Here is a 57,671-nt window from a genome sequence, read left to right as displayed (position 1 = left end):
AAAGTAAGGCCGGAGGAAAGATTTATGAGAGTAAACTGTTGTGGGGACTGGGTAATTATAGCCGTTTCATAACGCCGGGAAGCATCAGGCTTGCAGTAAACATGGCAGATGAGAAAGACTTTTATTTATCGAGCTACTTAAAAAATAATGAGGTTATTACCGTTGCTGTTAACAACAGTGACAGCGTAGTAAAACTAACACTTGCCGGGATAAACCAGCAGCAAAAAGACGTAACAACATACGTTACCGCGGAAAACGAGAACCTTAAACGATTCGTTTCGGCTGCCAGCAACATCAATTTGCCGGCAAAATCTATTACCACGATTATTGCTAAAAGAGCAAAGTAGAAGAGTGTTGCGGATACTACATGAAACCTAGGGGATGAGCTTCGGAAAATCTTTGGAAACACTGACGGTTAATGAGATGAAGGCAACGATCAAAAAAATGAAACATATGAAAAAACGAGATATACTTTTTTTTAGCGCCGCGTTTGTGCTTGCACTACTTTTTGGCTGTGGAAATGGAAGTTCGCAACACAGCTTCGCACTTGGCGACAGCACATTTATGCTTGATAACAAACCTTATCAAATCATTTCAGGAGAAATTCATTACCCGAGGGTACCAAGAGAAGCGTGGAGGGCGAGGATGAAAATGGCGAAGGCCATGGGTTTAAATACCATTGGAACCTATGTTTTCTGGAATCTACATGAACCCGAAAAAGGAAAATTCGACTTCTCCGGCAACAACGATATTGCGGCATTTGTGAAAATTGCTAAAGAAGAAGGCCTTTGGGTGATACTTCGTCCGAGCCCATATGTATGTGCTGAATGGGAATTTGGCGGCTATCCTTACTGGTTGCAAAACGAAAAAGGGTTGGAGGTAAGAAGCCGCGAAGAGAAATACCTTTCCGAATATAAAAAATACATCAACGAAGTTGGAAAGCAGTTGGCGCCATTACAGGTAAATCATGGTGGAAACATCATTATGGTACAGGTAGAAAATGAGTATGGTTCTTATGGAGCGGATAAGGTTTACCTGGAAATGAACCGAAAAATGTTTGTTGATGCCGGTTTTGATGGCCTGTTGTACACATGCGACCCCGAAAAGGATATTGTAAAGGGACATCTGGCAGGGCTAATGCCTGCAATAAACGGCCAGGATAACCCGGCAAAAGTTAAACAAGCCGTTAGAAATTTAAATGAAGGTAAAGGACCGTTTTTCATTGCAGAGTGGTATCCTGCCTGGTTTGATTGGTGGGGAACGCCACATCATAAAGTGCCGGCCAGCCAATACACCGGCAAGTTGGATACTGTTTTGCAGGCAGGAATTTCGATAAATATGTACATGTTTCATGGTGGCAGCACCAGAGGGTTTATGAACGGCGCAAATTTTCGGGATACCATCCCTTTTGAACCGCAGATTAGCAGTTATGATTATGATGCGCCCTTAGATGAGGCTGGAAATGCAACCGATAAGTTTATGAAGTTTAGAGCAGTAATCGCCAGGCACCTGCCAAAAGGTGAAAAGCTGCCAGACGTGCCTGCGGCCAAACCATCAATGGCATTAAATGCAATTACGTTCGATAAAGAGATTGGCATTTTCGATTATGTTGGCCCGGGGAAAGTAAATGAAAACCCGCTAACGTTTGAAGACATGAACCAGGCCTACGGCTATATGATTTACCAAACGAAAGTTACCGGCGGTGCAAAAACCGAACTGAAAATAAATGGCTTGCGTGACTATGGAATTGTATTCATCGATGGCGTGAGAAAAGGCATTTTGGATAGGCGGCTGGGACAGGAAAGCATGATGCTGAAAGTTCCTGCCGGAACGCATTCGCTCGAAATCTTTGTGGAAAATATGGGGCGGATCAATTTCGGGCCTAATTTGCTCAAAAATAAAAAAGGAATTGTTGGCGAGGTTACTTTCGGTGGCAAGGTGCTAAAATCGTGGACAATGTTCAGTTTGCCTTTTGATAAAGTGGAAACGTCTAAAATTAAGGAGACTAAATCTGCAAAACAGACGCCTGTATTAAAGCTCGCATCATTTGAAGTAGCAAAACCCTTAGATACTTATCTCGATTTCAGGAAATGGGGCAAAGGAGTGGTTTGGGTAAATGGCCACAATTTGGGTAAGTATTGGAGCATTGGTCCACAACAAACCGTTTATCTTCCTGCCGAATGGTTAAAAAAAGGGAAGAATGAAATAGTTATTCTGGAACTTAACAAGCCAGAAATAAATCAGTTAAGCAGTTTGGAGCAGCCAATTCTCGATCAGATGAGCGACAATAAATAATCTTTCACACAAGCAAATTAAATATTCGTGATGAGCATTAAAAAATATGTATCCGCCGTAGGCATTTTACTCAGTTTAGCGGGTTGTAGTAAAAAAACCGAAGAGATCGTGGCGCCCGTAATACCAGAGCCTGCCTTGGTTCATCCACTTATTGCAGGGGTGAACTGGGCTGATGCACGAGATAATTTTGTAGACGGCTGGGTTATCCCATCGGGGCTTGAAGCTGGCGATACTTACGCCGTTGTTGCGCAAAAATCTGCAAAAATTTACGACGGAATTATTACCAACTTACCGGGCGTGAATGCGATAAGGCTCCCAATAAATCCACCTTCTGTTACAGAACGCTGGTGGGATGCCTACCAGGCAACGGTTGACCAGGCGCTGGCAAAAAAGATGAAGGTAATTTTGTGTTGCTGGGAAAGTTCAAAAGCCAAAGATGGGCTGATAGATGATATGGATGCATTTTGGAAAATGTGGGCCGTAGTTGTAGATAAATATGGCCTGCAGAGCGAAGTATATATCGAGGTTATAAATGAACCATACGGTTATTCTCTGCCACAACTCGGAACTGTTTACGAACAATTTCTGACGAAATTCCCCAATCTCCCCAGAAGCAGATTGCTGTTATCGGGTACCGGCTATTCGGAAGACGTAAATGGAATTGGCGCAGATGCAAGATTTAAAGACTGTTTACTAGCCCTGCACAATTATGCCTTTTGGAATGTAAGAAGCCAGACTGATTGGGAAAACAACTGGCGTTCAAGGTACGGAGCATATGCATCAAGAACAGTTGTTACTGAATTCGGCGCCGGGATGACGACCGGAAAAAATTACACGGGTGCTGTAGGAACTGATAATGAAGTTGCTTACATGGTTGGCTCTACAAACGTATTTAGAAATGCCGGACTTTCAAGCGTGTACTGGCCCGGCCTTCGGGATGGAGACAGCTACGGGCTTTTAAACAAAACCGGCAGTGGTACCGATTTAAAATTAACGGTTTCCAACACATCCGGAGCAACACGTTTACGCTTTGGCTGGGGCTATTAACTGATGTGGTGTTCAAAGCTTTTTGCCCGGGGTACTGTCAGCATTCAGTGAATCCGTTTTGCTACTGTCTTTTTTGTCATCGGTACCATTATTCCGGCCTGCTTTCACAGATCCGCTTCCCGGATGTGAATCGGCCGGACTGTTTTGCCCGGATGTACAATTTGCCAACATGAACGCCACTGCAATTATCATCAATTTAATATACCTTTTCATTGTCTTATTTTCTTTCTATTACAAATGTTTATTTTGCTTTGTTTAAAGAATATGAAAAGGCCGTATTTCGCTTTGGCTGTCGTATTTATACTTTATTTAATCTGCAAATCCCCATAAGCTCTAAATAAAAAAAGTTTCACACAATTGGAAACAGCAATTGCAAAATCAATGGGAGATTACATATTTCGCTTAAACATCTTCATCCGTGTTAAGCGGAGATAGCAAGTCAGCGTCATTGTTTGGTTTTTTTAAAGTAGACACCGCATTAACCCGTTTGCTCACCTGAACGCGTTTCATTAATTCTGCAGGGAAAGTATTTAACACCGCTAATTTACTGGCGAGTGGCCTTGTCTTGCTCAGCCAAATATCTTCCTCAGCTTTGGAAAGTATTACGGGCATACGCTTTTTGTCATGTATTTCAGCTACCAATGTATTAGCCTCGGTTGTTAAAATACCGTATGTTCTAAATTTTTCATTTGTTTCCGGGTCTACCCATTGCGACCATAAGCCGGCAAAGCAGAATAGCTTTCGATTGTTTACCGTAAAGCGATAAGGCTCCCGGTCTCCATTTTCGAGTTTTTTCCATTCATAAAAACTATCGGCAATTACTATACAGGTTTTATGGTTAACCAAAAGCGGGCGCCACAATTTGCTTTCCATTGCTGTTTCGCTTTTGATGTTCCAGGTATCTCTGGTAAGTTTTAAGTTATCAGCGAAATATGGAACGATGCCAAAAGCCATCTGCTGGATAATGTCAGGCTCATCAGCAGTAATTACCAGGCCTTTCTGAGTAATGGCGAGGTTATAGTTTGGTGTCCACTCACCCTGAATCTGATGCGGGTGCGTTTTTAGTATCTCTTTCTCCTCGGCAGTTAAGGTGTATCTTGCGCACATATTAATGTATTTGCAAGGATAACACGCTTGTTGTTCAGACTGTTTTATTTCTTCTGTTTTGTTTTCGGCTTGTCGTTAATCTGATTAAGTGTTGCGGCTTCTTTAAGTAAATATTGCTTTAGTAATTTAATTAGTTCCTTCATATTATCTAACTTTTATGATATCGTTCCAATTTGTGGTGTAACAAGGACTTAAAAACTGCCTTTTCATAGTCCATTGCTGTTTCAGGCCTTCTCCAGCCATCTTTAGTGTTCCGGCTCCATAGTGCATGTTTAGCCTGTCGAGTACTTTCGATACCTTATCATGTTTTACACCCTTAAAATCGCTGAAGATATTCAGTTGCACTTCTTGCTCGGGTATAAGGCCAGTTGCTGTTACCTCTACTTTCTGAAATAAATAGCCACGCAGGTAAATCTTTTTCAATCCCTGCAGCGCAACCCTTACCAAATCTACCGTATTGTTTACCGGGTGTTCAAGCGGAATGGTAATGGCCGGGTAGGCCTGCGAAGCCTCGGGGCCGAATTTATTTGTTAGCAGGCGAACAGAAATTACGCCGGCGCATAATCTTTCCCGCCTGAGCTTAACGCCTAATCGTGCGGCATAACTGGATGTCGCTTCTTTTAATTGATTGTAATCAGTAGTTAGTTTGCCGAAAGCCCTGCTGGTGCACATTCCTTTTTTCGGGTCGAGTATGGTTTTTAAGGGTATGCAGCTTTCGCCCCAAAGCTCACGCCACATCCTAAGGCCCACAACAGTCATGTTCGATTGTACCCAATCCATGGGTAAATTGCGAAACTGTGCCGCTGTTTCAATGCCTCCCTTAATTAGTTTATGGCTAAATTGCCTTCCAATGCCCCATAAATCTTCCACAGGATAATCAGCCAAAGCATCGGCAATCTGCGCTGCGGTTTCCAGCACCATTACGCCATTAAATTTTTTCGATGTTCTGTTTGCTACTTTCGCTAAAACCTTGGTAGGTGCAATCCCCACACTTATAGGTATACCCGTATTGTTCATTACTGTTTCCTTGATTGCGGTGCCGTAATCGGCTAGCTTTTCAAGGCCGCTTAAGCCGAGGAAACATTCATCTATGCTGTAAACCTCAACCTCGGGCGTAAACCTGGCCAGGTTGGTCATCACCCTTGCACTTATATCGCCATATAAAGTATAATGGCTGCTGAAAACTGCAATGTTATGTTCTTTTATGGCTTCCTGTATTTTGAAGAAAGGCGCACCCATTTTTATCCCGCAAGCCTTAGCTTCATTGCTCCGGGCAATTACACAGCCATCATTATTGCTTAATACCACTACTGGCAAACCATTATATTTTGGTTCGAACAACCTGTGGCAGCTTGCGTAAAAGTTATTACAATCTGCCAGTGCGAACATGCTGATGCTTGGTATGGGGTAAGCAGGTCCAGGTTACTGCACCGAACACGGTGATATTTTTCCCGGTGATGTTAAGGCAGGCATCCATACTGTCGTTCAGGCACAAAAAAGTATTTTCACCTTTGATAACCAGTTTTCTGGTAAGCCATTCTTCATCCACACAACACACAATTAGCATACCTGAGCAAACCTTTACTGATTTATCTACAACGATGATGCTACCTTTCATAATGCCGAAGTATCGCATTTGGTTGTCGTCTGCTTCAAAGTAAAAAGTGTTGGTGGGGTCGCTCACAATTTTCTGTGCAATGTGCAACCGCCTTTGTTTGTAATCCTCCGCAGGGGAAATAAAACCTGAAACCCGTCCTGGATTATCCAGCGTATCAATCAGTTCATTTTTCGGTATCTCTAACTCTCTAATCATAAGCTTAAACTTTCAAACAAAAATACTAATAATATTAGCAATATAAACCGAAGTTATCCACATTGTGACTACCAAATTAAAAGATTTAGCTAACGCTGTTTTCGAGATATAAATTTTCTCTTAATACAAAAAACCTACTTATAGCTTTTAAAACGAATTAAATAAAATATTTAACGCTAAAATCATCAGCTAAAATGTTTAAAAATAATATTGCATATCGCCTAGGCGACTTCTATTTTTGCTAATAAAATTAGTATTTGTATTGACGATAACTTTATTAAATTTTGTATGGCAAAGAAGTTTAAGTTTAGGAAGATGTACTTCCATTGCACCGATGGAAAGGTGATAGAAGAAAATGTTGAAATGACCTGGGCATACCGAAAACGTGAAACTGCACAATCGACATTAAAAACCAGCCCAACCCATATGATGTGGGAAGACAAAAAGAAGCCGATACCTAAAAAAAGCGTTGAGGGTTTTTACCTGGTTCATGAAAGTTTATTTGAAAAGGAAGTGAGCCAGGAAAAGTCAAAATGACCGTCTACCCATCTGTCTGTAGAAGCCATTTCTTGTGATAAAGCATATAACAGACGGGGCCATATTAGGCTTTGCAATATAAAACCGGTCTGGTCAGCCCAAAGTCTTTTGCAAAAAAGGGCAGCCACCACAACGCGACTACCCTAATATACACTAAAGCTATTTTCTAAACACCATTCAAATTAAGGAAGTTTTGTAAAAATAAAAAGCAGTTGCATTTAATTGCAACTGCTTTAATTACTCTAAACCAGTAAAGTAATCCCCAAATCAAATTTTAATCATCAATAGTAACCTAAGCTAGACATCAGTTAGTTCCAGATATCCGGCATAATATACGAGAGCTTGAAAAGAATGGTTTTGCAAAAATAAAAATTATTCCGCCTTCCGAACGTTGATTGCGGTGGTTTCAAGATTATCGTAGTTAATGTCGAAGTTCACTGTATCATAGGTAAACAAGTTTCCATGTGTGCTCCGGATATGAAATTTTATAAGAAGATTTCCATATTTTATATATCCGAAGCCTGCTATTTTATTAAAAACAGTTATTATCCCAACTTCCATATAGTCACTACATTGCTAAGCACCAATTGTTTTATCCTTCCATAAACAAGCTGGTTGTAAAAGAAAAAAGCAGACGTAAATCCATACGCCTGCTTTTTTCGAAATTAATTAATCTTTGTAAATATAACCCACAAAAAATGCTAAAGTTTTAGCAGGTTGAAATGAGAGCGTTTGAAGCATGGCGAACTAAAAACGAGTTTTAATCAGGCTTGGTTCAAATCGCTATCCGATGCTTAGCCTAAGTTCCACATCAGCAGAAAACAATGCTTGTTTGTGCCAGAAACGCATTAAATACGCCTTGCATGGTAAAGCGCAAAGCCATCTTGATATGAGGTAATTTATTAATTCTTATCCGAAGAATTAAGTAAATCCTACGGCTGTTAAAACCGCTGTTGATTCTTACACAGTCGCTTACAGCTTCAAAGTTGCCAGTCAATTTTTTTAGCTTGAAAAATGGCTTCTAAAATAAGCTACGGAAACCTATTCAAAGTGATATTTTTTCATATATTACGGCTTTAAAGGGGTGCGGGGCGCTTAATGGCATCGACACTTTAAATAGCCAAATATGCAGGGATAAAAATATGAAGAGGGGATTAACTCAAGAAGATGCTACCAACAGGGTGCTAGGAATGAACGAGATTACAGAAGTGGCTTCTATCTCAAGAATAATCTGTGGATGCGGGCATTTTATTGTCGGGCGAACCGGTCAGGATTTTAAAGGAACCGGGCTCGCAGAAATCTTAAATTACTACAGCCAAAAAGAACTGTGGGCTCTTTTGCCCGGGCTGATTGAGCCTGCTGCTGAAGTTCAGCAGGCAATAGCTACCTTTCAAACGAAAACACCATTTCAATTTTTAAGTGCCTTTCCCATCCTGGGTGAAAATGGGTTAGTGATTGGTGTTCTGGCGGTTTTCGATGAAAAAGAAATACAGCTAAGTGCTGCACAGGCAGAAGCTATGGAAGTGTTGTGCATACAACTTGGCCGCTTATATGAAGAAGAATCCTGTAGCGACCTCGAAAATTACGCTGAACTCTTTGAACTGTCAGAAGACCTGATATGCATCTGCTCAACGGCGGGCGTAATAGAGCGTGTTAATCCAAGTTTCCAGCGAATATTGGGCTGGGAAGATGCGGAGATTGTTGGTAAGTCGCTTTTCGATTTTGTTTACGAAACGGACCGGAGAAAAACCATTGCCAGACTTGGCAGGTTGGTTTCGAGAGCAGGAAGCGTTAAATTTAAACACCGGCTACTAACCGCACGCAATACTTACCGTACTGTAGAATGGGTGGCAACTGTTGTACCAACAACAGGAAAGGTTTCGGCTATTGGGCGAGACATAACATACGAAATTGAGAAACAACAAAAACTTGCGTTAAGCGAAAATAAGTTCAAAGTTTTCTTTGAAAACTCACAGGGCCTGATGTGCATCCATGACCTTCATGGTAAATTCATTTCTGTAAATGAATCCGGAGCACATATTCTCGGCTATACGAAAGCCGAGCTTGACGGCAAAGGGCTCTATGATATTGTACCCAAAAAAAGGCATGAATATTTAGACGAATATTTGAAAGCAATAGCAAAACTTGACCATGTTAAAGGCCAGATGATTACTTGCGCCAAAAATGGTACCGAGCGAATCTGGATGTTTTCGAACGTACTTCAAACAGATGAGCAAGGTGAAGCTTATGTCATCGGCAACGCCGTTGATATTACCGACAGGCATGCACTGGAGAACGACCTTCGGCACACCAAAGCCATTCTTGAACAAACAAACAACGTTGCCCGTGTTGGCGGATGGGAGCTTGACGTTGCTAAACAGGGAATCGAATGGACACCTGTTACACGGGAAATTCATGGGGTTGAAGAAACATTTATGCCCGACATAACTACCGCTATAAATTTTTATAAACCCGGAGAGAGCAGAAACAAAATTAATGAGGCTGTGGCAGACATTATGCAAACAGGAAATCCTTATGATTTGGAGCTGGAAATGGTTGATGGCCGGGGGAGGGAACTTTGGGTGCGGGCGATTGGAAACGCCGTTTTTAGCGATGGAGTGTGCACTCGTTTGTTTGGTACCTTTCAGGATATTGATAAATCCAAGCGATCAGAAATTGCGCTTGGTGCATCGAAAAAGCTTTTGGATGATGTACTTGATGCTGCGGCCGACCTATGTATTATCGCGACAGATAATGTTGGGCGGATTACTGTATTTAACAAAGGTGCCGAACAGCTTTTAGGTTACCGGGCATCTGAAATGCTTGGCGCACAAATGCCTGATTTTTTTGACCACCATGAGGAAGCCATTTTTACCGGTGCAAACGCAGCCGCAGATAAGTTTAAACCTAAAGATCTTAAGCATTATTTCGAAAGCTCGTCTGGTGCCGGTACCGCCACCCACGAGCTTATTTACAAATCCAGCAGTGGCGGGCGTTTCGATATTTCGCTAACCGTATCATCCATTACCGACCCGAAAGGCGAATCTGCGGGCTATCTTGGCGTAGCAACAGACATCACAAAACAAAAGCAAATGGAGGCCGAGCTTGCCACAGAGCGTGCCCGTTTGCTTGCCTTTATCGAACACACGCCTGCGGCGGTAGCCATGCTAGATAACGATATGCGTTACCTCGCCGTAAGCCGAAAATGGATGGAAGATTATAACTTTGCAGCGCAAAACATTATAGGTGCCTCGCACTATACCATGTTCCCTAACCTGGATGAGGAACGAAAACTACGCCATCGGGAAATTTTAAAGGGAAAGGTTGATAGACGAGAAGAGGATGTATTTGTCGATTCGCTTACCGAAAAGCAGCACTTTATTACGCTCGAAATGAGGCCCTGGTATAAATCAGAATTTGTAATCGGCGGGATGATGATATTTACGCAGGACATTTCGGGCATGATAGCCCAGCGAGAAGAACTAAGGGCGGCAAGGATACATGCTGATGAGGCAAACCTGGCCAAATCTGAATTTCTGGCAAATATGAGCCACGAAATCCGTACCCCACTTAATGGCGTTATCGGTTTTACCGATTTGGTACTTAAAACCAAGCTTGATGAAACCCAGCAGCAATACCTTAAAATCGTAAGCCAGTCTGCGGGTGCGTTACTAAATATCATCAATGATATTCTCGATTTTTCGAAGATTGAAGCCGGAAAATTTGAGCTCGACATCGAAAAATGCGACCTTTTTGAGATGACCTTTCAGGCTACTGATATTACAACCTATCAGATACAGTCGAAAAACCTGGAGATGCTGTTAAATCTGGCACCCGATTTACCACGTTTTATATGGGTTGATGATGTGAGGTTGAAACAGGTTTTGATAAATCTGTTGGGCAATGCATCTAAATTTACAGAACAGGGCGAAATTGAACTTAAAGTTCAGCCATTAGAGAAGCTCGATGAGAAATGTCTTTTCCGCTTTAGTGTCCGCGATACAGGAATCGGAATTCAGCAGGATAAGCAGGAAAAGATTTTTGATGCTTTTGCGCAGGAAGATTCTTCGACCACAAAAAAATATGGTGGAACCGGGCTGGGCTTAACCATATCTAACAAGCTTTTGCGCATGATGGGCAGCAGGTTGCAACTGCTAAGTACACCTGGAATTGGAAGTACCTTTTATTTCGACATATTGCTGGATTGTGAACAAGGAGAGGCAGTAAACTGGGAGGCTATAGATTCGCTCAAAAATATCCTTATTGTAGATGATAATGACAATAACCGTCACATCCTGTCGGATATGCTTAAATTGAAACACATTGAAAGCGATTTGGCTAAAAACGGTTTTGAGGCACTACAGCATCTTGCCAGCGGAAAACGTTATGATGCCGTACTGATGGACTATCATATGCCTTTTATGGATGGCCTGGAAACAACAGCCAAAATCAGGCAGACTTTTTTTTCCAGCCATGAAGAATTACCAATTCTGTTGCTGCATAGTTCGGCCGACGACAGCACGCTTATTAATGCAAGCCGCACCCTACATGTGAGTCACCGATTAGTGAAACCCATTAAAATGCCCGACTTATACAATGCACTTTCACGGCTCCACGTTTTGGAGAAAGAACCTGCACAGGCAGCGTTGCAGCCGCGGGTATTGAGCAGCGAGGTTGTAACACCAGAAAGTTGCACAATATTAATCGTTGAGGACAATGAAGTAAACCGCTTTTTAACCAGAACATTGATTAGCAAGCTCTATCCCGCCGCAAAAATTATGGAAGCTAAAAACGGTCAGGAGGGTTTTGAACAATTTGTTTTAACATCTCCAGACTTAATCTTGATGGATGTACAGATGCCGGTAATGAACGGTTATCAGGCTTCTGCGGCGATCAGGGAGGCTGAAACCAATAAGCGTACGCCAATTATTGCCGTTACTGCTGGAAATATTTCCGGAGAAAGAGAAAAATGCCTCGAAGCAGGTATGGACGATTTTATAACGAAACCTATTCTAACAGGCACACTCGAAACCGTTCTTGGCCGTTGGCTGGATGCACAGCAGGAGGAGCAAAGCAATCAGGTTGCGCTTGCTGAGGATGTTAATGCACATTTCGATGCAGCTAAACTAAAAGTGTATTATGGCGAAAATAAGGAGAAGTTAGCAAGGATAGCCTCACTAACAATAAGTCAGCTGCAGCAATCATTAATTGATCTGAATGGGTACGTTGCGGGTGGTGAACTTGAAAACATCAGGTTGCTTGGCCATAAGCTATATGGCACCTCGGTATCTGCAGGGCTCGTCTATCTGGCCGAACTTTCAGGCAAACTGGAGGTACTTGATGAGATGGATAGTGACTTGCCGGCAAGTCTCCAAAGAGAATTTATTACAGAAATTTCATTGCTCACTGAAATTTTAACTTCGAGGTACCTGAAATGATGCCGTAATCATGTTCGATGAAAAATCAATGGGTTTAAATGGTTGCCAGCAGTCCGGATGGCAACTATTTATTCTTTTTAGTTCCGATGCGTTTCATAACCGGGGCTGCTGTTAGGCCATGTAATATCACGGAAATAAGAATGGTAAAGGTTACAATAGCCCAAAGTGCATCCTGCTGCTTAAATTTTGCTTCACCGAAGGCAAAAGCCAGGTAATAGATTGAGCCCATACCTCGAATACCGAAGAAGCTGATTGCAAATTTTTCCTTAAGCGGAGTTGAATTTCCTAATAGCGAAATAAAAGAAACTACCGGGCGCAAAACAATCACAAATCCGATTGACACGAGTGCCATCTTCAAATTTAGTGGCGCAAGAATGCCGCCAACCAGAGAACCACCAAAAAATATTAGCAATACAGCAAGAAGCATCCGTTCCATCTGGTCGGTAAAGGAATGGAGTTGTTTATGGTATTCATGGCCTTTTTCGTAGTGCCGAAGCGTAATGCCGGCAACAAACACAGCAATAAATCCGTAAGCGTGAAATGATTCGGTAATTGCATAGGTTATAAAGGTGAGCGAGATGGCAAGAAAACCATCAGACGCTTTTAGTAAGCGATATTTCTCTGAAATTGAAAACACCAGATAGCCTACGAGTTTGCCGCACAGCCAGCCTATAATTAAGCCTGCGGCAATTTTGTACACCAAATAAAACCAAGTCCAGTGCCATAAAGAAGACGAACTAACGCCCTGCGAGGCGATCACGATTGCAAGCCAGGTAAATGGGAAAGCTAGGCCATCATTAAGGCCTGCCTCTGAGGTCAATGCAAATCGCGGCTCGGATTTTCCGTGCTCATTTGGAGGTCCAACCTGCACATCCGCGGCGAGCACAGGATCTGTAGGTGCGAGCACTGCGGCCAGTAAAAGCGCAGCGGATAAATTTAGACCCAGAACGAAAAAACCCAGCAATGAAGAAATTAAAATAGCCAATGTCATGGCGATGAGTATCAGCCTTAGCGGCGTAGACCATTTCCGAAAAGAAAAACTTCGGTCGATTTTGATGGCGGTACCCATTAAAGAGATGATAACAATAAGCTCTGTCAAATGCACCACAAGGCTATTATCATGCTGTGGGAGAGGGGATGGCAACACTTTGGGCCAGATTAGGTAGATTAAAACACCAATTGCCACATAAATAATTGCATATGATAAGCCTAGTTTTTTTGCCAGTGCGGGGATAAAGGCCATGCCAATACTGGCAATCCCCGCGATTAGCATTAATAGGATATACTGGCTCATTATCTAATATTTAAAGAAATTGAAAATGCAGCCATAGTATCGAGGTTGTTCGCCAAATTGAGGTCATCCGTTGTTTTAAAATAAAATAAAGTGGCGTCAGAATTTCTCATAATTGATCAAAAAAACAACGGCACACTGCCCAAAAATTAAAATGTCTGTTTCCGTATATAGCTGCAAACTGAATGCGATATTATGCTTTCGATTTCAGTTTGTAAACTTACGTGCTTACAGGAAAGCAACATTAATTTATCTTTTTGGTTTCGATTATTTCCTGGGATTTCAAAAGCTGCAAATTGATCGTCAGCCTCAACAACCGAATTAATGAGGTTGCAAGTCGTTCACGACAAAGAAAAAGCATTCCTACTTTCGATTGAAAGATTGAAGAATTACGATGCGCTGGTGCAGGTCGGTAGCATTGGTAACTGAAAAGTTTACCGCATGAGCTTTCAGCCGCAAGACGCATCGAGGTTGTATTTAATCATCCGGTATTTCTTAACATTACTCCTTTGCCATAATAGAAGTTTCTGTGTACAATGTTGTGCCTATTGCTTTGAGCTGCCGGTTTGAATTGGCTTGGAAGTTAATCTAAGCTAAGTTGCGAATGGGTTACCCATGAGCATCAAAACGTCTTTATTAGCTCCTATCTCCCTGGCCCGGGAAACGGAACCACTTGTGTTACCTGCATGGCAAAAATTTTCCAGATACCCTGCTTTTTTTCGAGCACCGCTGTGATGAATTTATGGTTAACAGTTCCCTTGTTAACAACACCTCCGGGAACCGTGTAATCTGCTTTAGCAGTGAGCGTTTCTTTTATATGGGTTACAGCAGATGCAGAACTGGTGAATTTAATATCTAACACTTCAAGTTTAACTTCAGTTGGCTTAATACAGCATTCATTAATCTTATTAAATTCACTCTCAATCTGTTTTCTTCCCTTCCAGTAAAGTCCTAAAAAGTTAATTAGTACGCAATCATCAGAGAAGAAACCGGTATAACCTGCAATGTTATTTTGATTCCAGTAAGTTTGCTGTTGACGGACAATGTTCCTGATTGCCGTTTCACTCGTTTGAGAAAAACCCCTCAGACTCAAAATGAGTAAACAAGATATCATATATTTTTTCATAAAAGTTAAATTAGATTAAATGAGCCTGGTAAAACCTGGTTATTTATTGGGCGCTCAGAACCGGCATTATCCTGAGCACCCGTATTTTAAAGAGAAATCTGAACTTTTCCTTCAGCAATGCGGCAAAGATCGGCGATGGTGAAGTGCTTGTTGTTTCTATATGGTTCCCAGCAGGGCAAACAGGGCTTCCAAAACGGATTTTGAGAGAGGAAGGATGTGTTATCACCCTCTAACAACCCAACAAAAACTTCTGTTACTATCCTCGACCCAACCTCACCAAGTTTTAAACCCATCTGCTGTGTTTCGGCCTCTTTTAAAATATAAAACCATAGGGGTGTACTATGTTCGAAATTTACTTTGTAGTGCTTTAAATCTTCAAATACTTCAGCATCCATCGGTTGCATACGCATAGCATGGGCTACTCTTTGTCCGGATGGCAGCCCAAAGGTCAGGCTCCTAAGCAGGTTTCTGGACGCCAGGGAAATTACATCTGCCGAGGCGAAACCTGGTAATTGAAATAGGGGTGAAGATAGTTTGGTATCGATCAGTTTATTCGGGCGCATGCTCCCATCCCCAAGGTTGAAAAAGGTATGCCAGTCCAAAAATCTCCGTTCTGCCCTTTTTCCGCCCCTCAAATCATTTGGGTCCGCATGCAGCGGATCTGCCGAGAAATCAAATATATCTGCAAAAAAAGGCGCAGGATTTGGCTTGTTTGCAATGCCAAAATTGGCCCTGTAAGATGGACGGATCTGACTGTGGCCAAACCGATAGGCAGCAACTGAAAACTCAACCGGAATGAATGGGCTGTTGTGCCAGCCGTAAAACTGCCTTCCCTTGTTTAAAATATCATCAACTACCTCCTGTCCGCAAAGCAAAGGCAGAAATTCATGCAATAATATCCATTGATAATGCCAGCGTACCAGCTCTTGAGCTTCCGTAAAAATTACGCCTGGAGATTTTGACGGATATTTTGCCCGCAAAGCATCTACAACCGCATTATGAAACCTCAGGAAGAGCACCTGCAGCTGTGAAACGATGAGATTCTCATCATTTCTTGGATCACCAATCAGCGCTGTATTTTGGGAATTTCGTGGTAAATCGCATTTATCAATATCATCTTTGCCTTTCACCCCCATCGGATGTAAAAGCATTTTAATTCCGAGCCCATCCGATTGATCATAAAGATGCGGAGAAGCACCCGGGCCACTTCCATAAACGTTATCCAGGGCGAGTGAAGGCGTTCTGAAATTTTCGATAAACTCAGGATCGCTTTGACGCTCAAGGCTGGAAGTTGGATCAAATGTTATGTCGTGGTCGATGAACTGCCCCAAAAAGGTCATTCCTGCACTCATCACAGGCGAATTCGGATTATTCACCTGCAGAAGGGGGTTAGTGATTAACTCTACCGGGTCTTTTGTCAAATCATCCTTTGCGTCCATTATTCCGCCTTTTTTGCCAATATCGATAAGTGCTTCGCGAACTTTTTTTGTATCCGCCGCGAAAGGCGGAAGAGAGGGAAAGATTCTCCCGAATTTACCTTTGTCGTAAAATCGGGACGTAAAAGGGACTATGTCCTGATAGAGGGCTCCATGTCTGCTCATAATTTTATATTTAGTTTCTGGTTAACTAAATATAGACAGTTATCATTTTATTATTGGAATATAGGAGCGGCTAATTGCTTTATTACGTGATAATTACCGTAAAACACGTAGGGTATGTGTTAGTTTATAAAAGCATTTTTTGATTTTTCCTTAACGGCCACACGAGTAAGCAACGTGGTTTCGACTACATACAAATTCCGGTTTGTGCATTTTTTCACCTCGGAAATATTTTTTTGTTTAACATAAAGCGAACGGGAGTCCCTCAGCAAATGAGACAGTAAAGTTTTTACCCTTTTTTCTTGCCAATACCTGCAAATTTCGATGTATTGCTGAGCCGGCTAATCGGTTCGTTTAGAGCAGTATTTTAGCCTAGTCTAACCTCATCCTGAAACTACTTGGTGTTTGCCCTAAAATTTTTTTAACATACCTGGTAAAAAAAGAAGTACTGCTAAACTGCATTTCTTCGGCAATTTCGGCAATGTTCAGGTGCCTGTTTTGCAACAAAAGGATGATCCTTTCTTTGGCGTGTCCGTGTATCCAGCTGGACGCGGTTCGGTCGGAGTGAATTTTACAAAGATAATTTAGGTATTTAGGGGTAATGTTTAATGCATTGGCGTAAAACTGTACTTCCCTTTGAGTTAGGCAGTGCTGTTGCAGTAAATTAATAAACTGCTCGTATAATGTTCCGGTTTGCAAGCTATGGCGCCGGCGTTCGTACTCATTAGCGAAACTATGCCACATTTCTAAAATAAACAGCTGCATTTGAAGTTTCAGCGCTTCCTCATAAAAACGGTGTTCCGTTTCCTCGAAACGTAAAAGCAACCATTTAAAGTTGTTTAAAATTTTCTCTCTTTCTGCTTTGGAGCGAATATCTTTAACCGGGTGCACCCTCGAATGAAGCTGTGCATTAATGCTCCAACCTTGGTCAGGCACATTATCCAGCAGGAAACGCTTTTCTACAAGTAACACCGTGGCTTTAAATCCCTTCGATACGGATTTAATGCTCCACCTCGATTCGGCAAACCAGAATAAAAACTGCCCGGCCTTACAGGCCAGAAGCTGATCGCCAAAAATAAAAGCTAATTTTCCTTTATGGCAATAAAGGTGCACGTGGTACCTTTTCAACAGTGTTTCAACTGATGGCTCGATGTGGTCGAGCGATAAGTATACCACCCTTGCGTCCTGCGTTTCACTCATTTATTCGAATTTAAATCCTAAATTAGGTAATATTTGACATTAATGGCGTCATTAGTGCCATAAATCAGAACTAAATTGGTCGGAGATTTGATGTTTTAATAAGATGAATAATTCAGATAATTCAATATTCGACGATTTAAATAACGGGCAAAACATCACTGCAGCGCATGGCGGATGGGGTGAACTCAGAAAGTCGTCCTATGCGACGATTGGCCTGTTGCAACAGCTTAACAGCAGTGCTGATCCGGCTTTCATGGTAGAAATCCTTGGTCAAATTACCGGCAAAAAAATAGACCAAACAGTAGCTGTTTTTCCACCGCTGTACATCAATTACGGAAAGCATCTAAGTATCGGAAAAAATGTCTTTATCAATTTCGACTGCACATTTTTAACATTAGGTGGAATTGTGATTGAAGACAATGTGCTGATCGGTCCGAAAGTAAGTTTGCTTTCCGAGGGCCATCCGTTGGCACCAGCCGAGCGGGCATGCTTGGTACCGGGTAAAATCCATATTAAAAAAAATGCCTGGATTGGAGCAAACGCGATCATATTGCCAGGTGTAACCATTGGCGAAAATGCTGTTGTTGCCGCTGGTGCAGTAGTTTCAAAAAATGTTGAAGACAATACTGTTGTGGGTGGGGTGCCGGCAAGGTTCTTAAAACAAATTTAGGGAAGCCGATGGTAAGCAAAATGATAATTATGGCGATGATAGCCTCCTTCACTACGTATAAGCTGAATGCGCAAAGCGTACTTCAAAAAACAGAAAATAAAATGAAAACAGAAATTCCAAAAATAAGCGATTTTCCGACCGGCGAAGAAAACGCCGGCTTTGCCAAATACTTTACCGGCACATCTTATCTGGCTACGCTAACCAGCAATAAAGATCTCAATGTTCCATTGGCAAATGTAACCTTCGAGCCTGGCTGCAGAAACAATTGGCACAGCCATACCGGCGGGCAGTTACTGATAGTAATTGGTGGCGAAGGTTTGTACCAGGAGCGGGGTAAACCGGCAAGGTATTTAAAGCCTGGCGACATCGTAGAAATTGCACCGAACGTAGAACACTGGCACGGCGCAACGGCCGAAAGCTGGTTCTCTCACCTTGCCACCAATGGCAATCCTGCTGCAAACGAAAATAAATGGCTAGAGCCGGTTAGTGATGAGGTCTATCAAAATGCCAATAACGAGATTCCGAAAATATGAAATTAATCAGCTGGAAACTTGGATTGCTACTGTTGCTGTTCAATGTAATCATCCCCAAATCCAAAGCACAAGAAATGGCAACATTAACTAAACAGGAAAGAAGCCTTGCAGGTATTGCAGCAACAACAGCTGCAGGTAAAATAGAGCTGCTTAAAGTTCAGCTGGACCGCGGACTTGATAATGGTTTAACCATCAATGAAATTAAAGAAGCACTTACACAACTCTATGCTTATTGTGGGTTTCCGCGGAGTTTAAATGCTATTAACACTTTTTCTGCAGTTTTGGATGAACGCAAAGCGAGGAAGATCGAAGATCCCGAAGGGCAAAAAATTATTCAAAACACGGTAAGCGATAAATATGAACAGGGTCGCCGAACGCTGGAGCAACTCACTAAAACACCACAAGCTAAGCCCGCACCTGGTTTTGGAGAATTTGCACCGCGTATTGATGCTTTTTTGAAAGAACATCTTTTTGCGGATGTCTTCGCAAGTGAGGTGCTCGATTTTCGCAAACGAGAGCTAATTACTATTACTGCATTAACAGCTATGGAGGGCGTGGAGAGCCAGTTGCAGGCGCACCTTAAAATGGGTAGAAATACGGGCATAACAGATTCGCAGCTGCAAGAATTGAGCGTTGTTGTTCAGGAATTGGTAAGTACAACGCAGGCAAATACCTTACTAAAAAATATAGACCGGCCTTTGCTGCCAGTTGTACGGCGAGATATGATTGTCCGCATTTCTGAAATAGAAATCCTTCCTGAACATTTGGAACATTACAAATCTATCCTAAAAGAAGAGGCGGCTGCATCGATTGCTAAAGAACCCGGCGTGGTTGCTATTTTTCCAATGTTTCAGAAAGCACAGCCAACACAGATAAGGATTGTTGAAATCTACGCCGATAAAGCCGCTTATGAAAATCACTTGCAGACGCCACACTTTAAAACCTATAAAACTTCTACGCTAGAAATGGTGAAAACATTAAAATTAATCGATATGGAAAGTCTGGATAAAGAAACCATGAAATCTATTTTCAGGAAAGTGGAGTAAAGTATTCTTGTCATTGTAAAGGCTAACAAAGCCCGCGAATTGAAACTGAGCGGATAATGTGGCAATGCGAACCACCCAGGTCTTCGGAAAATGCTGTTGTTGATAGCGATTTGTTTTTCGTATGAGGCATATTAGGAAAATACTAACTATATTGATATACAAATAATTTCAAATTATAATGGAGAAATTAACGCTAACTGTAAACGGTTTGGCTAGAGAGGTTAATGTTGATCCTAATATGCCATTGCTTTGGGTTCTTCGCGACCTACTTGGGCTTACAGGTACTAAATTTGGATGTGGCGTAGCCCAGTGTGGCGCCTGCACCGTTCATGTAAACGGAGAAGCACTGCGTTCATGCGTTACCAAGGTAAGCAGGGCAGTAGGACAGCAAATTATCACCATTGAGGCATTGAGCGAAAATAACGACCATCCGCTTCAGTTGGCGTGGGCAGAACTGGATGTACCGCAGTGCGGATATTGCCAGTCCGGGCAGCTTATGTCTGCAGCGGTATTGCTGCGGGAAAAGCCAAACCCAACGGATCAGGATATTGATGATGCAATGTCGGGTAACATTTGCCGTTGTGGCACTTACCCAAGAATAAGGGCTGCAATCCATAAAGCTGCGAAGATGCAGCAGGAGGGAGTAAAGCCATGAACCGAAGAAACTTCATACAATCAAGTGCGGTTCTTGGCGGCGGCTTGCTAATATCATTCACCATTCCACAGGCAAATAAGCTGGCTGCATTATCACAGCCAACAGCTACATCCGGATTTACGCCAAATGCCTTTTTGAATATTGGCGCCGACAACACCATAACCGTTACGCTTAGTCATGTAGAAATGGGCCAGGGCATTTGGACAACCCTACCGATGTTGATAGCTGAGGAACTGGACGTTGACCTCAAAAAAATAATCGTTAAACATGGAGGGCCGGATAAAGCACTAAACCATACTGTTTTCGGCGTTCAGATAACAGGAGGATCCTCAACAACCTGGTCGGAGTTTGACCGATACCGATACGCCGGCGCAACCGCCAGGATTATGCTTATGCAAGCTGCTTCTAAAAAGTCAGGAACGGATTTAAAAGACTGTAAAGCCGAGAATGGTATTGTTATCGCAGGTAAAAACAAATATACCTACGGCGAATTAGCAGCAGATGCAGCCTTGCTTCCTATACCAGAGCGGCCACAGCTTAAAAAACCAGCTGAATGGAAATACATCGGGAAAGGAAACAAACGCTTGGATGCATCGGTAAAAACAAATGGCTCCGCAGTTTTTGGTATGGACATCAAACTTCCCGGCTTGCTAACTGCTGTTGTTGCCCATGCTCCGGTTTTTGGAGGAAAGGTTAAATCATTTGATTCAACAAAAGCCATGCTTGTGCCCGGGGTGAAGCAGGTAGTCCAGATACCGACCGGCGTAGCCGTGATTGCTGAGCATTACTACGCAGCACAACAGGGCAAAAAGGTTTTATCTGTTGTTTGGGAGGATGGAATAGGAGCACAGCTATCTACCGTTAAACAAGCAGCCGAATATAAAAAACTTGCTGCCACGGATGGTTTAACCGCACAGAAAAAAGGCGATGCCGCTGCGGGAATTTCAAAATCTGCGAAGGTTTATAAAGCAGAATATGTATTTCCATATCTGGCGCATGCAGCAATGGAACCTTTAAACTGCACTGTTAGAATAGATGGTGATGGCTGTGAAATCTGGACGGGAACACAATTGCCTGCGGCGGAGCAGGCATCGGCAGCAAAAATTCTGGGCTTTGCACCCGAAAAGGTTAAGGTAAATATTCCCTTTCTGGGAGGCGGCTTCGGACGTAGAGCTACACCAGTTACAGATTTTGTTTCAGAAGCCGTACATATTGCCAAGAATTCAGGCAAATCGATAAAAATGGTTTGGAGTCGCGAAGATGATATGAAAGGCGGGCATTACCGGCCGTTTTTCGTTCATAATGTGCAGGTAGGGTTAAACAGTGAAGGCTTGCCTGTGGCATGGAAACATAATATTGTCGGACAATCAATCATGCAGGCTGCTACGCCTGCCTTTGGTGCCCCGAAAACGCCCATCGACAGCACTTCTGTAGAGGGCGTAATGGGATCGCCTTACCTAACCCAAGTGCCCGATCATTTTGTTGGATTGCATAATACTGAAGAAGTTGTTCCTGTACTGTGGTACCGCTCAGTTGGACATACCCATACCGCTTATGTGATGGAAACGATGATTGACGAACTAGCGAAAAGTAGCGGACAGGATCCGGTAGCCTACAGGCAAAGATTATTGGCAGATCATCCCCGTCACCTGGCTGCACTTAATCTTGTAGCAGAAAAAGGTGAATGGAAAAAAACACTTCCCAAAGGAAGGTTTAAAGGCATTGCAGTAAATGAGGCTTTCGGAAGCTTTGTAGCAGTGTTGGCAGAAGTGAGCATTGCTGATGGACAGGTGCGGGTTCATAAAATTGATTGTGCCATTGATTGCGGTTTGGCGGTTAACCCCGATGGAGTGAAGGCGCAAACTGAAAGCGGGATTGTTTTCGGCCTTACAATGGCTCTCTATGGCGAATTGACATTAGAAAAAGGAAAGCTCCAGCAAAATAATTTTTATGATTATCGCATCGCACGCATGCATGAATCTCCCGAAATTAATGTTTTTATTGTGGATAGTAACGAAAAGATGGGCGGTGCCGGAGAATGCTCTGTGCCACCAACGGCCCCTGCAATCGTAAATGCAATTTTTACTGCCACAGGAAAGAGAATATATAACCTGCCCATTGCAAATCATAAACTTATCCAACAGTAATGAAGAAACCGATTATTTTAGGCCTGATGCTGCTGAGTTCTGTAGTTATGGCATTATCGTTTAACGTTAGCAAGAAAGAAACTAAAACCGAACCATTAATGGTGGTAAAGGATAGTATAGCCTCCGTGGCCGCATTTAAGCAGGTATACGCTGTGCTGATGAGTCCGCGGTGCATGAACTGTCATCCAGCGGGCAATGTTCCCTTGCAGGGAGACGACAGCCATCTGCACACGATGTTACCAAAACGCGGTGTTGAAGGCAAAGGTGTTTTAGCAATGAAGTGTTCAAATTGCCATCAAGCTGAAAATACGCCCGGACTGCATACGCCTCCGGGTAATCCTAACTGGCATCTTCCGCCAGACAATATGAAAATGGTGTTCCAGGGACGTAGTGCGAACCAGCTTGCTAAGCAGCTTGTTAACCCGAAACAGAACGGGAATAAAGGAATGAAGGAACTGATTGCACATGCTGATGACGGACTTGTACTGGCAGGATGGAATCCCGGCGAGGGCAGAAGTTTGCCACCGATTTCTCATGCTGAATTCAAAAAAGCGTGGCTTAAATGGTTGCAAACGGGTGCTTTTGCACCCGCGAAATAATTGGGAACAGCGTTATTAATAGCAAAAGCTATCTGTCGAGCCATTTTTTAAATTCCGACACTTTGTTTTTGCTAATTAGTATGGCTTCATCAGGCTCGGGTGAAACCACAATCTTCAGCTGGTTTTTGCCGTATATGTAAATTGTTTTTATGCAGTTGAGGCTAATAATAAATTGCCGGTTGGCACGATAAAATTGTTCATCATCAAGCTGTTTCATCAGTTCATCCAAACTTAACGCCGTTGTGTACTTTTTGTTCGTATGGGTTACAATGTTAACGGCAGCTCCATCCAGAAAGAAAAAGGCAATTTCACTAATGTCCAGATGAATCAGTTCATCCTTTAAATAGGTAATGATTCGTTTACGGGAAATTTCTTTATCCTGGTATAATTTAATTGTGGCATTTTCCTGCTGCAACCTGGCCAACTGGTCATTTAAGCTGCCCAGTGTATTTACTTTTTCGTTCAGCTTACTTATTTCTGAGGAAACCGCTTTTTCATAACGCCCATAAATTTGCCTGATTAGCAACAAACAGCTACCGATAATAATGAGCGCCGTAATTAGAAAACACACCACAAATTGGCTGTAAAGACCAGAAAGTTCTGCTTTTAATACTTCAATATTTGCATGTGCAGCCACAATCCAGTCGCTGCCCTTAACCGGATAGATATTAACAATTTCCGAATGCCTGTTCTCCGCTGCGGGAAAAGTTCTCGTACCGCCCAAACTTTTTTGTTGAGCAATGGCGTCATTAAAAGGTATTGAGCCGCTTCCGGATGCTAAGATTGAGTTTCCACTGGTTATTTTCTGACCAATCAAACCTGGATTGGGGTGGCAAAGCTCTATTCCGTTTTTATCATACATGCAGATAAATTCGCCTTGTGTGTCGGTATTTTCTATGCTTTGCTGTAAGTTGTGTATTACTTTTTCCTGTGGAAGACCACTTTGCAGTTGTTGCTCCAGCAAACGGCCAATTTCCCTGCTTTCTCTGGCGCCTGATTCCATTTTGCTGGCCCATAATTTTTCGGCTGCGCTATCGTAGAGGTACTGGAAGGAAAGGTAACTGATCATCATTACCGTGATACTTACGGCAGCAAAAAGTAAAATGTGTAACCGGCCTTTTAACATATAAGGTGCTTAAAAATCTGCCAAGTAAACTAATTTGGGATTCGTGGTCAAGGTCTGAAAAAAGATCGGATTATTCAAAGCTATTTATTCGTCTTTAAGGCTAAATTTATCCCTTTCACATACTTATAAGAACCATATAGGCGCTTAGAGCGCTAATTTTGGGTAGGTCAAAAAATAGAAGATCATGAAATTCAAATTTAAAATTATACTCTGTATTGCATGCCTGGTATTGCTGGCGCAACTCATCAGGCCGGAGGAATTAAGCACCGCAAAAGCACAAACGGCTAAAACTTTGACTGGCGTTCCGAAAGAAGTGGCAAATGTATTCGAAACCTCCTGTTTCGACTGTCACTCTGCACAGACCAATTTGCGCTGGTTCGATAAGATCACACCCGCCAACTTCTTGGTAGCCTCGCACATCCGTGATGGCAGAAAGGCGCTTGATTTTTCGCAATGGGATTCGCTTGCCACGCCGCAACGCAATGCCATGCTCTATTTCGCCTTAAATGGAATTCTTTCCGGGGAGATGCCTCTGAGCAGCTATACGGCCTTGCATCCGTCGGCAAAGCTGAAGGAAAAGGATATAGCTCTGCTGAAAAATTATTTTCTGAACAATCTGGTGAGTAAACCTGGCGATGCCGTAAGCAGGGTAGGGCAGCCTAAAGTTAAGGAAGTGAAAAATTCGCCGAATGGAGTAGCATATCTTCCTGGTTATCGCAATTGGAAAGCCATAAGCAGTACCGATCGTTTCGATAATGGCACCATCCGCATCATTTTTGGCAACCCGATAGCCGTCAAAGCAATACACGATGGAAAAACAAAGCCATGGCCGGATGGAACTGTTTTCGCCAAAACTGCGTGGAAACAGGAGAAAGGTAAAGACGGAAATGTTTACGCCGGTCAGTTTGTTCAGGTTGAGTTTATGATAAAAGATGCTACACGCTACGCCGGCACGAAAGGTTGGGGATGGGCACGCTGGAAGGGGGAAAATCTTTTGCCTTATGGGAAAACAGTAAAATTCGACTCCGAATGCATTAGCTGCCACAGACCCGAGCGTAATAATGATTATGTTTTTACAACACCGCTTGATATCAAAGATTTTAAAAAATAATAAGATGAAATTAATCTATACAGGGGGGATACTTCCTTTCATTATTCTATTTATCTGCGGGTGCAATTCAAATCCTTCAGGCCGGATTAATAGACAAGCCTCAGTTGGCAACAATGCCAGCCTTCCGGAAAATCCCTTAGAAATGACACCCATGGCTGTTAGTTTGCAGGCAGAAGCGAAAACAATGTCGACACTTTATGGAAACAGCATTGCTTCGAAACGGTTGAACGAAGTAGCCAATTATGCTCCGGGCTCGGTAGTTTATTTGGTAACGTGGAAGGAAAAGGCTGATTCGGAATGGTTTGGCGCAAGGATTCCAGATCGAGTTGCCACAATAGAGCGTGTATCAATTGATGGTAAAGGACAAAAAAGCTACACTTTTTTTAAAGGACCGGCCTGGCAAGAAGGTTTGCTTTTAAAAGGTGATAGAGAAGCAATTATCCTCTCCATACCGATTGCTACTTCACCTTAGCGTAAAATCGGCATTGAGATTGAGCTTCTTTCCGGTTTTTTCAATATGATGAATCGCCATGGGAATTTAACGGCTTTAAGTGGCGAAACATTCGCTATTAAGCTAAGTAGATCCTATTTCACTTTTGCTATGCACTAACTCTAATCGATGCACAAAATTACCGCAACCACGGTTGCCTGAAAGATTTGAGCATGGCTGGACTGAGAATTTAAAACAAAGTAAACTTTTTGAAAAATAAAGGGTTTCAAATGCAGTCGAAATAGATTACTAGTCAATGGATGAAATAAACGAATATCAGCATTATGATTATCAGCTTAACCCGGATTTAAATGGTGTTGACTGGCAGCGTGTTCTCGAACTTTTTCAAAAAGTGAACTGGAAGCACCGGGTTGCAGACGAAATTCACAAGGCATTTTCTTTAAGTACCGTCACCTTGTTTGTGTATCATCAGGGAAAAATAATTGCATTTGGCCGTGTTGTTGGCGATGGCCGCTATTATGCAATGCTAGCAGACATCGTGGTAGATCCGGACTTTCAGGGAAATGGTTTAGGAAAATACCTCGTAAATACTTTAAACAGCCAGCTGCACGATTATCATTTTGTAAACCTAACTGCTGCACCCGGCGCCGACCGTTTTTACAAAAGCCTTGGATGGAAGAAACAGACCACTTCATTCATCTGGCCACAGGGGCCAAAACAGCTGAGACAACATTGTGAAAAAGAATTTGCAGAGTGATACAAGTGATTAACTGAAGGGTCTACCTAAAGGACAGTTTAATTAAATATGCTACCCTGCATTTAAAATTGCAACTTTATTTTCATTGCTTTTAGGCTTTGCGTACTTTGCGATTAACAAAAAGCAAACTACCAAAATCATGGCCAAAACACAAAACCACATAGAGCTGCAATTTTTAAGTGAGCCATCTGACGTAAATTACGGCGGCAAAGTGCATGGCGGAATGATGATGAAATGGATAGATCAGGCGGCTTTTGCTTGTGCATTGCAGTGGAGTCAGCGTTATTGTGTAACGGTTTACGTGGGCGGTATCAGGTTTTTTCACCCTGTACATATTGGCCATTTGGTAAAAATGGAAGCCCGGATTATTTATACCGGAAAAACCAGCATGCACATCGCAGTTGATGCTTTTTCAAAGCCTGTCGGACAAGCAAATTTTGTAAAAAACACCCACTGCATTATCGTTTTCGTAGCAGTTGATGATGACGGGCAACCGCAACCGATTCCTGCATTTAAGCCTAAAACTGAAAAAGAAATTGCCATGCACGGCTATGCAATTAAATTAATGGAACTTAGAAAAAGCATTGATAAGGAAATGGAGCCTTACATTGTTTAATCAATTGGCAAACTAAAATAAAATGATGAACCTTTGCCGGGTTCGCTATCTACCCAAATGTTTCCGCGGTGCCCCCGAATAATTTCTGCGCATAAATACAAACCAATGCCGAAGCCGGAAATGGTGTCGTTGCCCTCAACACGATAGTAACGATCGAAAAGTTTCTCCTGATCTTCTGCACGGATGCCGATACCGTAATCTTTTACGCGGCAAACCAGCTGATCGTTAACTGATGTGCAATTAATATCGATATTGCCTCCGCCAGGCGAATATTTAATGGCGTTGTTAATTAAGTTTGAGAGGACATTGCCAATCTTATCCCTGTCGGCGTGCAACTGAACCTGCTTATCGATGTGGAAATGAATTTTGTGAGAACTTTGTAGCATGCCTGCATCTTCCACAATTTCAGCAAAAAGTGTTTCCAAATCAAAATTCTTTTTTTCTATCTGAAGTTTGCCAGATTCCAGCCTTGAAACGTTTAAGAAACCGTTTATCATACCGGTCATTTTTTTGATTTGATTATAGGCTTTGCCCAGTGCAGAGGTAGAAAAACTATCCTCTGATTTATCAGCTTTGTGTTGAAGAACCTGCACAAAGCCATTCAGCGCTGTCAGAGGTGTTTTCAACTCGTGACTCACCATTCCGATAAAATCGTTTTTCCTCAACTCCTCAAGTTTTCGCTCGGTAATATCCATAAAAAGTCCGGAGTACTCACTCGGCTTATCTTCATGATCGGTAAATATTCTACCTGTAGCTTTAACCCACTTTACTGCGCCGGTTTTTAGATTTCTTATGGGATATTCAATATCGCTTGGTTCGTGGTTTTGAAGCCCCTTTTCTATAGCCTTTAGCACTGTTCCGTGGTAATCGGGATGGATGGCCTCCAAAATTTGTTTCACCTCGGCCTCCTTATCTAAAGGTAAACCCAAAAGCTCTTTTACAAAATCAGAGACAGATAAATGCAAAGTTTCGGCTTCAATGCGCCATGTGCCCATCTTTGCCGTATCTATTGCCTGCAACAATCTTTCTTCACTGTCTGATAATTCTTTAACACGCTCGGCCACCCTGCTCTCTAACTCATTATTCAAAAGACTCAGGTTTTCGCGGGCGTAAGCTAACTCTTCATTCATTATCATTAACTGCTCATTTGATGCCGCAAGCTCTTCATTTGTAGCCGCCAGTTCTTCATTAAGGCCCTGTTCCCTCCTCAGCGCAAGTTCTTTCTCCGCTGCATCTTTCAGTTTTTCCTTGTTTACAACACGGTCTGTAACATCAACTGCTGTATGAAGAATACAAATGGTTTTGCCCTCGGTATTTTTGATAGGCCTGTACTCAAAATCAAAATAAAAGGTTTTAAGTATGCCATCAATCTTCAAATCTGCGGGCGTATCACTACCTGAAAAAGTAATGCCCTCATTCCAAACTCTTTTAAACATATCGATAAAAGGCTGGCCTTTGAGTTCAGGCAGGGCATCCTCAAGCGATCGGTTAATTACAGCATCTCTGCTTTTACCCCAGATGCTTAGCATCGCATCATTAGCAATTTGAATAAACGCATCCTCACCAACATGAATTGCTGTTGCCGTTGGCGTAACGTTAAAAACGTCGATAATTTGCTCCGTAGTCAGATATGGGATGGATAACTGCATAAACTGAGATTCGTTGTTTCAGCATTAAAGATAAAAATCGAAATTTAATTATTTTCGATCTTAAAACACTTGTTTCCACGAATTGTTGGGCAGTTTATAAACTTATCGGCAATATAAAACTAAACCTGCTGCCTTCGCCAACGGCACTTTCTACCCAGATTTTTCCATCTTCGGCTTCAATAAAATCTTTTGAAATGGCTAATCCCAAACCGGAGCCGGATTTATTTTGCCCATCTGTTGGCACCTGAAAGTACCTATCGAATAACCGCTTCTGGTATTTTTCATCGATGCCTTTTCCAAAATCCTGAACGGAAAACTGCACAAATTCACCTTTTTGAAAAACATCAATTACAACGCTTGATTTTTCGGAACTGTAGCGTAAAGCATTTGATAAAAAGTTGACTAAAACCCAGGCGGTTTTTTGTATATCGGCATTCACTTTCGGGAGCCTGTCGTCGCAATTTAGTTCCAGTTTAATTAATTTCTGTTCCGCCTGAAATTTAACTGCATCGACAGCGTACTGAACAATTTCCTGAGGATTGGTGAGTGCAAAAGTGAGTTTTAAATTTCCGGTTTCAACCTGCGATAAATCCAGGAGTTCGCTCGTAATTTTCAATAAACGGTCGCTGTCTTCCTTAATATGTGTTAAAAGTTGTCGCTGCTCTTCGTTTATTTCGCCAACACGAGAATCATTTAAAAGCTTCAAACTCATTTTTATGGAGGAAAGCGGCGTTTTTAACTCGTGCGAAACTGTGGCAATAAAGTTGGTTTTCGCTTCATCAAGTTCTTTAAACTGGGTTATGTTTTTTAATACATAAACACTTCCGGCAGATTTCGACGATTCGATCAAGGTATTGTCATTCGGCTCATCATAGTTGGGGATTACAATTTCCCGGTTCTCGAGCAGAAAGTACGATTCCTTTTCATCAGCATATATTTTTAAGGTTTTATCGCTTGTATCTGGTTTTATAATTCGCTTTAACAATTCATTTTTTTTGATTAAGTCGGCAACATTTTCACCAATAATCTTTTTCTCGTCCAGGCTCATCAGCTTTGCTGCTAAATGGTTTAAAAACAGCACTTCACCTTTCTCGTTCAAGCCAATAATTGCATCCTGCATTTGTGCAATGATGGCTTCAATCCGCGATTTTTCAGATTTTATTTTCGAAAGATTGCTGTTTTCCCATTCATTCAGCTTCACAACCATTCCGTTAAAGGCTTCTGCAAGCTCGGTAAACTCATCATCATTATCAAAATTTAAGCGCTGCTTATAATTTTTCCGGCTAATGCCACGTATCGCAGCACTAAATTCGGCAAGTGGATTAGCCACAAAACCAGGGAAATTGATGATGAAAGTAAACAAGATGATAAAGCTAAAGGTAGCCGCAATCATGATGTAAAGGTTTGCCCTTCCTGAAGCCTCATTCGCCAGTTCATTCTTGGCATAAATTGCTTTTAAGTTGAGCTCATCGATTTTCTGGAGTGCTAATCTCAAATCCTTAAGCGCACTTTTACCATCCGCTGCCTGCAAAGATTTGTATGTGGATGCTAATTTTTGGAAGGCAATTCTTTCGCCGTTTTCAGTGATGTTGTTTCCTTCCAGGTTTAAATTTCCTTGGAATACTTTTGCTATTGGTGCCGGCAAAGGAAATGCATTCGCATCGACAACACTCCGCATTTCGGCGACATATCTTAGCGATTTGTAATTGTCTTTCAGAATTACCTTCGATTTATCAGAAAGCTCGTTAAGAAAAAACAATGCTATCAAGCCAAATGATAAAACGAGAATAAAGAGAAACCCGAATCCGAGGCGGAGCTTGGTTTTTATTTTCATGGTTGTGTTATTTTTGTTTAGCACTAATGCACTGGCACTTAACAGCACCAAAGTGATGTTTGATTAATTATTGCTATTGCGCTGAATTAACTACTATACAGGGTGTTTTAAACTTTAGGAAAGTATAACCAAATCTATTTCTTTAGCGGCTAAATTACGCAACAACTGGTTAAAAACTGCGGTTCGCATAATAACCTGAAAAATATTTAAATGCGGCTTGCCAATGCAGATTGTAGTAATTTCTTTTTCTATTGCCATGTTAATTATGGTTTGCGTAATTTGATTACTTTTTATTTTAATTACCTCCGCACCTAACTCTGTAGCGAGTTTAAAGTGGTTAATTAAATGGCGCTGTTTATCGAGCTTAATTTTATCCAGGCTTTCTTCGTCGCTTTGCACATAAAGAACAATCCATGGAGAATGATAATAGGAGGCAAGTCTTGCCGTTTTCCGGATAACTACGCCTGCGGTTGCGGAATTTGATGAAATGCAGGCCAGAAATTTTTCTGACCGGAGCTTAACGGATTTGGGGATTTCTGTTTGGATTTTCCTTTCCACCTGATGAACAACTTCTTTCAAAGCAAGCTCTCTGAGCTGGAGTATTTTATCCGACTGAAAAAAATTGCTAAGTGCGCTTTCGATTTTACTTTTATCGTAAATTTTGCCCTCTTTTAGTCTGGTAACCAGCTCATCGGCGGTCAAATCGATGTTCACAATTTCGTCGGCTATCTCCAGAATTTTATCCGGAATTCGCTCGGTAACCTTGATGCCCGTAATGTGTTCTATTTCTTCATTTATGCTTTCTAAATGTTGAATGTTGACCGCAGAAATTACGCTGATTCCAGCCTCCAGTAGGTCAAAAACATCCTGCCAACGCTTGCTGTTTTTGCTTCCTTCTGCGTTGGTATGTGCAAGCTCATCTACTACAACAATTTCGGGGTGCCGATTTAAAATTCCCTGCAAATCCATTTCTTCGATTTCCTTGCCCCGGTAAAAAATCGTCTTTCTTGCAATCAAGGGTAAACCATCAACCAAAGCTTGCGTTTCTGCCCTACGATGCGTTTCTACATAACCGATACAAATGTCGATGCCATTGCGTAAAAGTGCATGGCTTTCCTGCAACATTCGGTATGTTTTACCAACGCCTGCACTCATTCCAATATAAATTTTGAGCTTGCCGCGTCTCGATTTTTGAATAAGTTCAATAAAATGTTTAACCGACTCGTCTTTTTCTAGCATTGGTATCTTATTTTCTGGTCATTTTGAATGTGAAAAATCTGCAAGAAGTGCTGTATTTTGTTGCAGTTTGCAATCGCCTGCAGATTCTTCGCGTTAGGCAGAATAGAAATGATGTTTATAATGTTCCCTTAAAATGCGACAGCGATACCGGCAGTTAAGGTTGTACTCGCATTAACGGTACTATTTGCTCTTGTGAAAATTTTATCCCGGCTATCGTAAGTTTTGCCTTCCAGCCTAATTACTGCATTTGGTATCGGAGCATAATCAACATTTAAAGAATAACCCTTTGTTTTAAAACCGTTTGGTGTTCCTGTTGCTATAAAAACCCCATTTTTATCCTCATAATATTCAAATCTGCCCGCTACGGCCCATTTTTCTGCAAACTTATACTGGGCTATTGCGACTGGAGAAAACACTTTATTTTTAAGGTTGCCCTCTTTTGATTTTTGTTGTGTGCCGTAATCTACACCAAGTGTTAGCCCAAATTTATCGGTTACTTGAAATATACCATAAATGTTGTGGTAGAAACGATTAACACGCACAGAATCTGCACCTTCAGAGCCCAAATAATTGCTATAATTAACGGTAATTTTTGCGCTTGGTTTCCAGGTTAGCTGCAAACCACCTGCGGGTTTATCATTGCCATTTTGGCGGGTAATTCGTTGCCATCCATTTAGGTAGAGTAGGGTCGCGGTTAATTTTCCATCATTTGTTGAGTAAGTTACTTTGGCACCCGACTCATAGTAAGGCGTGTTTTCGGAAGCGATGTTTCTGGTTAAAACCCAGCAATCTTTAGAAATGGCGCTTTCAAAGCCAATGTGTGATGAAAAAATGCCGGCATCAATCCACAGATTTTGTGATTTTGACAGTTTTACACCGGCGTTGGCTTCAAAAATATTTTTAAGTACACCCGGTTCGGCCGCTAAATTGGCATTTGTGTAAGTTCCGGCCATTAGGGCCACATTTGCCCGGATGTTGCCGTTATCATATGCCGCTTTAATAAAACCTAAATTTAAATTTACTTCGTTTGCCCGGTTGTGCGAATAGATGAATCCCGGCCTGTTATGGTCGCTTGGTTTATTAAAATCGTAACCGTAGTAAGTTTCGAGGTAACCGGAAAATTTTACTTTTGGTTCATCTTGTGCAAAAGCAGTTATTGATGCTGTTAACGTTGTTATTAGGGTGATTAATTTTTTCATTTTGATGATGTGATTATTGTTGGTGCCCTTTGCCTTGCTTGCAGCGGCTTAGGGATTACGCTGTTTTCATTAATTTTTTGGAAGGATTTTCACCTTTGCCTCGGCGAGGAAATTTTGCGACAATATTTCTAAAAGGTCAGAAATTTGGCTGCGCTCCCGTTGATAAGCTGGTACTTAAGGTTATAGGTTATCTAAAGCCAGATTAAGTTTCAGAACATTTACCGACGAAGGACCAAATAATCCAAATAAAGGTTTCAGGGTGTTCATAGCCACTAAATCCTTTACTTTTTGCGCACTCAGGTTTCTGTTTTTTGCCACGCGTGCTATCTGGATTTCTGCGCCTTGGATAGATATGTTTGGGTCTAAGCCACTGCCCGATGCGGTAACCATGTCTGCAGGTATTTCAGCTTTCTTTAAACCCGGATTGTATTTTAAAAGAGTATCTATTCTCGATTGAACCTCTTTTAAATAATCGGGATTTGACGGACCTTTATTCGAACCGGCAGAGCCTGCAGCATTGTATCCCACTGCTGATGGTCGACCCCAGAAATATTCTGGTTTTGTAAACGATTGCCCCAAAAGCGCATAACCAACGGTTTTGCCGTTTTTGGTGATTTTTTCGCCGCTGCCGTTTCCTTTTGCAAGTTTTGCAGCTAAGGCGATGCTAATTGGGTAAATGATGCAAAGCAATACGATTAAAACTAAGGTTAAACGTATAGATTGAATGATGTATTTTTTCATGATGATATTTTTTTTTGGTCACGCTAAGGAATTATTGTCTGAATTAAACCCGCACTTTTTGTGCTAAAAATTGCCAATCAAGTTAAGAATCTTCGCTACCTTAGAATGAAGCATTTTATACAAATAAGCCTATTAATAAATCAATTAATTTGATACCGATAAAGGGCGCAACAACACCTCCGATTCCATAAATAAATAAGTTTCTGCGAAGCAGTGCGGTAGCGCCAATTGGTTTGTAAGCCACACCTTTAAGTGCCAGTGGAATCAAGATTGGGATGATAATCGCATTGAAAATAACGGCCGACATAATTGCACTTTCGGGTGTGTGCAGACCCATAATATTTAAGCTTTGCAAGGCTGGAATTGATGCGATAAACAAGGCCGGAACAATCGCGAAATACTTAGCCACATCATTGGCGATTGAAAAGGTAGTTAGCGTGCCTCTCGTAATGAGTAGCTGCTTACCGATTTCTACAATCTCGATTAACTTGGTTGGGTCATTATCCAAATCAACCATATTGCCTGCTTCTTTTGCAGCCTGAGTTCCGCTGTTCATTGCCACACCAACGTCGGCCTGCGCAAGGGCAGGAGCGTCATTTGTTCCGTCGCCCATCATCGCAACGAGTTTGCCTAAAGCCTGCTCGTCTTTAATGTAGTTCATTTTATCTTCTGGCTTTGCTTCGGCGATAAAATCATCCACACCTGCTTTTTCTGCAATGTATTTTGCCGTTAGCGGGTTGTCGCCCGTTACCATTACGGTTTTAACGCCCATTTTGCGTAAACGCTCAAAGCGTTCGCTAATGCCAGGTTTAATAATATCCTGTAATTCAATTACGCCTAAAGCCTTTTCATTTTCAGAAACTACAAGAGGCGTTCCGCCGTTGGTTGCAATGCTTTTTACATGTTCTTCAATATCCGAAGGAAAAATATTTCCTGCTTTTTCAACAATGTTTCTAATTGAGTCGAACGCACCTTTTCTAATCCGTCGTCCATCGGCAGTATCCAGTCCGCTGGAGCGGGTTTCGGCTGTAAATTTAATAAATGTTGACCCTGATGGTGTTCCGGAATTTTTAAATCCCTGCTCATTTGCCAGCTCGATAATTGATTTTCCTTCCGGCGTTTCATCGGCCAGCGAACTTAAAACACAAGCATCGGTAAAGGCTTTAATTACAACACCTGCTGTAGGGTAAAAATTGGTCGCTTTTCGGTTTCCAATAGTGATTGTTCCGGTTTTATCGAGCAGCAAAACATCGATATCGCCTGCAGTTTCTACCGCCTTGCCAGATTTGGTAATTACATTCGCCCTCAAAGCCCTATCCATCCCCGCGATGCCTATTGCTGATAGCAGACCGCCAATTGTTGTAGGGATTAAACAAACGAAAAGTGAAATCAAAGCTGCAATGGTTATTGGTGTATTTGCGTAATTGGCAAAGGGTTTTAACGTTACACAAACAATGATGAACACCAAAGTAAAACTGGCTAATAAGATTGTTAAAGCGATTTCATTAGGTGTTTTCTGGCGAGAGGCTCCCTCTACCAAAGCTATCATTTTATCTAAAAAGCTTTCGCCGGGAGCAGTGCTAACCTGAACTTTTATCTCGTCTGATAACACCTTTGTTCCGCCGGTTACAGACGATTTATCGCCACCGGATTCGCGAATAACCGGTGCCGATTCTCCTGTAATGGCCGACTCATCGATGGTAGCTATACCCTCAATAATTTCGCCATCGGTTGGAATGGTGTCGCCCGTTTCACAAACAAAAATATCTCCTTTTTTTAACTGATTTGATGAACGGATTTCAATCGTTCCGTTTGTTAAAAGAACTTTTGCAGGTGTTTCCTCACGGGTTTTACGCAAACTGTCTGCCTGTGCTTTTCCCCTTGCCTCGGCAATGGCCTCAGCAAAGTTGGCAAACAGAACAGTTAGTAAAAGCACTAAGAAAATAAAGAAATTATATAATGCAGAACCTTGCCCGCTGTGGCTGAAGGAATAAATCGTAACGTAAGCCATTACGATTGTACCAACCTCAACATTAAACATAACCGGGTTACGAACCATCACCCTTGGGTCTAGTTTGATGAAGGATTGTTTTAATGCTGTTTGCACCAAAGCAGGTTCGAATAATTTATTTGATTTCATTTTATTGAATTTTTTTGATTTGGCAGCCAACGCTAACAAAGGATTTTAATTTCTCTTGCTGCGCTGAAAGACAGTTTATTTAAGCATTGTAAAGTATTCTGCCAGCGGACCTAAAGCCAGGGCAGGGAAATATGAAAGTGCGTTCAGCACCAAAATCACGGCAAAAGTCATCAGTGCAAAGGTTTTGGTGTCGGTTTTTAAGGTACCTGCAGATTCTGGAATGAATTTTTTGGCGCCAAGCAGGCCGGCTATGGCAACCGGGCCAATAATCGGTAGGAAACGGCCAAGAAATATGATGATACCGGTAAGTACATTCCAGAAAATATTGTTATCGCCTAAGCCTTCAAAGCCAGAGCCGTTGTTGGCATTTGAAGAGGTGACCTCATAAAGCATTTCAGAGAAGCCATGGAAACCAGGGTTACTTAACCAGTTTTTGGGTTGTACAGCCCAGCCCGCATCGCCATAATTTGTAAACACGTAGCTAGAAATTGCTGTTCCGGCCAGTATCAAAAACGGGCTAAGCAAAGTAATAATCGCGGCGATTTTTATTTCCCTGGCTTCAACCTTATGTCCTAAAAATTCAGGTGTTCTCCCAACCATTAAACCTGAAATAAACACGGCAATAATCAGGTAAATAAAATAGTTCAAAATACCTACGCCACAACCTCCGTAAAACCCGTTTATCATCATGGCCAATAATTGCCATAAACCGGTGAGTGGCATGGTGCTGTCGTGCATTCCATTTACCGAACCTGTAGAAATTACAGTTGTTAAAGTACTCCAGTAAGCAGTAGCGGCCGGGCCGAAGCGAACTTCTTTGCCTTCCATAGCACCGGTAGCCTGAGAAATACCCAGTTTTGCAATTGCAGGGTTACCGCCAAGTTCGGCGCTTAAGGTTGGAATCATCAGCATAAATAGACCTATCGTCATCACGCCAAATATTGTCCAGCCCAATTTACGCCTGCGGATAAAATAGCCGAAGGCAATAACCATGGCTATTGGAATAATTACCTGGGCAATCATTTCAACCATATTGGTAAGGTAACCTGGGTTTTCGAATGGGTGCGCAGAGTTTGCACCAAAATAACCGCCACCATTCGTTCCCAGGTGTTTTATGGCAATCATCTGCGCTGCTGGTCCGCGGGAAACATTTACCGTGTCGCCCTGAACCGAAATAAACTGGTCTTTCGCATCGTAACTTGCAGGCGTGCCGTTAAAGCTTAAAATTAAAGCAATAACAATAGATAGGGGCAACAATAACCTGGTGATAGATTTTACAAAAAACTCCCAGAAGTTACCCAGTTGCGTGGTTGTTTTATCTCTGAAAGCTTTAAATAACACAACAGCAGCGGCAATACCAGTGGCTGCACTTACAAACTGAAGAAACATCAGTACAAATTGTTGGGTTAGGTAACTTACGCCACTTTCGCCAGAGTAATGTTGCAGGTTGCAATTGGCAACAAAGCTGATGATGGTATTAAAGGCCAGGTCTGCTGTCATTCCTGGGTTTCCATCAGGATTTAGCGGAAGTTTATTTTGGAATATCAACACGAAAAAGCCATAAACCAACCATAAAATATTAATGGTTAATAAAGCTTTTAACTGCTCCTTCCAGTTCATTTGCTCCTTAACATTTATGCCCGATAGTTTGTAAATTCCTTTTTCGAGCGGCTTTAAAAAGTCTGTCCAAACTTTTTCTCCTGCAAAAACCTTGGCCAGATATTTTCCCAAAGGGAAGGCGATTATTAAGGTTAAGAGGAATGTGGCAATGATGCCAATTAATTCAGTGTTCATTTTTTTTGTTTTTAAAATGCCCTTTTAGAAAGAGCTAAAATTTTTCGGGTTTAATCAACACGTAAATCATATAGATAAATACGGCGATTGCGATGATAAATAGTGCTAACATGGCTTTAGATTTTTTCGAACCAATCAATTGATTTGTAAGTCGCCCAGCAGAGCAGAAGGATAATTAGAATTAGAATAATTGTCATAACTTATTGATTTATGAAATCCCTGTTGCCAACCTTCATGCCGATGAAAACCAGCTTGTGTTATGCTGTTGATAATGAGTATTTTACAAAGTGGTATCGGGTAAAAATAAATTTTGGGCAAAAAAAAACCTTTCCATTTTGGAAAGGTTTTTATCGTTTTGGATAATCTGGAAGCTATTCGGGTGTATTTATGGCGTTGGGTTTATCGATAATAAACCCGACCAAAATCATTTAAAATTTACCTGGCTGGTTTAGCAACGCAAAATATTTATCGAGGTTTACGCCTAATGATTTTTCCATAGACGCTTTAAAATCAGCAGGCGTTGGGTGTTTGTTTTTCCACTGACTAAAATAGGCTTGAAATGCCTTATCAAATTTTTCCTGGCCAATTTCTGCCTGTAAAACGTAAAGCCAAAGCGCTGTTTTAGCATAAGATATCAAACCGTATTCTTCCGAGGTTTTAAAATCTGCAGCAGGCGTTTCGATAGGCGATTGCATTGGCACATTTGCCAAAGCCCCATAAATACTGGCTAAAAATTTATCAGCAGGCAGTTCTTTAAGTTTTGCCGGAATGGCATCGCCGAAAATGGAATTCGACTTATACTTTTCCGCTTCATATCGAAATTGGAAATAAGTATTAAAACCCTCATCCTGCCAGGTATGCATTCTTTCGTTGCTGCCGAGCATGCTCATAAACCAGTTATGGCCAACCTCATGCGTAATTACGCCATCCAAGGTTTCTCTCTTTGCATCCGGACTGGTAATCAGTGTGATGGTAGGGTACTCCATTCCGCCGCTGGCGTTATTTTTCGGCCCTTCTATGGCTTGCACCACAGGGTATTCGTATTCGCCAATCCAGTTGCTGTAGCGTTTGGTTGCATCTTTTATGTAATCAATACTGTTTACCCAAAGGGTATTTTTTTTGTTGTGATAATAACTAAAAGCGTCAACTACTTTTCCCGAAACCAGCTTAACCGTATCGTATTGGATTACCAAATCCTTATCTGCAAACCAGGCAAAATCAGGAACATTATTTATGGCATAGCTTAGCGTTTTCGTAGCTGCTTTGGTAACAGGCGAATAAATTACGGCCTTACTTCGATTAGCGGTATTTTTTGCACCGATACTTTTATAAGCCGCAAGTTCATCTGCGTTTTGCAGTACGCCGGTAGCGCCAACTACATAAGCCGATGGAAGTGTGATATTCACTTTGTAATTTGCGTATTCACTGTAGAATTCCCCCATGTCTAAATAAGGAAATTCATGCCATCCATCTTTATCAAAAACTGCGGGTTTCGGGTACCATTGGGTAACCATAAATTCGGTATCGGCATAGCCTGAACGCGAAAAATAACTAGGTAATTTTACATTAAAGTCGGTACTGATGGTTACAGAATCTCCAGGCTTCAATGTTGAGGGAAGCAAAACTTTAATGATGTCGATATACTCCGGATTTGGATGTGCTTCCGTCTTTGTGGTCTTGCCGTTTATTTTAAAATTTAAGCCGCTGATGCTCCCGTAAGTTACGTTTTTAAGTTTTTCCTTGCGGGAAGTATCACTGTTTATTTGCTTAAAAAGTGCCGTTGATTGGTTTTTATAAGCATTTGGCCAAATGTGAAACCAGATGAAATCCAGGTCGGAAGGCGAGTTATTTTTGTAAGTAATGGTTTCAAATCCTTTTAAAGATTTGTCTTTGTCGTTTAACGTTACATCAATATTGTATTTTAAATCTTGCTGAAAGTAAGCCTGTTGGGCAAATATCGAAAAATAAAAAAGGGATAAAATAATGGTTAGAAAGGTTTTTTGCATGTGTATTTTTTTTGAAAGATAATAAATAAGCAAATTACAGTATTAAAAAATAGTCAAAAAGTTAACGGCATAAGGCGGGCTAAATTTCGCTTATTCCATATTCCTCTATTTTTCTATAAAGCGTAGTGAGCCCAATGCCCAACAACCGCGATGTTTCTGCCTTGTTTCCCTTTGTGTGGAGGAGCACTTTTTGAATGTGCTGCTTTTCTATTTCCTGTAGGTTAAAACTATTTGCCAGTGGTTGCGACTCAAAAAATTCTGAAGGTAATGCATTGACATTTAGTGTGTCTCCGTCTGATAAAATGACAAGTCGTTCAATTACATTTCTAAGCTCGCGAACGTTCCCTTTCCAGTTATACTTTTCAAAAAGATTTAAAATTTTGTCGTCGAGTTTCATGTCTAAACGATTCACCTTTAGCGAAAACTCATCTAGGTAATAGCGGGCCAAAGCGGGTATATCGCCTTTTCTTTCCCTTAACGGTGGCAGCATTATGGTAAAAACAGATAAACGGTAATACAAATCTGAGCGGAACTTTCCGGTTAGTGCATCTCCTTTTAAATCTTTATTTGTTGCAGCTAAAATGCGTACGTTTACCTGAAGGGTGTGTGTATCGCCTACTTTTATAAAAGTTTGATTTTCTAATACACGCAATAGTTTAGCCTGTAAATCAAGGTTCATTTCCCCAATTTCATCCAGAAATAAAGTGCCGCCATTTGCTTCTTCAAGTAAGCCTTTTTTATCTTTATTTGCTCCGGTAAATGCACCCGCCTTGTAGCCAAAAAGCTCGCTTTCTAACAACTCCGGACTAAAACCGCTGCAATTTAAAGCAACAAAAGGTTTCATTGCCCTGGGGCTTTCGTAATGTATGGATTGTGCAAAAACCTCTTTGCCTGTACCGGTTTCGCCTAAAAGCAAAACAGTTGTATCCGTTTTACTAACTTTTTTTGCTAAATCTATCGCTTCTTTTAAAGCTTTAGACTGACCAATGATGCCGCTGAAGCTGTGTTTTTTAGAAACATTACTTTCCAGGTCGAACAACTTTTGCTGCAGATTTGCCTTGTCCATTGCCTTATAAAGTAACGGGATAATTTTATCGTTATCATCCCCTTTAACCAGGTAATCGTATGCGCCGTTTTTTATCGCCAGAACCCCATCAGCTATCGTTCCGTAAGCAGTTAAATTGATAATTTCGACAAAGGGTTTCAACCTTTTAATGTCTTTAACCAAGGCAACTCCATTTACATCGGGCAACTTTACATCGCTGATTACGATGCTTACCTCGTTTGTTTTAAGAAGTTTTATTCCCTCTTTTCCAGTGTTTGCCTGTAGTGTTTTAAATCCTTCTAATTCAATTATCCGGGAGAGTAAGCTGCAAATTTTCTTTTCATCATCGATGATGAGCACGATGCCATTCATAGGTTGAATTTATCATGCAATATTAAGCATAAATAAATGATTCTATTTTTGGTATGCAATAGAATGTCTCACAATAAAAAGGTAATTTTTGTTATGAGGACTGTAACAATCAATTTTGCTAATTCACAAAAAAAAGCGTTGATTAACTTTTTAGATTAAATGGTGGAATCCCTGAAGGAAAGAAAAATCTTGTACCTTTTTCGTTTCCTGCGCTTCTAAATAAAAGCATTTTAGCATCTTTGGTTAACACAAAGCAAATTGTATGTTCAAGCGACTAACCGTAATATTTTTTTTGGGGGTTTATTCATTTTTTTGTCCGGCTCAGCAAGTCCGGCCTTCCAAATCTTCTGAAATTTACCGGGAACTCAAAACATTAAAACATTTACCAAAGGTTTTGTACTTAGCTGCACACCCAGACGACGAAAATACCGGCTTGTTGTCCTGGCTTATTAATGATCAAAATGTTGAGACCAGTTATTTATCATTAACCAGAGGTGATGGCGGTCAGAATTTATTAGGCACTGAACAGGGCGCTGCATTAGGTTTAATTAGAACGCATGAACTTTTGGAAGCGAGAAAGCTCGATGGAGCCCGGCAGTTTTTTACCAGGGCAATAGATTTTGGTTTTTCGAAGAATACAAAAGATACATTTAAACAATGGGATGCGGATAGTATAACGGCTGATGTGGTGTGGGTGATTCGCAGGTTCCGCCCTGATGTTATTATTTGCCGCTTTCCGCCCACGGCTGCCGCAGGGCACGGGCAACATGCAGCCTCGGCTGTTGTCGCCGAAAAGGCTTTTAAGCTTGCCGGTGATAAACGGGCTTTTCCAAATCAATTGAAATATGTTGATGTATGGCAGCCCAAACGTGTATTATGGAACACATTTCGATTTGGAGGGGTAAACACCACTTCAGAAAATCAACTTAAAGTTATTGTTGGGCAGTATGATGCGCAACTTGGAATGGGGTATGGCGAGTTAGCAGGCTTAAGCAGGAGCCTGCACAAAAGTCAGGGCGCTGGTACGCAATCTGTCGCGGGCATTAGAACCGAATATTTTACACAGGTACTTGGCGAACCGGCAAAAACATCGCTCTTTGATGGTTTGGTTAAAACCTGGACGGCGAAAGGCAACAGCAATATCGACAAAATGCTGGACGAGGTTATTTCCGGTTTCAATTTCAACAAGCCGGCACTGAGTTTACCTGCATTGCTCGTTTTAAGAAAAAACCTGAGTGCGCTAAAAGATGAAAATTTAAGAAAAGATAAGATCCGTGCGCTCGACAATATTATTTTGAGTTGTTCGGGGTTTATGGGTGAAGCTGTGACCAACCAGGCCGAAGCGGTTGCAGGAGATACATACAATTTTAAATTAAACTTAATTTCCAGAGCTGAAAACTCGGTTACTGTGGAACGTGTTAGCTGGTTAAATCAATCCGAAACCCTAAACAAAAAACTTTCAGGCGATTCACTCATTACCATAGAACATAACATTCAAATTCCAGCCGATGCCTCCCTAACAGAACCCTATTGGCTGGCAAAACCGGCCAAAGATGCAGCAACTTTCTCTGTTGCAAATGATACTTTAATTGGTTTACCCGAAGCAGAATCTGCACTTAATGTTTTGCTAACACTAAAAATTGGCAACGAACGATTTCAGGTCAAACTGCCTCTGTCTTTCAAAAAACTAGATCCGGTACGTGGCGATGTAGTTGAAGCCTTAAGAATTGTTCCTGCCCTTGAAGTTAAATTCACGCAACCAATTTATCTGGTAAAGGAAAACGACGATTTACAGTTGAGTTTAAATTTTAAGCTGAATTCAAACCGGCAATTTAAAAATGGCAAGGTAAACCTGTTATTTAATGGGGAACGTATTGGGGGAGGAGACGTTGTCTCAATAAGCGCTAAAGACATGACCATAAATTACGTTATAACAAAAGAAACACTTAACAAGATTAATAGTGGCCGGGTGCAACTGGATGCAAACTATGTAGCAGATGATAAAACCTATAATAAAAAGCAGGTATTAATTCAATATCCTCATTTACCCTCGCTACAATATTTTGCACCGGCAACGGCAATTATAATGAAAGGTGATATACAGGCAAAGGTTAAAAAAGTTGGTTACGTTGAGGGTGCGGGCGATTTTATTCCTGAATTTTTGCGCATTGCCGGCATCCAGGTTGATGTTTTAAAAGATGAAGATTTTTACGGCAATGCAGATGATGCTGGCGGTGGTGCCGGTAAATTATTGCAATATGACGCTATTGTACTCGGGGTTCGTGCAAACAATACCGAAAAGAAACTTGGTCGGTGGATGCCTTTTTTATCGTCGTATGTTAAAGCAGGAGGTAACCTGGTGATGCAGTACAATACCAACCAGGACGTTACGGTTAATAAATTGGGTATGTATGATTTTAGCATCGCAAATAAACGCGTTACCGAAGAAAATGCGGTCGTTACCTTTTTAAACCCAAATCATAAGCTACTCAATTTCCCGAATAAAATCACTGCAGAGGATTTTAAAGGCTGGGTACAGGAGCGTGGCGCTTACTTTCCAGATAAATGGGATGCAGCATACGAGCCGCTGTTTGAGATGCACGACACCGACGAAGAACCCTTGCAAGGCTCAACACTATATGCCAGGTTTGGCAAAGGCAATTTTATTTATACACCGTTAGCGTTTTTCAGGCAGTTGCCGGCAGGAAACGTTGGCGCCGCACGGTTATTTTTTAACTTCTTATCGGCACAAAAAAACTGATGAATAAGCAACTAAAAAACTGGAATACCTGGTATGTATTATTGGCTTTAGCCTTAGTGTTTCAACTGCTGTTTTATTATTTATTTACTAAATTCTGGGCATGAGTAATATCGATTGGATAGTACTTATTTTCACTTTAGTTGCTGTAGTTGTATACGGGATATTTGTTGGCCGTGGCCAGAAAAGCAATGCATCATATTTAATGGCCGACAGCAAAATGCCCTGGTATATTGTATTATTGGGCATTATGGCCACTCAGGCCAGCGCAATCACTTTTCTTTCGGCACCTGGCCAGGCTTACACCGATGGCATGCGTTTCGTTCAGTATTATTTCGGGTTGCCGCTGGCGATGATCGTTATCTGCATTACATTTATTCCGATATTTCAACGCCTAAATGTTTATACCGCATACGAGTATTTAGAAAACCGTTTCGACAAAAAAACGCGTGTCCTTACCTCATTGCTGTTTCTTTTTTCCAGGGGATTATCAACAGGAATAAGCATTTATGCACCCAGTATCATTTTATCTAGCGTTTTAAACTGGAACATTTATCTAACAAATGTACTAACGGGCGGCATCCTGCTGATTTACACTTATGTTGGCGGCGCAAAAGCGATTGCGCACACCCAGAAATTACAGTTTTTAATTATCCTTGGCACAATGGCTTTTGCAGGTTATCTGCTTGTTCAAAACATGCCAAATGGTATTGGCTTTAAAGATGCACTTTACCTGGCGGGGAAATCCGGGAAATTAAATGTTATTACAACAAATTTCGATTGGAAAGATAAATACAACATCTGGAGCGGTTTGATTGGTGGTTTCTTTCTTGCACTTTCTTATTTTGGTACAGATCAAAGTCAGGTAGGGCGGTACATTACCGCAAAAGATAATACTAATGCAAAAATGGGCCTGTTGTTAAATGGTTTGGTAAAAATCCCCATGCAATTTGCAATCTTACTCATCGGGGCCTTACTTTTTGCTTTCTTCTCTTTAAAGCCTGCACCTATTTATTTTAACGAACGCTCCTATCAGCATTTAAAAGATACAAAGCCCGAACAAGCAGCAGTTTTTGAAAGAGAGCACCAGGCTTTACAACAGAAATTTAATTCGGAATCAAAAGAGATTCTGGCTCAAAAAGAAAGTAAATCGCTACATATAAATACAACGATAAAGCGTTTCAAAGAAACTCAGGAACAAGTTAAAGATTTGCACGTGCGGGTGGAAGAAGCCATCAACAAATCGAACTACAACGCCGAGAAAACGGATACAAATTACATTTTCCTTTACTTTGTGAAAACGAATCTCCCTGTTGGCATGATCGGTTTGCTTTTCGCTGTGATTTTCCTTGCAAGCTGGGGTTCAATTTCTGCAGCACTAAACTCCCTCGCCGCCTGTTCACTTAAAGATGTTCATCTGATATTCGCTAAAAACCTTCCTGATGATGAAACTGAATTGAAATACAGTAGGTTGCATACCCTAGGCTGGGGAATTTTCTCTATCGCTGTAGCCATGTTTGCAACCCAGATGGGTTCACTTATCGAAGCGGTAAATGTGCTCGGCTCTTTATTTTATGGTCCCATTCTGGGCATTTTTCTGGTCGCTTTTTATTATAAAAGCATAAACGGCCAGGTTGTATTTATTGCTGCAATTTTAGCCGAAATAGCTGTTATAGCGGTGTATAAGTTCGATATCGTTTCATTTCTTTGGCTCAATGTTATCGGGGCGGCTGCGGTAATTCTATTTTCGGCCATTGGCCTATTGTTTTATAAACCTAAAGCAGTAAATTCGTAAACGAAAAACAACAAAAAATAAATAATACTATGAAAACAATCATCAAATCTGCAACCATTCTTTTTACTGCAATAACAATATCGGTAAGTGCATTGGCACAGGAAGCAAAAAAGCCTGCTAGTCCGGCTGCTACAGCCACCGGTAAAATTAAAGACGCCACAATTACGATTGCCTACAGCAGCCCTTCTGTTAAAGGACGCAAGATTTGGGGCGGTTTAGAGGCTTACGATAAAGTTTGGCGTGCCGGTGCAAACGAAGCGACTACATTCGAAACAGACAAAGATATCATGGTGCAGGGAAAATCTTTGCCAGCAGGAAAATATAGCTTTTTCTTAATCCCTAAAGAAAGCGGAACCTGGACTGCAATTTTTAACAAAGAGCCAAAACAATGGGGTGCTTTCAAGTATGAAGAAGCTAAAGATGCTTTAAGGGTTGATGTTAAAACAAAAGCATTAAAAGCCAGACAGGAAACGCTGGTTTATAAGGTAACTAAAAATGGTTTCACTATGGATTGGGATAAAATCTCGGTTCCGGTTGCAATAAAATAATTTTAAATTAAGTACTGGATTTTGAAAAGCTGCGATTTTTATCGCGGCTTTTTTTATGTGGCAAAATTCCTGTAAAGAAGCTAAAACATAACGTTAATTTAATGATTAAATACATACTTTAGGCACTTCAAATTATCAAGACATCAAATCATTTCTCAGTGAAAAATTTTTTATTCTTTAGTGCGCTTTTCATTTGCTTAAACGTTTTAGCTCAAAAAAAGCCCGCCATTTTTTCTGTAAATAATGCAAAACCGGTTGATTTGGTTAACGTTTTTCTAGGGTCATCGGCAGATCATGGACAAATGTCTCCTGCGGCATCCTATCCGTTTAGTATGCTAAGTATAGGGCCGCAAACTTATCCAAAAACGCATACAGGATACGAATTTTTAGCCAAAAAGTTTTTAGGCTTTACACATAATCGTTTTGAAGGCGTTGGATGCCAGGGTTCGGGTGGAAACATTCTAATAAAACCATTTTTAGGTAATAGCCCGGCAAATTGCGAATTATTGAAAACATCTGAAAAGGCAAGTCCTGGCTTATATGAAGTTGGTTTTGCCAATAAAATTAAAGCCAGTTTAGCTGTTTTAGGAAAAGCCGGTAAACACGCGTATCAATTTCCAAAAGGAGAAAAAGGATTTTACCTGGATTTAAGTTACGCTTTTAACAACGCTTTTGTTGATGAAGAACATCAAATAAACGGCCATGCGGTGAGTGGCTGGGTTGTTTCAAAAACGACCTGTGGTGTTGGAAAATACAAGTTATTTTACCATTTGGAATTGAAGAAGAATTTAACCTGGAAAGATGAGGGCAACCATAAGCTGGTCGTTAAGTTAAACGATGCCGATACCGGGGAGGACATTGATGTCGCATTTTCTTCAGTAAGCGTTGAGGCGGCAAAGGCAAGCATTAATAAAGATTCTTTCCAACAGTTGAAGGCGCAAAGTAGTCTGGATTGGAATATGGAATTGAGCAAAATTGCTGTAGCAGGGGATATGGATAATGCAAAATTGTTTTATTCATTACTGTATCGAACCATGCAGTCTCCATATGTTATTTCTGAAAAAGATGGAAAATACCGAAATACCCGTGGAGAATTAAGGAAAGATGAAAAAGTTCGCTATAACGGCTGGGCAATCTGGGATAATTATAGAACACAGTTGCCGTTGCTTTCTTTAATTGTGCCCGAGCGTTATCAGGGTATAACAAATTCTATTGCTGATTTGTACAACTCTGGCAAGAAGGATTATGCTACGCAAACCGAACCATCCAATACGGTTAGAACCGAACATGGGATCGTCGTTTTGCTGGATGCCTACCGTAAAGGTTATAAAGTCGATTTTAACAAAATTATAGATTCTTTGACGAAAAAGGTGAACAATCTGGATTACAAATCGCCAGATAAGGCACTCGAATCAAGTTACGACAACTGGGCGCTGTCTGAAATTTTCAAAATTTTGAAGAATAAAGAGCAAGCAGTGTTCTATAAAAATAAGGCATTAGAATATAAAACTTACTGGAATAAGGATTTCAAAGACATGAGCAGGCCAGATGTAGACCGGATGCAGGCCCGTGGCTTATATCAAGGCACAATCTGGCAGTATAGGTGGTTTGTCCCCTATGATTTTAAAGGTTTAATTGCCCTGCATGGGGGCGAGGAAGCTTACCTTGGAAAACTCGACGAATTTTTTGAAAAAGATTTATACAACCATGCAAATGAACCGGATTTGCAGGTTCCATTAATGTATAATATCACCAGACAAGGCTATAAATCTCAATATTGGATGCATCAGTTAGTAGCCGATACTGTGATTCAAAATTATTTTAATGACAATAGTAGGGGGATAGGAAGCTATATCGGTAAGATTTACCGAAACCAGCCACATGCATATTTGCGCACAATGGATGACGACGCGGGCGCAATGAGTGCCTGGTACGTATTCGCAGCGAGTGGATTTTCGCCTGCATGCGTGGGTTGGCCGGTTTACTATTTAAATGTTCCTTTGTTTCCTTCGATAACACTTCAATTACCAAAAAGTAGAGTATTTAAAATCGAAACTGAAAATTTCGATCTCAAAAATAAATATATAAAGTCTGTTACCCTAAACGGAAAACCTTTTAATAAAAATTACATCACCCAAAAAGATATTTTATCAGGAGGTGTTCTAAAAATTACAGCTTCTGCAGTTCCGGTAAAACTTTCGGATACTGACAACTGGTTGTCATCAATCGAACCGTAAATTGTTGATTTTTGGTCATAACAAATTTCTTTTATATCGGGTAAAAACTTTTTTAATCAGACCATGTTGTGTTAATATAAAAATAATACATCATGGCTCCTTTAAAAACCGACGAAATCCAAAATGATACGCTCACACACAGAAATCTTTTTTTAAATAAAGAAGGTGAACAAATGGAATTACATCCCGAAGCTTATAAAGTAAAGGGTCCGTCTCCAGATAAAATGCAATCCGTTTCTTCTTCTTTGAGAAAATATGCGAACGGACTTTACGGCTTATTATAAACCGAACCGTTTCACGAAATTAACCCTTGCTTAACAGGCAGGGGTTTTTTTACGCCTTATTTTTCACAACTTATGAAGGATTAATCGTGCATTATAAAACAGATTAGTCAGTTTCTGTAGATTTGCTTGCTCCGTTAAATGCACTATGTGACTAAGCAATTACCAGAGGAGGAAAGTGACATCTGGAGCGTATATTTCCCATGCAGCCAATACAGAGCTAATTTCAAATGCTTCCAGCACAAAAAAATTGTAGCTGCTTTGTATCATAAATCATAAGTTTGAATAGATGAAATTAAGCGCCGGATTACTATTATTTAGAAAGCTGAATAATGACATTGAGTTCTTTTTGGTGCATCCCGGCGGGCCATTTTTTGCGAAGAAACATGAAGGTTGGTGGACAATACCCAAGGGTGAACTGATGGATGATGAAGCGCCCTTGGCGGCGGCAGTCCGTGAATTTGCGGAAGAGACTGGAACCGTTCCTAAAGGAAGCTTTATTGAACTCAAACCTGTGGTTCAGAAAGGAGGCAAAAAAGTATTATGCTGGGCCGTGGAATTTGATATCGATGCTGAAAGGATTCTAAGCAATTTATTCGAAATTCAATGGCCGCCAAAATCGGGTCAAATTAAATCTTTTCCTGAGGTAGATAAGGCAGGTTGGTTTAAGTATGATGAAGCAGTAAATTTAATTAACGAAAGGCAAATTTCTTTTCTAAACGAATTACGGGTTAAGATTTTTCATTAATCAAGGTTTTCAATTCATGGTCGATCGGAACATTTCCAAATGCCATTTGTCCGTGCACGATGCATTGGGTTCAGCAGCACTTTAAAATGTTCCAAAGACTTGTGTCAAGTTTTGATAGTTCAACTTCAAATAAATTCTTGTTTAGCAATAATCCCTCAGATTTCAGTCTTATTATTTGATATTTGTTGTATGGAGCAAAAAAAAATAGGATGGATTGGCCTTGGTAATATGGGTATTCCAATGGCAGAAAAACTGATTAATGCAAATTATCCGGTTTCAGTCTACAACAGAAACAGCGCCAAGGCTGAAGCGCTTATAAAAATGGGGGCATCGGATTGTTCCTCCACCAGTGCGCTGTTGGATAGTTCAGACGTTGTTTTTATCATGGTATCGGATGATGAGGCGATAAAACAGATCTTTGAGTCCGAAAACGGCCTGCTTGCATCGGGTTCGTCAGGTAGAACGATTGTAAATATGAGTACGGTATCGCCGGAAATCAGCATTGAAATGGCTGGACGATGCACGGCGAAGGGAAATTTCTATCTGGATGCGCCAGTATCAGGAAGCGTGAAGCAAGCAGAAACAGGCACACTTGTGATAATGGTTGGCGGTGATAAGCAGATTTTTGAAACTACTAAGCCAGTGCTGGATTGTTTAGGGAAATTGACTTTGCATGTGGGCGAAACAGGCGCTGGGAATAATGCAAAGCTTGCTATAAACGCGCTGCTTGCCGTATATGCGCAAGGTTTAGCGGAAACTCTCCTTTTCGCTAACGAGAAAGGTGTAAGAACTCAAGATTTATTAGAATTAATTAATAATGCGGCTATTGGAAATCTGTTTACAAAGATTAAAGGTGAAGCGATTTTGCAGAATAATTTCAAAGCAGCCTTTGCGTTGAAACATATTGTCAAAGATTTAAACCTGGCTCAGAACCAGGGCCTTAATTCGCCACTTGCAAAGGCTGCCATCGCCACATTTAAGGCAGCTGAAAAAACGAGTGCAGAAGACGATATCATCGCCATCATTAATTCGTTGAAATAAATTGAAACCGTAAACTTTATATTCATTAACTTGTTGTCATACAATCAATAATTTAAAGTTATGAACATTACACTCGAACAGGCAGAAGCTGTAATTGCTGCGGCAAAAACTAAAGCAACAGAAATCAATACAAAAATGAACATCGCTGTAGTCGATGCTGGCAGCAACCTGATCGCTTTTGCGCATATGGATGGAGGCTGGATAGGCTCAGTAGATATTTCCATGAAAAAGGCAAAGACGGCTGCATGGTTTCAAATGGATACCAAAGCACTTACGCCTTTGGTGCAACCCGGCCAGCCTTTATTTAACATCGAACACTCAAATGGCGGGTTAATTACTTTTCCAGGTGGTGTTATTTTGAAAAATGCATCAGGCGATATTATAGGTGCGATTGGCGTATCTGGAAGTACCGTAGATGATGACCATGCTGTTGCGCAGGCTGGTGCTGAAGCGGTTAAATAATTAAATACTTTATTCCTTATCACTAAGAGTCCGAACGATGTTCGGGCTTTTTTTTTGAAAAAAAATTTTTTTGAAAAAAAACTAGATAATACTTGCTTCGTACGAAAACTATCGTACCTTTGGTTTATGAAAGTTAGTAAAACTGAAAAGAATCTACCAGAGCCAACCAAAGCAGAGCTTGAGATACTACAGGTTTTGTGGGAGTTTGGGCCTTCGACAGTTCGGTTCGTAAATGATAAGCTTAATGCGCAGAGAGATGTCAACTACACCTCAACCTTAAAACAGATGCAAATTTTAACCGAAAAGGGCATCTTGAAAAGAGACGAGTCGCAAATGAAACACATCTACATTCCGGTTGAAGACGAATCTAAAACGAAAGATCAGCTGCTGGATAGATTTGTAAACACACTTTATAAGGGTTCAGCATCATCACTTGTGATGCAGTTATTGGGTAACAATAAAACCTCGAAAGATGATATCGAGAAAATCAAAAAACTGCTGAACAACTTTGATAAATAATTACTAATTCTAAAAAGAACCACAATATGGAATTAAATTTAACAGAATTTTTGCCTTCAAACTGGCTTCATGCTTTAGCCACAACTCTTTTCCACTCGTTATGGATAGGTGTAATTTTAGCTTTAGTGGTTGCTATTGTTTTGTTTTCGACAAGAAAAACATCAGCAGTGATAAGATATAATTTATTAACGGCAAGTCTTTGCGTGTTTGTAGTCGCAGTAGGTATGGTGTTTTTCAGTGCATTAAAAATTGAGGTTTTAGAAACAAAAGCAATCTCAACAGCGAAAAACATGTTGCCGATTACTGAAAAATCAAGCCCTAATATTCAGACAGATATAATAACAGGAATAAATACCGTTGCAGGATTATGGAATAGCTATACGGCACAAATCGTGTTAAGCTGGTTTTTGGTAATATGTATAAAAATTGTTCAGTTTTTCGCAGGCCTAACCGCCATACATCAGTTGAAAAGAACCAAAACTTATTCTGCCGGGAAAAAATGGGATAGTATATTAGCGACGCTGTCAATGAACCTGGGAATTGGCAAAAGCGTGCGCATCTTACAATCGGGGATTGCAACCGTTCCTATGGTTGTAGGTCATTTCAAGCCGTTAATTTTAATTCCTTTAGGTCTGCTGAACAGTCTTTCGGCCGATGAAGTCGAAGCCATTCTCTGTCATGAGCTTGCACACATTAAACGAAGAGATTACCTGGTGAATCTACTCCAAAGCTTTATCGAAATTGTATTTTTCTTTAATCCGGCTGTGTTGTGGGTATCAAAATTAATTAAAGAAGAACGCGAGAATTGCTGCGACGACCTTGCAATTTCAAAAATGGATAATAAGCGGAATTATGTAAAGGCTTTAATTACCTGCCAGGAATTCCAATTAAAAGCACCTGCATTTGCGTTAGCAGTTACGGGTGAAAAGAATCACCTTTTTAACCGGATCAGCCGAATGCTGTTCGACACTAAAACCACCCTAAATAAAATGGAAAAGACGATATTAACTCTAGCACTCGTATCTGTAGTAATCTGTTCTGCAGCATTTAAAAATGTTGCTTCCTCTGGCGAGGTAAATCCTGCCAATGAACTTCGTGATACGATAAAAAGAAAAAACACAAGAACTGAAATTGCGAGGAAACAGACGATAGAAAACAAAAAGCAAGCAATTGAGGATTCGAAACAGGCGATTAGAGATGCAAAAGTTGCCATTGAGGACGGAAAGATAGCTGCTGAAGATGCTAAGCATGTCGCTGAGGATGCGAAAGTGGCCGAAGCAGATGCAAAGGTGGCAAAACTTGACGCTTTGCAGGCGCAGATAGACGCTAAAATAGCCGCTGAAGATGCGAAAATGCAGCGGAATGAGAATCTCAATAGAAATAATTCATCACGAAGAGGACACATAAACCCGCCTTCTGCACCAGTAAGTCCGGTGGTGCCGCCATCTCCTCCGGTACATCAAAGCACACCGCCCCTGCCACCCTTAAACAGAAATAATGGGCAAAATGCGCCAGGAACATCAACAAAAACTGGTACCCAAACAACAATTGAATCGGCTACCAGTACAAATTCTGACGTGCATGAATATAAAGCGATAATAAGTGAGATGCTTCAAGATGGAATTATAAAAAATTCAGAAAGACTTTCTTACAAACTGGATAAAAATAATTTGATTATAAATGGGGTTAAGCAACCTAATAACTATCATCAAAAGTGTAAAAAGAAATACCTTCAAAGTGATAACGCTGCGTTGCTTTACAGGTTTGAAACAAATTCTACTACAGCAACTGCGCCTTAACTTAAAGCACCACTTTAAATTATGAAACTTAAATTGATGGCTTTTTTAGCCGTTTGGCTTTGTTTTGCCCAAATTTTTGTGCGAGCCCAAACCACAACCATAAAAATTTCGGGGACTGTGGTGGATGAAAATGCAAACGCCATACCTGCAGCAACGGTAGCATTATACAGTGCTAAAGATTCTGTATTACTAAAAAAGTTGCTCAGTGAAACGGACGGAAGCTTTGATTTTGCAGGTCTAAGTTATGGGGATTACCAGATCAAAATTTCAGTAATGGGTTACAGGCGATATGAAAGCGCAACTCTACGCTTAAATAGTGAAAACGATGCCCTTAATCTCGGTGCGATTACCTTATCTGCTGGGGCCAACAACCTGAACACGGTTAACATTAGCGGCAAAAAGGCCTTTGTTGAGCAAAAATTAGATAAAATGGTGGTTAATGTAGATGCTTTAATTTCAAATGCCGGAACCACAGCTTTGGACGTGCTCGCGAAATCGCCGGGGGTAAATGTTGATCAGAATGGTTTGATTAGCTTGAAAGGGAAAAGTGGCGTTAGCATATTTATAGATGATAAGCCAACTTATCTTTCCGGACCGGACTTGGAGAATTACCTACGCAGTTTGCCATCATCTTCGCTGGAGCAAATTGAGTTGATGACCAACCCGCCTGCCAAATATGATGCCGCCGGGAATGCGGGTGTGATTAACATCAAAACGAAGAAGACTAAAGCTGCCGGCTTTAACGGAAGCATAAATTTGAGTATAAATCAGGGAGAGCTAACCCGCTCCAACAACAGTTTGAACTTTAACTACCGAAAAAATAAGGTTAATGTTTTCGGTAATTTCAGTGATAACCTAAATAATAGTTTTACAGATTTGGATTTAAACCGGACTTATAAAAATCCCGACAATACCCCAAAATACTTCTTTAACCAGAATTCATTTTTTAGAAGGCATGGTAATACGTTTAATGCAAAAGCTGGTGTCGACTTTTACCAATCTGAACAGAGTACCTGGGGAATCGTTTTCACAGGTATGAGCCGCGTTTCTACTCAGGTTAATAACAATACAAGCAATTTGCTTAATGTCGTAAAACAGCCCGATTCTATCATTAAAGCGGAAAATATTGACGTTATAAATTACAGAAACGCCGCAATTAACCTCAATTACAGGCATAAGTTTGGAAAAGATGATGGCGACATCACTTTTGATCTGGATTATCTGAGTTATCGGAATCAAACCGATCAGCAGTATTATAATTACAGTTACTTTCCAAATATGCAGTTGAAGTTTCAGGATTTATTGACTGGTGATTTGCCTTCTGACATCGACATTTTTACTGCGAAAACAGATTACGCAAAACCTATCAATAAATTATGGAAAATGGAAGCTGGTTTAAAAACGAGTTATACGAAAACCGATAACGCAGCCAAATACCTGTATACTGCCAATGGCAATACGGTTGTTGATTACGGCAAAACCAATCAATTCGTTTATAAAGAACATATAAATGCTGCTTATTTAAACCTGAGCATGGAGGGAAAGCGCTTTTCCCTTCAGGCTGGTGTGAGGTTTGAAAATACAATTTCCGACGGGCACCAACTTGGAAATCTGGTTAAGGCCGATTCGTCTTTTAAAAGGACCTACAACAGCCTTTTTCCTACGGCATATCTAAGCTACAAAATTGATATTGCAGGCAATAATCAGGTTGGCTTAAATTACGGCAGGAGAATAGACAGGCCGTACTACCAGGACTTAAATCCGTTTTATTCTCCATTGGATAAGTTTACCTATTATGTAGGCAATCCTTTTTTGAGGCCGGCATTTACGCAAAGTATCGAGCTTAGTCATACCTTTAAAAACAAAATTACAACAACACTTGGTTACAGTTGGGTTCGGGATGATGTTAGTGAAACCATTGAAATTGTAAATGGCACTTACTACAGCAGGCCGGCGAATATTGGTAGGGGAACAGTAAAAAATATTTCTGTAAATGCTGATTTAGACCTTTCAAAATGGTTGAGCGCCCATATTTACATGGAGGTTGCAAACATCATTTCTAAAACAGATTTTTACACCGGCTACTTGTTTACTAATGGAACATATTTCAGAACCAATTCCAATTTACAGTTTAAATTGTCGCCTTCGTGGAGCGCAGAAGCAAACTTGCGGTACCAAACGAAGTTTTCAAATGTTCAGTTTCTAATCGGTCGGGTGCATGAGTTTGGTGCAGCAGTTCAAAAAAAGTTGTCGGCAAAGAGCACGCTTAAGTTATCAGCTTCTGATATTTTTAAGAACCGGGTTTTTGTTGGAATAATTAACAATCTTGCGGCAACCGATGCAAACTGGACAAACAGGGCTGATACCCGAACGGTTATTTTGAGTTACGCTTATCGATTTGGAAAAGTATTCTCGTCGCCCGCGAAGCATGAAACCTCAGGAGCCGACGACGAAAAGAGCCGTGTGAAAAATTAAGTTTTGCATGGTGAGAAGTTTTAACTGATTACTAAATCTATTTCGCATCCCATTTTTAAACGCTTAGTTAAACGGAATGCCAACAATTCTTAAAGTAATAAACAACCACGTTCTTATCGGATTTGATACTGGCGGATTCGACCAATGGTGTGCCTATTTAACCAAAATTGGTTGAAGAGGTTACCTCGGGCATGGTTGCGGCGGAAAATAAGCCAAATGCGATTTTGAAGAAAAGAATTAAGATGTTAGATATGCATCACGTATTAATGGAAGATGAAACACCTGAATATGCGGCAAATCGCTAAAGGAAAAAAATGGCAGGATTTGGAACTCGTTATGAGGAAATTTGACATCTGAACCCTCAATAGTTCATGATCAAAATCTCATTAATTTCTCCTCTTTTAGCCGCAGTTGCATTAATCATGCGCCGGGCCTTAATCCTGCAAATTGTATTTGAAGGTTTATCATAAAGTTCATCAAAAAATACAGCTGCCGGGTCGATATTCTTAGGGTCGGAATTACTAAGTAGCCACCGGTGATTTTTCTCTGTTAGCAGTTCAGTAAATTTTGCGAGGCGCTCCTGTTCCTTATCACCGAAATCGTGTTTTGCATATGCATTAAAAGATGCTGTTTTGCTAATCGGCTTGTAAGGCGGGTCGAAATAAAAAAAGCTGTTTTCTGATGCATGCTTCAATGTTTCTGTGTAATCACCGTTCAAAATGGTAACATTTTGCAGCAACTCGCTAATCGCCAGAATGTTCTTCGGGTCGGAAATTCTTGGCTTAACGTATTTCCCAAATGGAACGTTGAAGAAATTTTTGCTATTTACCCGATATAATCCGTTGAAACAAGTTCGGTTTAAGAAAATAAAATAGCCTGCATTTTCTACTTTGTTATCGGTTTTTAAGTTGAATTTGCTGCGTATATCCATGAAAAAACTGCGCTTTTGCGTTTCCGCCCTTAAGTCGTTGTAATTGCGCTCTAGTTCCTTTAAGAATAGGATTAGTTCTTGTGGTACCGATTTTATGATTTGGTATACAGAAATCAGTTCCGCATTTATATCATTTATTACGGCTTTTTTTATGTTAAATTTTTGTATAAACCAAAAGAACACGGCCCCGCTACCGATAAATGGTTCAACATAAGTTAAATCTGACCTATTAGTAAGATCAACAGGCAAATAGGCCTCAATTGCGGGAATTAACTGTGTTTTACCACCGGCCCATTTCAAAAATGGCTTCGCTAAATTATTTTTTATTTTCTGGTTTTGCAAGATAAACAGACTACGTTTTGTATCGCAAGTTATAAAATTAAGCTCGTTCTGAGCGACTAAAAAACTGCCGGCATAAAGTCATTTTAAAGCCTGAGAAATGCTCCGCAGCATTGAAACCCTCATCTAAAAGCAAAAAATTTGCTGCTAGCTCGCTTCATTTCTTAAAATCTGCAGTGGTGGCTTGTTTAAAATGCTTCTGCTGCTCAGCACACCAGTAATTACAACCAACAACACCACACTACCGAAAAGCATTAATGTTGGTAAAACCGGAGGCATAAAGGAAGCGTCAAAACTGAATTTTGCGAGCCCCCAACTGGCAGACATCGATAGGATTAAACCTGCAGAGGCGGCAAACAAGCCTAAAAAGAAGTATTCAATAGCATTAATTACCAAAATTTGCTTCTTGCTCGCACCCATTGTTCTAAGCAAGATGCTTTCCTTTAGCCGCTGATTTTTGCTTGTTAAAATAGCCGATATCAGTACTATCCAGCCGGTTATCATACTAAAGCCCGCCATAAACTGAATAACAAAACTTATTTTACTCAGCAATTCA

Annotated in this window: 48 protein-coding genes (2 of these 48 only partly in view); 27 read left to right on the top strand and 21 right to left on the bottom strand. The window is 40.9% G+C overall.

What is annotated here, in order from left to right:
• The 3 genes from ASG14_RS14370 to ASG14_RS14360 form a co-directional block, all read left to right on the top strand.
• Window positions 1-347 carry the 3' portion of a glycoside hydrolase gene (locus ASG14_RS14370; RefSeq protein ID WP_056871722.1) on the top strand. The gene continues 1,174 nt to the left of window position 1, outside the view, so 347 of the gene's 1,521 nt are visible here — the last part of the coding sequence; its start codon lies off the left edge, out of view; it ends in the stop codon at window positions 345-347.
• Window positions 348-453: 106 nt separating this feature from the next.
• Window positions 454-2,295: a beta-galactosidase family protein gene (locus ASG14_RS14365; protein ID WP_056871800.1), complete on the top strand. Its 1,842-nt coding sequence runs from the start codon at window positions 454-456 to the stop codon at window positions 2,293-2,295.
• Window positions 2,296-2,325: 30 nt separating this feature from the next.
• Window positions 2,326-3,342 carry a cellulase family glycosylhydrolase gene (locus ASG14_RS14360; RefSeq protein ID WP_056871721.1) on the top strand — a complete coding sequence of 339 codons (1,017 nt, stop codon included), beginning with the start codon at window positions 2,326-2,328 and terminating at the stop codon, window positions 3,340-3,342.
• A 12-nt stretch (window positions 3,343-3,354) separates the two neighbouring features.
• Here ASG14_RS14360 and ASG14_RS14355 read toward each other — a convergent pair whose 3' ends face one another.
• The 4 genes from ASG14_RS14355 to ASG14_RS14340 form a co-directional block, all read right to left on the bottom strand.
• Window positions 3,355-3,555 carry a hypothetical protein gene (locus tag ASG14_RS14355; protein ID WP_056871720.1) on the bottom strand — a complete coding sequence of 67 codons (201 nt, stop codon included), beginning with the start codon at window positions 3,553-3,555 and terminating at the stop codon, window positions 3,355-3,357.
• Between the two features lie 189 nt (window positions 3,556-3,744).
• Window positions 3,745-4,449 (bottom strand): SOS response-associated peptidase, encoded by a 705-nt coding sequence (locus tag ASG14_RS14350; RefSeq protein WP_056871719.1) that lies wholly within the window; start codon window positions 4,447-4,449, stop codon window positions 3,745-3,747.
• Window positions 4,450-4,593: 144 nt separating this feature from the next.
• Window positions 4,594-5,766: a Y-family DNA polymerase gene (locus ASG14_RS14345; protein ID WP_235528586.1), complete on the bottom strand. Its 1,173-nt coding sequence runs from the start codon at window positions 5,764-5,766 to the stop codon at window positions 4,594-4,596.
• A gap of 49 nt (window positions 5,767-5,815) precedes the next feature.
• The gene (locus tag ASG14_RS14340; protein WP_056871717.1) at window positions 5,816-6,262 is read right to left on the bottom strand and encodes a LexA family transcriptional regulator; all 447 of its coding nucleotides are present in this window, start codon (window positions 6,260-6,262) and stop codon (window positions 5,816-5,818) included.
• 288 nt (window positions 6,263-6,550) lie between these two features.
• On the opposite strand from ASG14_RS14340, the gene ASG14_RS14335 reads away from it, so the two are divergent.
• Window positions 6,551-6,799 (top strand): hypothetical protein, encoded by a 249-nt coding sequence (locus ASG14_RS14335; protein WP_082491595.1) that lies wholly within the window; start codon window positions 6,551-6,553, stop codon window positions 6,797-6,799.
• Window positions 6,800-7,941: 1,142 nt separating this feature from the next.
• Complete coding sequence (locus tag ASG14_RS14320; protein ID WP_056871713.1) at window positions 7,942-12,237, top strand: PAS domain S-box protein; 4,296 nt, start codon at window positions 7,942-7,944, stop codon at window positions 12,235-12,237.
• 64 nt (window positions 12,238-12,301) lie between these two features.
• Here the strand turns inward: ASG14_RS14320 and ASG14_RS14315 are convergent, their stop codons facing one another.
• The 4 genes from ASG14_RS14315 to ASG14_RS14295 form a co-directional block, all read right to left on the bottom strand.
• Complete coding sequence (locus tag ASG14_RS14315) at window positions 12,302-13,531, bottom strand: sodium:proton antiporter (RefSeq protein ID WP_056871712.1); 1,230 nt, start codon at window positions 13,529-13,531, stop codon at window positions 12,302-12,304.
• A gap of 640 nt (window positions 13,532-14,171) precedes the next feature.
• Window positions 14,172-14,654 (bottom strand): SgcJ/EcaC family oxidoreductase, encoded by a 483-nt coding sequence (locus ASG14_RS14305; RefSeq protein WP_056871710.1) that lies wholly within the window; start codon window positions 14,652-14,654, stop codon window positions 14,172-14,174.
• An 86-nt stretch (window positions 14,655-14,740) separates the two neighbouring features.
• Entirely contained in the window at window positions 14,741-16,255 is a 1,515-nt protein-coding gene (locus ASG14_RS14300; RefSeq protein ID WP_056871709.1) for a heme peroxidase family protein, read from the bottom strand.
• 369 nt (window positions 16,256-16,624) lie between these two features.
• Complete coding sequence (locus ASG14_RS14295) at window positions 16,625-17,452, bottom strand: helix-turn-helix domain-containing protein (protein ID WP_056871708.1); 828 nt, start codon at window positions 17,450-17,452, stop codon at window positions 16,625-16,627.
• 103 nt (window positions 17,453-17,555) lie between these two features.
• Between ASG14_RS14295 and ASG14_RS14290 the strand changes: the two genes are divergently transcribed.
• From ASG14_RS14290 to ASG14_RS14265, 6 genes are all read left to right on the top strand, one after another.
• Entirely contained in the window at window positions 17,556-18,122 is a 567-nt protein-coding gene (locus ASG14_RS14290) for a DapH/DapD/GlmU-related protein (protein ID WP_056871707.1), read from the top strand.
• 29 nt (window positions 18,123-18,151) lie between these two features.
• Window positions 18,152-18,655: a cupin domain-containing protein gene (locus ASG14_RS14285; protein WP_235528585.1), complete on the top strand. Its 504-nt coding sequence runs from the start codon at window positions 18,152-18,154 to the stop codon at window positions 18,653-18,655.
• Complete coding sequence (locus ASG14_RS14280) at window positions 18,652-19,701, top strand: carboxymuconolactone decarboxylase family protein (protein ID WP_056871705.1); 1,050 nt, start codon at window positions 18,652-18,654, stop codon at window positions 19,699-19,701. Before ASG14_RS14285 ends, ASG14_RS14280 begins: the two co-directional genes overlap by 4 nt.
• A 178-nt stretch (window positions 19,702-19,879) precedes the next feature.
• Entirely contained in the window at window positions 19,880-20,356 is a 477-nt protein-coding gene (locus ASG14_RS14275; protein ID WP_056871704.1) for a (2Fe-2S)-binding protein, read from the top strand.
• A complete protein-coding gene (locus ASG14_RS14270) occupies window positions 20,353-22,503 on the top strand; it encodes a xanthine dehydrogenase family protein molybdopterin-binding subunit (RefSeq protein ID WP_056871703.1) in 2,151 nt (716 codons plus the stop codon). The genes ASG14_RS14275 and ASG14_RS14270 overlap by 4 nt, the downstream gene beginning before the upstream one ends.
• Window positions 22,503-23,102, top strand: coding sequence for a hypothetical protein (locus ASG14_RS14265; protein ID WP_056871702.1), 600 nt, complete (start codon window positions 22,503-22,505; stop codon window positions 23,100-23,102). Before ASG14_RS14270 ends, ASG14_RS14265 begins: the two co-directional genes overlap by 1 nt.
• 28 nt (window positions 23,103-23,130) lie before the next feature.
• Here ASG14_RS14265 and ASG14_RS14260 read toward each other — a convergent pair whose 3' ends face one another.
• Complete coding sequence (locus ASG14_RS14260; RefSeq protein ID WP_056871701.1) at window positions 23,131-24,228, bottom strand: LytTR family DNA-binding domain-containing protein; 1,098 nt, start codon at window positions 24,226-24,228, stop codon at window positions 23,131-23,133.
• Between the two features lie 184 nt (window positions 24,229-24,412).
• Between ASG14_RS14260 and ASG14_RS14255 the strand changes: the two genes are divergently transcribed.
• The 4 genes from ASG14_RS14255 to ASG14_RS14240 all read left to right on the top strand — a co-directional run bounded on the left by ASG14_RS14255 (window position 24,413) and on the right by ASG14_RS14240 (window position 27,163).
• Window positions 24,413-25,339 (top strand): cytochrome P460 family protein, encoded by a 927-nt coding sequence (locus ASG14_RS14255; RefSeq protein WP_056871700.1) that lies wholly within the window; start codon window positions 24,413-24,415, stop codon window positions 25,337-25,339.
• A 4-nt stretch (window positions 25,340-25,343) separates the two neighbouring features.
• The gene (locus tag ASG14_RS14250; RefSeq protein ID WP_157274935.1) at window positions 25,344-25,811 is read left to right on the top strand and encodes a hypothetical protein; all 468 of its coding nucleotides are present in this window, start codon (window positions 25,344-25,346) and stop codon (window positions 25,809-25,811) included.
• Window positions 25,812-26,085: 274 nt separating this feature from the next.
• Window positions 26,086-26,547, top strand: a complete 462-nt coding sequence (locus ASG14_RS14245) for a GNAT family N-acetyltransferase (RefSeq protein ID WP_056871698.1) — start codon at window positions 26,086-26,088, stop codon at window positions 26,545-26,547.
• A 139-nt stretch (window positions 26,548-26,686) separates the two neighbouring features.
• The gene (locus ASG14_RS14240; RefSeq protein WP_056871697.1) at window positions 26,687-27,163 is read left to right on the top strand and encodes an acyl-CoA thioesterase; all 477 of its coding nucleotides are present in this window, start codon (window positions 26,687-26,689) and stop codon (window positions 27,161-27,163) included.
• Here the strand turns inward: ASG14_RS14240 and ASG14_RS14235 are convergent.
• From ASG14_RS14235 to ASG14_RS14195, 10 genes are all read right to left on the bottom strand, one after another.
• Window positions 27,160-28,812, bottom strand: coding sequence for an ATP-binding protein (locus ASG14_RS14235; RefSeq protein ID WP_056871696.1), 1,653 nt, complete (start codon window positions 28,810-28,812; stop codon window positions 27,160-27,162). The genes ASG14_RS14240 and ASG14_RS14235 overlap by 4 nt on opposite strands.
• Window positions 28,813-28,906: 94 nt before the next feature.
• The gene (locus ASG14_RS14230; protein WP_056871799.1) at window positions 28,907-30,646 is read right to left on the bottom strand and encodes an ATP-binding protein; all 1,740 of its coding nucleotides are present in this window, start codon (window positions 30,644-30,646) and stop codon (window positions 28,907-28,909) included.
• A gap of 114 nt (window positions 30,647-30,760) precedes the next feature.
• Window positions 30,761-31,885, bottom strand: coding sequence for a sensor protein KdpD (locus ASG14_RS14225; protein WP_056871695.1), 1,125 nt, complete (start codon window positions 31,883-31,885; stop codon window positions 30,761-30,763).
• 128 nt (window positions 31,886-32,013) lie between these two features.
• Entirely contained in the window at window positions 32,014-33,084 is a 1,071-nt protein-coding gene (locus ASG14_RS14220) for a porin (RefSeq protein ID WP_056871694.1), read from the bottom strand.
• 180 nt (window positions 33,085-33,264) lie between these two features.
• The gene (locus tag ASG14_RS14215; RefSeq protein WP_056871693.1) at window positions 33,265-33,825 is read right to left on the bottom strand and encodes a K(+)-transporting ATPase subunit C; all 561 of its coding nucleotides are present in this window, start codon (window positions 33,823-33,825) and stop codon (window positions 33,265-33,267) included.
• A 115-nt stretch (window positions 33,826-33,940) separates the two neighbouring features.
• Window positions 33,941-35,965: a potassium-transporting ATPase subunit KdpB gene (gene kdpB / locus ASG14_RS14210; protein ID WP_056871798.1), complete on the bottom strand. Its 2,025-nt coding sequence runs from the start codon at window positions 35,963-35,965 to the stop codon at window positions 33,941-33,943.
• A gap of 75 nt (window positions 35,966-36,040) precedes the next feature.
• Complete coding sequence (kdpA, locus tag ASG14_RS14205; RefSeq protein ID WP_056871692.1) at window positions 36,041-37,759, bottom strand: potassium-transporting ATPase subunit KdpA; 1,719 nt, start codon at window positions 37,757-37,759, stop codon at window positions 36,041-36,043.
• 34 nt (window positions 37,760-37,793) lie between these two features.
• A complete protein-coding gene (locus tag ASG14_RS20055; RefSeq protein WP_082468366.1) occupies window positions 37,794-37,871 on the bottom strand; it encodes a potassium-transporting ATPase subunit F in 78 nt (25 codons plus the stop codon).
• 316 nt (window positions 37,872-38,187) lie between these two features.
• On the bottom strand, window positions 38,188-39,765 hold the full coding sequence (locus tag ASG14_RS14200; RefSeq protein ID WP_056871691.1) for a M1 family metallopeptidase: 1,578 nt from the start codon (window positions 39,763-39,765) through the stop codon (window positions 38,188-38,190).
• 79 nt (window positions 39,766-39,844) lie between these two features.
• Window positions 39,845-41,182: a sigma-54 dependent transcriptional regulator gene (locus ASG14_RS14195; RefSeq protein ID WP_056871690.1), complete on the bottom strand. Its 1,338-nt coding sequence runs from the start codon at window positions 41,180-41,182 to the stop codon at window positions 39,845-39,847.
• A gap of 262 nt (window positions 41,183-41,444) precedes the next feature.
• On the opposite strand from ASG14_RS14195, the gene ASG14_RS14190 reads away from it, so the two are divergent.
• The 12 genes from ASG14_RS14190 to ASG14_RS20285 all read left to right on the top strand — a co-directional run bounded on the left by ASG14_RS14190 (window position 41,445) and on the right by ASG14_RS20285 (window position 56,150).
• Window positions 41,445-43,943, top strand: a complete 2,499-nt coding sequence (locus tag ASG14_RS14190) for a PIG-L family deacetylase (protein WP_056871689.1) — start codon at window positions 41,445-41,447, stop codon at window positions 43,941-43,943.
• Window positions 43,944-44,043: 100 nt separating this feature from the next.
• A complete protein-coding gene (locus ASG14_RS14185; RefSeq protein ID WP_056871688.1) occupies window positions 44,044-45,735 on the top strand; it encodes a sodium:solute symporter in 1,692 nt (563 codons plus the stop codon).
• A gap of 29 nt (window positions 45,736-45,764) precedes the next feature.
• On the top strand, window positions 45,765-46,283 hold the full coding sequence (locus ASG14_RS14180) for a DUF2911 domain-containing protein (protein WP_056871687.1): 519 nt from the start codon (window positions 45,765-45,767) through the stop codon (window positions 46,281-46,283).
• A gap of 158 nt (window positions 46,284-46,441) precedes the next feature.
• Window positions 46,442-48,520 (top strand): glycoside hydrolase domain-containing protein, encoded by a 2,079-nt coding sequence (locus tag ASG14_RS14175; RefSeq protein ID WP_082491591.1) that lies wholly within the window; start codon window positions 46,442-46,444, stop codon window positions 48,518-48,520.
• Window positions 48,521-48,612: 92 nt separating this feature from the next.
• Complete coding sequence (locus ASG14_RS14170; protein ID WP_056871686.1) at window positions 48,613-48,804, top strand: hypothetical protein; 192 nt, start codon at window positions 48,613-48,615, stop codon at window positions 48,802-48,804.
• Window positions 48,805-49,090: 286 nt separating this feature from the next.
• Entirely contained in the window at window positions 49,091-49,549 is a 459-nt protein-coding gene (locus ASG14_RS14165; RefSeq protein WP_056871685.1) for an NUDIX domain-containing protein, read from the top strand.
• 189 nt (window positions 49,550-49,738) lie between these two features.
• Window positions 49,739-50,590, top strand: a complete 852-nt coding sequence (locus ASG14_RS14160) for an NAD(P)-dependent oxidoreductase (protein WP_056871684.1) — start codon at window positions 49,739-49,741, stop codon at window positions 50,588-50,590.
• Window positions 50,591-50,650: 60 nt separating this feature from the next.
• Window positions 50,651-51,052 (top strand): heme-binding protein, encoded by a 402-nt coding sequence (locus ASG14_RS14155; protein WP_056871683.1) that lies wholly within the window; start codon window positions 50,651-50,653, stop codon window positions 51,050-51,052.
• Window positions 51,053-51,178: 126 nt separating this feature from the next.
• On the top strand, window positions 51,179-51,571 hold the full coding sequence (locus ASG14_RS14150) for a BlaI/MecI/CopY family transcriptional regulator (RefSeq protein WP_056871682.1): 393 nt from the start codon (window positions 51,179-51,181) through the stop codon (window positions 51,569-51,571).
• A 26-nt stretch (window positions 51,572-51,597) separates the two neighbouring features.
• On the top strand, window positions 51,598-53,370 hold the full coding sequence (locus ASG14_RS14145; protein ID WP_056871681.1) for a M56 family metallopeptidase: 1,773 nt from the start codon (window positions 51,598-51,600) through the stop codon (window positions 53,368-53,370).
• A 21-nt stretch (window positions 53,371-53,391) separates the two neighbouring features.
• A complete protein-coding gene (locus ASG14_RS14140; protein ID WP_056871680.1) occupies window positions 53,392-55,845 on the top strand; it encodes a TonB-dependent receptor in 2,454 nt (817 codons plus the stop codon).
• 167 nt (window positions 55,846-56,012) lie between these two features.
• Entirely contained in the window at window positions 56,013-56,150 is a 138-nt protein-coding gene (locus ASG14_RS20285; protein ID WP_157274934.1) for a hypothetical protein, read from the top strand.
• A 56-nt stretch (window positions 56,151-56,206) separates the two neighbouring features.
• On the opposite strand, the gene ASG14_RS14135 is transcribed toward ASG14_RS20285, so the two are convergent.
• Both ASG14_RS14135 and ASG14_RS14130 read right to left on the bottom strand, forming a co-directional pair.
• Window positions 56,207-57,118, bottom strand: a complete 912-nt coding sequence (locus ASG14_RS14135; RefSeq protein ID WP_200940346.1) for a DNA adenine methylase — start codon at window positions 57,116-57,118, stop codon at window positions 56,207-56,209.
• Between the two features lie 144 nt (window positions 57,119-57,262).
• Window positions 57,263-57,671, bottom strand: partial view of an ABC transporter permease gene (locus tag ASG14_RS14130; RefSeq protein ID WP_056871678.1) — the final stretch only. The gene runs 2,138 nt beyond the window's last position; the window shows 409 of its 2,547 coding nt (coding positions 2,139-2,547); its start codon lies off the right edge, out of view — the gene reads right to left on this strand; its stop codon occupies window positions 57,263-57,265.

The sequence above is a fragment of the Pedobacter sp. Leaf194 genome (assembly GCF_001423945.1).
Lineage (GTDB): Bacteria > Bacteroidota > Bacteroidia > Sphingobacteriales > Sphingobacteriaceae > Pedobacter.
Note: the sequence above shows the minus strand (reverse complement) of the source record. Positions and strands in the feature narration are given on the sequence as shown.

Coding starts and splice junctions, on each gene's coding strand:
- ASG14_RS14305 (WP_056871710.1), bottom strand. CDS start 14,654: ATGAAAAAATATATGATATCTTGTTTACTCATTTTGAGTCTGAGGGGT.
- ASG14_RS14275 (WP_056871704.1), top strand. CDS start 19,880: ATGGAGAAATTAACGCTAACTGTAAACGGTTTGGCTAGAGAGGTTAAT.
- ASG14_RS14340 (WP_056871717.1), bottom strand. CDS start 6,262: ATGATTAGAGAGTTAGAGATACCGAAAAATGAACTGATTGATACGCTG.
- ASG14_RS14280 (WP_056871705.1), top strand. CDS start 18,652: ATGAAATTAATCAGCTGGAAACTTGGATTGCTACTGTTGCTGTTCAAT.
- ASG14_RS14355 (WP_056871720.1), bottom strand. CDS start 3,555: ATGAAAAGGTATATTAAATTGATGATAATTGCAGTGGCGTTCATGTTG.
- ASG14_RS14270 (WP_056871703.1), top strand. CDS start 20,353: ATGAACCGAAGAAACTTCATACAATCAAGTGCGGTTCTTGGCGGCGGC.
- ASG14_RS14170 (WP_056871686.1), top strand. CDS start 48,613: ATGGCTCCTTTAAAAACCGACGAAATCCAAAATGATACGCTCACACAC.
- ASG14_RS14230 (WP_056871799.1), bottom strand. CDS start 30,646: ATGAAAATAAAAACCAAGCTCCGCCTCGGATTCGGGTTTCTCTTTATT.
- ASG14_RS14295 (WP_056871708.1), bottom strand. CDS start 17,452: ATGAGTGAAACGCAGGACGCAAGGGTGGTATACTTATCGCTCGACCAC.
- ASG14_RS14290 (WP_056871707.1), top strand. CDS start 17,556: ATGAATAATTCAGATAATTCAATATTCGACGATTTAAATAACGGGCAA.
- ASG14_RS14155 (WP_056871683.1), top strand. CDS start 50,651: ATGAACATTACACTCGAACAGGCAGAAGCTGTAATTGCTGCGGCAAAA.
- ASG14_RS14235 (WP_056871696.1), bottom strand. CDS start 28,812: ATGCAGTTATCCATCCCATATCTGACTACGGAGCAAATTATCGACGTT.
- ASG14_RS14200 (WP_056871691.1), bottom strand. CDS start 39,765: ATGCAAAAAACCTTTCTAACCATTATTTTATCCCTTTTTTATTTTTCG.
- ASG14_RS14160 (WP_056871684.1), top strand. CDS start 49,739: ATGGAGCAAAAAAAAATAGGATGGATTGGCCTTGGTAATATGGGTATT.
- ASG14_RS14250 (WP_157274935.1), top strand. CDS start 25,344: ATGAAATTAATCTATACAGGGGGGATACTTCCTTTCATTATTCTATTT.
- ASG14_RS14350 (WP_056871719.1), bottom strand. CDS start 4,449: ATGTGCGCAAGATACACCTTAACTGCCGAGGAGAAAGAGATACTAAAA.
- ASG14_RS14165 (WP_056871685.1), top strand. CDS start 49,091: ATGAAATTAAGCGCCGGATTACTATTATTTAGAAAGCTGAATAATGAC.
- ASG14_RS14335 (WP_082491595.1), top strand. CDS start 6,551: ATGGCAAAGAAGTTTAAGTTTAGGAAGATGTACTTCCATTGCACCGAT.
- ASG14_RS14245 (WP_056871698.1), top strand. CDS start 26,086: ATGGATGAAATAAACGAATATCAGCATTATGATTATCAGCTTAACCCG.
- ASG14_RS14360 (WP_056871721.1), top strand. CDS start 2,326: ATGAGCATTAAAAAATATGTATCCGCCGTAGGCATTTTACTCAGTTTA.
- ASG14_RS14260 (WP_056871701.1), bottom strand. CDS start 24,228: ATGTTAAAAGGCCGGTTACACATTTTACTTTTTGCTGCCGTAAGTATC.
- ASG14_RS14255 (WP_056871700.1), top strand. CDS start 24,413: ATGAAATTCAAATTTAAAATTATACTCTGTATTGCATGCCTGGTATTG.
- ASG14_RS14315 (WP_056871712.1), bottom strand. CDS start 13,531: ATGAGCCAGTATATCCTATTAATGCTAATCGCGGGGATTGCCAGTATT.
- ASG14_RS20055 (WP_082468366.1), bottom strand. CDS start 37,871: ATGTTAGCACTATTTATCATCGCAATCGCCGTATTTATCTATATGATT.
- ASG14_RS14215 (WP_056871693.1), bottom strand. CDS start 33,825: ATGAAAAAATACATCATTCAATCTATACGTTTAACCTTAGTTTTAATC.
- ASG14_RS14365 (WP_056871800.1), top strand. CDS start 454: ATGAAAAAACGAGATATACTTTTTTTTAGCGCCGCGTTTGTGCTTGCA.
- ASG14_RS14240 (WP_056871697.1), top strand. CDS start 26,687: ATGGCCAAAACACAAAACCACATAGAGCTGCAATTTTTAAGTGAGCCA.
- ASG14_RS14265 (WP_056871702.1), top strand. CDS start 22,503: ATGAAGAAACCGATTATTTTAGGCCTGATGCTGCTGAGTTCTGTAGTT.
- ASG14_RS14180 (WP_056871687.1), top strand. CDS start 45,765: ATGAAAACAATCATCAAATCTGCAACCATTCTTTTTACTGCAATAACA.
- ASG14_RS14225 (WP_056871695.1), bottom strand. CDS start 31,885: ATGCTAGAAAAAGACGAGTCGGTTAAACATTTTATTGAACTTATTCAA.
- ASG14_RS14195 (WP_056871690.1), bottom strand. CDS start 41,182: ATGAATGGCATCGTGCTCATCATCGATGATGAAAAGAAAATTTGCAGC.
- kdpB (WP_056871798.1), bottom strand. CDS start 35,965: ATGAAATCAAATAAATTATTCGAACCTGCTTTGGTGCAAACAGCATTA.
- ASG14_RS14285 (WP_235528585.1), top strand. CDS start 18,152: ATGGCGATGATAGCCTCCTTCACTACGTATAAGCTGAATGCGCAAAGC.
- ASG14_RS14140 (WP_056871680.1), top strand. CDS start 53,392: ATGAAACTTAAATTGATGGCTTTTTTAGCCGTTTGGCTTTGTTTTGCC.
- ASG14_RS14145 (WP_056871681.1), top strand. CDS start 51,598: ATGGAATTAAATTTAACAGAATTTTTGCCTTCAAACTGGCTTCATGCT.
- ASG14_RS14190 (WP_056871689.1), top strand. CDS start 41,445: ATGTTCAAGCGACTAACCGTAATATTTTTTTTGGGGGTTTATTCATTT.
- ASG14_RS14300 (WP_056871709.1), bottom strand. CDS start 16,255: ATGAGCAGACATGGAGCCCTCTATCAGGACATAGTCCCTTTTACGTCC.
- kdpA (WP_056871692.1), bottom strand. CDS start 37,759: ATGAACACTGAATTAATTGGCATCATTGCCACATTCCTCTTAACCTTA.
- ASG14_RS14185 (WP_056871688.1), top strand. CDS start 44,044: ATGAGTAATATCGATTGGATAGTACTTATTTTCACTTTAGTTGCTGTA.
- ASG14_RS14320 (WP_056871713.1), top strand. CDS start 7,942: ATGAAGAGGGGATTAACTCAAGAAGATGCTACCAACAGGGTGCTAGGA.
- ASG14_RS14220 (WP_056871694.1), bottom strand. CDS start 33,084: ATGAAAAAATTAATCACCCTAATAACAACGTTAACAGCATCAATAACT.
- ASG14_RS14150 (WP_056871682.1), top strand. CDS start 51,179: ATGAAAGTTAGTAAAACTGAAAAGAATCTACCAGAGCCAACCAAAGCA.